Raw genomic sequence first — 57671 nt, forward strand, 5'->3', positions numbered from 1 at the left:
CATTCCCATCCTTGATTGTAAAGTTGGGATTGTCCGATAGCTAATCCCCTGCATTTCACGCTTCAAAACGCTTATAGCAGAACTTGTCGAGCGGCGCCCGATTGTTAAGTAAACCTCGGTCATTTTAGTTCTATCACTATACAACCTTTCAGATGTGATTTTCTACCAAAGCATTACATCAAGTGGCTTAAATTATTCTTCGTTTTTTATTTTTGCTCTAATTGTTAAGTAGATTGTATAAATGAGATAAATTACATAGCCTAATAGGAAGTCCAGTAATACTTCTTTGAAAGTTAAATCCCCTTGTCCTCCGGTAATTAGAGTCCATAGAATAGGTATTAAATCAAATGTTATGACTACTCCCAGTCCTAATAATGATGGACCTAATAAGAAGGTAACAGCAAAAGCTTTTATTTTTTCTTTCATAGCTTGTGCTCCTTAAATAATATCTTTTACACCATATTTAGCAATAACTAAAATGTTTTAGCTTTCTTTTACAATCTGGATAGATAAGTGAATTTTCATTCTTTAACAATTGCCCCCTTTAGCTGAATAAAAAACTTTGAACAGAAACATAAAAAACAAATATGGAAACGATAATACTAAATATACCTATTAGCTTCCCTTCTTCCTTTATTTGGGCTATGCCCATAACCAAGAACGTTATTCCCATAAAAAGCATCATATATGGCATTACTATGTAGTTCCCAGTTATTAAAGCATACCCAGCTAAAACTACGACAATTATGGGTGATATAACCCTCAGTGCTTTTAGCAATTATCTACCCCCCTATTGTTTAAAACCACAATTATTCGGTTATCTGACCCGTTTGCCTAACAATGCTTATTACGCTTATTTTAACATAAACATCTCAGGACCTTCGAAATAAATTCTAATTATTTAAAAATTAATATCCAAGTTTGCGATAAGAAACACAAGTGTTTAACAATAAAAACTAGTATAAGTACCGTCATAATCGCAAAAAAAGAGATGCTAAATCATATGTGATTTGCATCTCTAAATTGTGTTTTTTATAAAATATGCTCAGTCAATCAAATAGGAAACGGTTCCGCCAGCAGGCTGCTGATAGACTTTTTCACCGTTCTCATCGACACGTTCGATATCAGCACCTAAGCCAGCCAGTTTGCCGGTCAAATCGACATAGCCGCGGTCAAGGTGCTTTAATTCGGTTATCCGGGTATGGCCTTCCGCATTTAAACCAGCTAGTATAAGCGCAGCGGCAGCCCGCAAGTCCGTTGCAGCCACTTTGGCACCCTGGAGCTTGGTTGGTCCTTCGATAACCACGCTGCGGCCTTCTATTTTCATTTTAGCGTTCATGCGCCGGAATTCTTCCACATGCATAAACCGGTTTTCAAACACTGTTTCGGTGAAAACGCTTGTTCCATAAGCGTTCAGCATCAAGGCCATCATTTGCGATTGCATATCAGTTGGAAATCCGGGATAAGGAAGTGTCTTAATATCGGTGGACAGCATTTTGTCCGGCCCGATGACCCGAATGCCACCATCCTCGTCAAAAATGGTCACGCCCATTTCTTCCAGTTTGGAAATAACGGAGCGCAAATGATCACTCTCAGCATTTTGGATCAGGATATTGCCGCCGGTAATCGCACTGGCAATCATAAAAGTACCCGACTCGACACGATCCGGGATGATGTTATGCTCAGCACCGTGCAGTTTTTCCACACCCTCAATGCGAATTGTTTCCGTGCCAGCTCCAACGACTTTAGCGCCCATTTTATTGAGGAAATTGGCCAGATCAACTATTTCAGGCTCTTTAGCACTATTTTCTATAACCGTTTTACCCTTTGCGAGTACGGCAGCCATCATAATATTTTCTGTAGCACCAACACTTGGCATATCAAGATAAATTTTAGCTCCCTGGAGACGTCCCTCTGCCTGCAGCTCCACATAGCCATTCCCGACCTCGACATGTGCACCCATGGCTTCAAAACCTTTTAAGTGCAAATCGATCGGCCGCGAACCAATGGCACAGCCGCCGGGCATCGCTACATTGGCATGGCCATAACGTGCCAGTAATGGTCCCAAAACCAATACAGATGCACGCATTTTACGGACATATTCAAAAGGCGCTTCAGTTAACAGTTCCTGGGAAGCATCTACATGAATTGTTTGATCATTGAATTCTACATCGGCGTTCATATAACGCAATACGTCATTGATGGTATACACATCTGCCAGTACGGGAACATCTGTGATGACGCTCTGACCCTCACTTGCCAGCATACTGGCAGTTATAACCGGGAGCACAGCATTTTTCGCTCCCTCAACTCTGACGGAGCCGCGCAATCGGTTCCCGCCCTTAACGATGATTTGTTCCATATACTATTCCCCTTATAAACCAATTTCACTATATTAGTATTCATTAATCAGGATAGGTGTGCCTATCGTCAAACGTTTGCCACCAGATGTGCTTTCATGGATGGCCATTTGAAAATTTGTTGGCTGGTCCATAGTCATGACTTGTTTCCACTGTGGTGTATACCCGTACACAATTGTTTTTAAAGACGCGTTCTCCACATTATCATGCTGAACCTCAACATTTTCCAACTGTAGTGATTTTTTCATGTTTCTAATAATATAAACTTCCTTTATTTTATCATCAATGTCGGCAGTTAAACAAGCAAATGTTGTCGACCTGTCTGTGAAATAAGCTGAACGGACAGAATCCTTACGCTCACGATACGCTTCCATAACCTCTTTGTTCCAGGATTCGCCCTGCAAAATGGCTGAAAAAGCTGCCTGATGACGGGCATTCTTAGGAATGGTTATATGGAAACGTTCCGTGACTTGTTTTTCTTGCCCAGACTCAATATCATAGTTTACCGCTTTTTCCTTCTCAGTACCAGTGACTTTATACCCATGTTTTGCCTGCAAGGTTGTCAGCAAACGACGGGCTTTGTTTCTAGACATATCTTCCTTAATTGTAACCTGCCAGCTGGCCACGGGTAATGACTGCCCCGTCACCGCTGCAGCCAAATCAAGCATTTCATCCTGCTGGGCGGCCGCGGCACCGGAACTCGTGAAAAGAATTAATCCCATAATAAAAATGATAGCTGACTTCCGCATAAAAAAATCCCTCCTGATTACTATATTCATAGTCTAATCAGGAGAGATTGATTTCATACGGTACTGATGCAAAAATATTGGACTTACAGCCTGCTTTAAAAAAGGAACATCAAATCCTGGGACCACTGGATGAAGTCCAGCAGGAATCGGCTGACCCCTGTCCCGATCACAATCGCAATAAAGATAAGCAGGATTTTCGCTTCGGTTTCCCGTCCTTTTCTAATTAATGCGTCAAACTTAACAGCGGTAATAAGCCGCCATGTTATATAGATAAAGATCAAATGCGATATCATACTGACGATAGCTGTTAAACCAATTGATGAAAACATAATTCCACACCTTGTATTTCAATTATCAGGCCAAGCATCGATGCTTGAAACTAATTGGTACTTTGCCATGGTTCTTGTCTGTTGTCAACAAAACGCCACGTTACATGTCGAGCTGTCTATTCGACAATGTTTTGATTGCCCGGGAAATATCGAGCTCATTTAACCTTAGTGTCGAGATACCCCTGTTTTTGCCGACATGCCATTAATACGCAACTACACTCTCTGGCTGAGTTGCTTAATTTAACTGTATTACCTGACAGAAAAATCTCTTATAACAAAAATGTTACAAGAGATTTTAATTCTACTTGGCAATATCCAAACGATTCATGGCCCGTTTGAGTGCTAACTCTGCCCGTTTATGGTCCAGATCGTCCTGTTGAGCCTGGAGGCGGCGCTCAGCACGCTGTTTAGCTTGTTTGGCCCGTTCAACATCAATATCCCCAGGGACTTCCGCTGACTGGGCAAGGATCGTGACGTTATCCGGACGCACCTCCAGAAAACCGCCATTAACAAACAGCATCTGCTCCGCATTAGAATCATTTTTTAAACGGACAGCACCAACCGTTAATGGGGCGACCATCGGTATGTGACCGGGTAAAACACCGATCTCACCGTTCTCTGCTCTACAGCTGACCATTTCAAAACTGTCTTCCAAGACGGGACCATCAGGCGTAACAACACTCACCGTCAGTGTTTTCATGCAAGTCCTCCTCAAGACAGGTGAATGACTGAAGGGAGTATGATATGTTCAAAAACATCATCATTCGATCGCTCCCCAGCATTCCATCTAAAGTTTTATGTCGTCATACCTTTGGCGCCTTCGACAACATCCTCGATGCCGCCAACCAGACGAAAGGCATCTTCTGGCAGATCATCATGTTTACCGTCCAGAATTTCCCTGAAGCCCTTAACTGTTTCACTGATAGGGACATAAGAGCCGGGCTGGCCGGTAAATTGTTCAGCCACGTGGAAGTTTTGCGACAGGAAGAATTGAATGCGGCGCGCACGGGCAACCGTGAGTTTATCCTCGTCGGATAATTCGTCCATACCAAGAATCGCAATAATGTCCTGCAGTTCTTTATACTTCTGCAAGGTCTCCTGAATCTCACGCGCTACGTTATAATGTTCTTCGCCAACAACTTCCGGGTCCAGAGCACGCGATGTTGATGCGAGTGGATCCACAGCTGGATAGATACCCTGTTCGGACAACCCGCGATCAAGATTGGTTGTAGCGTCCAAGTGCGCAAACGTTGTTGCTGGTGCTGGGTCGGTATAGTCGTCAGCTGGAACATAAATCGCCTGAATGGACGTTACTGATCCTTTATTCGTTGTCGTAATACGTTCCTGCAGCTGTCCCATTTCCGTTGCCAGCGTCGGCTGGTAGCCAACAGCAGACGGCAGACGGCCAAGCAGTGCTGAAACTTCCATGCCAGCCTGCGTGAAACGGAAAATGTTATCAATAAACAGCAGAACGTCCTGGCCTTCTTCATCACGGAAATATTCCGCCATCGTGAGGCCTGTCAGAGCAACGCGCATACGAGCTCCTGGCGGCTCGTTCATTTGACCGAACACCATGGCTGTCTTTTTAATAACGCCAGATTCTTTCATTTCGTAGTAAAGGTCATTACCTTCACGAGTCCGTTCACCGACACCGGCAAACACGGAAATACCGCCATGTTCCTGTGCAATGTTGTTGATCAGTTCCTGGATCAGAACCGTTTTGCCAACACCGGCACCGCCAAACAGGCCAATTTTCCCGCCTCGCGTGTAAGGGGCCAGCAGGTCAACAACTTTAATGCCTGTTTCAAGAATTTCTGTGCCTGTCGTCAAGTTTTCAAATTCAGGTGGCTGACGATGTATCGGGTCGTGCCGGGTATCATCCGGTACCGGTTCATCAAGGTCAATGTTATCACCAGTGACGTTGAAGACGCGTCCGAGTGTTACCTGACCAACCGGTACAGAAATCGGTTCGCCTGTATCTTCAACAGGCATATTGCGCTTAAGACCGTCTGTTGAATCCATCGCAACCGTTCGAACTGAATTATCGCCAAGGTGGAGCGCAACTTCAAGTGTTAGGTTGACGTCCATATCCTTATCGTTGCTACGGACAACTAATGCATTATTAATATCAGGGAGTTCGCCTTCGTCAAATTTGACGTCGACAACAGGTCCCATAACTTGTGTAATGTGTCCTTTGCTCATTGATTTCCCTCCTATCCTGCTATCAAACGATCAGAATGCACTATTCCAGTGCCGCAACACCGCCAACAATTTCAGTGATCTCCTGTGTGATCGCCGCCTGGCGGGCACGGTTGTAGGACAATGTCAAATCATCAATCATTTCGTTGGCATTATCAGTCGCATTCCGCATCGCTGTCCTGCGTGCAGCGTGTTCACTTGCTTTTGAATCCAATAACGCGCCGAAAATCAGGCTTTCCACATATTGCGGCAAAAGGACTTCCAGAATTTGACCCTGATCAGGTTCGTATTCATACCGGCTGGTGCTTTGACTTGACGTATCGCTAAGATTCGTCAGCGGCAATAGAGGCTGTGTGGTCACTTTCTGAGAAATCGCATTAATAAAACGATGATAATAAATGGACAATTCATCAATTTCTTCATCAATAAACATCTGTACGGTTTCAGCCGCAAGTTCTTTGATATCGTTAAAAACCGGCTGGTCCGACATGCCGATAATGCTTTTAGCAACCGGCATGCCACGTTTTTGGAAAAAGTCATAGCCAACACGGCCAACCACAATAATAGTGTATTCATCCGTCGATTGGTGCCGATTCTTAATGGTTTCGTAAGTCTTCTTCAAGATATTATTATTATAGGCACCTGCCAAACCGCGATCAGTCGTAATCACAAAGTAGCCGGTGCGTTTTACGTCACGCTTTTCCAGTATCGGGTGCTGCGCATCCGTGTCATTGCCAGCAATACTGGAAACGACTTCTTCCATTTTTTGACTGTAGGGTTTAAATGATTTGGCATTGTCTTCAGCCCTGTTCATTTTTGAAGCTGAAACCATTTCCATGGCTTTTGTAATATGCTTTGTTTTCGACGTTGAGTCGATTCGTTTCTGGATATCCCGCAGTGATGCCAAGCAATTCACCACCCTTCCTGACAGAAGCTGGAGGCGAGAGCCGGTGACTCCAGCTCTTACCTCATTTCATAGACCTGTTTCGTTTGATTTAAAGCGTTTATTTTTCCGTTGGCATAAACGTCTTCTTAAATGTTTCAACCGCCCCGCTCATGTCTTCTTCTTCGGCAAGTTTGCCGGTTTCGCGGATAGTTGATAAAAGTTCTTTCCGGTTCTCATCAAGCCATACGTGGAACTCTGATTCAAAACGGGTAACATCTTTGACCGGCAAATCATCAAGCAAACCTTTTGTCAGGGCATAAATCATCATGACCTGCTTTTCAACGGCTTGCGGCTTATGAAGTCCCTGTTTCAGAATTTCCACGGTCCGTGCACCACGATCAAGTTTGGCTTGTGTTGCCTGATCCAGGTCAGAGCCAAACTGTGCAAAAGATTCCAGTTCACGGAATGATGCAAGGTCAAGCCTTAGGGTCCCGGCGACTTTCTTCATCGCTTTAAGCTGTGCCGAACCGCCAACCCGTGAAACAGATAAACCTGCGTTAATCGCCGGACGATTACCAGCAGCGAACATATCAGACTGCAGGAAGATTTGCCCGTCTGTAATGGAAATAACGTTGGTTGGAATATAGGCACCGATATCACCGGCTTGTGTTTCGATAAACGGCAAAGCTGTCATAGACCCGCCGCCTTTTGAGTCATTCAGTTTAGCTGCCCGTTCCAATAAACGTGAGTGCACGTAGAAAACGTCCCCGGGATAAGCTTCACGGCCTGGTGGACGGCGGAGCAGCAAGGATAGTTCACGATAAGCCTGAGCCTGCTTGGTCAAGTCATCAAATACAACACAAACATGTTTGCCATTGTACATGAATTCTTCGCCCATGGCAGCGCCTGCATACGGAGCCATATATAAGAGAGGTGCAGGTTCCGAAGCTCCCGCTGATATGATAATCGTATTATCCAGTGCGCCATGACGGCGGAATGTATCAACTGTACTTCTCACAGTCGATTCTTTCTGGCCAATGGCGACATAAATGGATATCATATCCTCATCTTTTTGGTTAATGATGGTGTCGACAGCCAGTGTTGTTTTACCTGTCTGGCGGTCACCGATGATTAATTCACGCTGGCCGCGGCCAATCGGTACTAAGGCGTCAATCGCTTTGATACCAGTCTGCAGAGGTTCGGTTACCTCCTGACGATCCATAATTGATGGAGCCGGCTCTTCAATTGGACGACTTTTAGCCGTTTCCACGGGCCCTTTGCCGTCGAGTGGCTGTCCCAATGGATTAACAACGCGTCCGAGCAGCTCCTCTCCGACAGGTACTTGCATAACGCGACCTGTACGGCGAACTTCATCGCCTTCATGAATATCGGAGAATGGCCCTAAAATGACGATACCGACATTTCCTTCTTCAAGGTTCTGCGCCATTCCCATGACACCGTTCGAGAATTCAAGGAGTTCACCGGCCATCGCGTCATCGAGGCCATGCGCACGCGCAATGCCATCGCCGATTTCAATAACAGTGCCGACATCCGATACTTCAATATCCGAGTCAAAATTCTCGATCTGTGTCTTAATCAGCGAACTGATTTCTTCAGCTTTAATGCTCATACCATTTCACCCCTATCTTCGTTAATTTGCCGCCTCAATACGTCGCTCCATCCGTCTTAATTTGCCCTGAACTGTGCCATCATAAACCGTGTTGCCAACCTGTACCTTGATACCGCCAAGGATAGACGGATCAACAACCGTTTTAAGTTTCACGTCCCGTTTATTAAAACGCTCAGCAAACGTATTTTTTATTTTCGCTTGTTCATTTTCCGATAATTCTCTTACTGAATAAACGGTTGCTTCCGAAACAGCTTCTGCATCATTCACCATATGAACCAGGTGGTCCATAACCGCCGGAGCAACATCTGTGCGATGGCGCATAACCAACAATTTGAATGTCTTGACGATGTCTCCGGAAAATTCCTGAAACACCTCGTCGATAAATTGCATTTTCTGTTCATGCGAAACTTTCGGATGTTCTAAAAATGCCGTTAACTGATCGTTTTCAGCAAAAACCGATGTCAGAACTTTCGCTTCCTCGACAAATTGGTCCAAGGATCCTGTATCCTGCCCCAGCTGGAAAAGAGCGTCTGCATAACGTTTGGCAACTACTTGACTCATCGCTCTTCTCCTGCCTCTTTAATGTATTCATTAATCAGTTCTTCCTGATCCTGTTCACTGATTTCTTTCTCAATTACTTTACTGGCAATTTGTACAGACAAGGAACCAACTTGATCCTGGAGTGCCTGAACGGCTTTTTCTTTTTCATGCTCAATTTCTTCCTGAGCTGATTGCTTCATGTTTTGTGCCTCGCGCCGCGCGGCTTCAACAATTTCCTGTTCTTGTTTGGCACCGGTTTTTTTGGCATCTTCAATAATCTGAGTTGCTTCCTTTTTCGTCTGTTTCAGTTGTTCTGACGCTTCAGCCTGTGCTTTCTCAGCTTCGGCGCGGCTTTGTTCTGCTGACTCGATCTCACTTGTGACATATTCCTCACGTTTTTGCATAACATTCATAAGCGGGCCCCAGGCGAACTTTTTCAAAAGGGCCAGCAATATCAGGAAAAAGACTAACTGCGTAAGCATATCCCCAATATGCAAACCGCCTATGCCTGCCGCAATAACCGGAATACCACTTGTTAGATGCACATGCGTCACTCCTTTCGCAAACGATCAGTCAATGAACTTGAACTGATGATGTATGAGGTCATTTTTAATAAAGTTTACTATCATAAAGGAATGGCGATAATCCGGTGTCGCCGAACTTCGCCATAGTGCCATATTTCCAGTCTCTATCACACGACCATAAATGCGATAACAACGCCGATGATCGGAATCGCTTCAACCAGTGCTACCCCGATAAACATTACCGTTTGCAAAGAACCGCGCAGTTCAGGCTGACGTGCAATCCCCTCTACTGTACGACTAACGATCAAACCATTGCCTAAACCTGCACCCAAAGCGGCCAATCCGATTGCTATTGCTGCTGCTATAGCTTCCATTGATATTTCCTCCTTTTTATAAATAAAACAGTTTCATAGTTTTGTGATGGTCTTTTTACTCGGTGCCTACTTTCTGAGACATGTAGACCATCGTTAAAATAGTGAATATAAAGGCCTGTATGGCGCCAATAAATAAACTGAACGCCTGCCATGCCATTAAGGCAACACCAGACCCTAAAAAGGTAAAGATGCCTCCTGCCGTAAATCCTCCTGACAACCCTAATGATACGAGTAATCCGAGTAAAACTTCACCGGCATAGATATTACCAAATAAACGCAAGCCTAATGTAAGTGTATTGGTGAATTCTTCGATGATATTCAAGGGCAGTAAAAATGGAAGCGGGCGGAGATAATCCTTACCGTATTCCTTGCCCCCTTTCATCTTGATGCTGTAAAAGTGCGTTAAAACAACCACCATTACGGCAAGCGTTAAAGTGATTCCGGCATCGGCCGTCGGTGACTTCCACCACAAGTCATCGCCGACTGCCCCAAGTGTAATAACACCAAGGACGTTACTTACAAATATGTAAGCTATCAGTGTCAGCCCCAGAGGCAGAAACACTTTCCCTGTTTTCCAGTCCATCGTGTCATTAATCATGCCCTTGACAAAATCAATTAACCATTCCATGAAATTTTGAATGCCTGTTGGCTTCATCTGTAAATGACGGCTTCCGACAACACCAATAATAAATACAATCAGTGATGCGATAGCTATCATTATCACATTCGACATGTTGAAATCCAGCCCGGGGATTCCAAACGCATCGTGGACGATTGGTGCTTCATGATCCAATGTCTTCACCTCTTTCCAGGCCTAATTTTTTTGAAAAGATCCCTTATTCCGACTGCTTTTTCTGTGTGTTAAGACCTGGCAGCAGAAAACTTATCACAATAACTGCATAGGAAGATCCCAGTCCCGCCACAACAGCAAGAATATGGAAATCAAAACGCATGGCAATCAGGACAGCAAGACCAGCTGCCGCCAATCGCGATAAGGTACCTAACCCAAACACCGATTCTCCTTCAGCAGCATTCTCGACAAACCTTTGAATCTTTCGCTGCAACAACCACAGATTAAAAAAACTTACCAGGCTTCCGAGCAGCAGACCAAGGAAAATTGCTGGAAATGGGGAGAAACCTGAACCGATCACCAGGATTGCGAGAAGGTACAACATCCCTTTGCGCTGACGCATGACCATTTGATTATATTGTGACATGTTTCACACTTCTCCTTAGAGAACGTTCAAAAAGACCGGCAGGCAATAACACATCACTGGCAATCCTTTTCTTAAGCCCAGCCCGAATCTAAACGGGTAACGTGCGAATTGTCACTGCACATGCTGCGTTAAACAAAAAAGTTAGCGCAGGTATTAATTCATTGTACCAGCCATTATACCTCTATGAAAACCCTAACATACCATCAATGAGGTATGTTACATGAGCCATTCATGATTGTCAATTAGGACGAGGTTAAAAGTTGCCTTGAATTATGGCTTAGCAACCTGGCTGTGACTATGCCAATCATAATTAAACATAATCCTATTTTTAATTATAACGGAAAAAAGCCATTTTGTTTAGTGAACATTATGTGACAATTGTAATAATCTGTCACATATAATACGAAAACCGGCTGAACAGTTCTGATAGCCAGTGCGTTCCTATTCTGCTGGATCCCTGATATTGAGTCTGGTCTGATAGCTTTCTCTGTCGCCGTTTTCCAGTCTGATCGTGATCACAGCAACGTATTGCCCGGGTTCTCCGAGTTCCGACTCATCAAGCTGGCCTTTATTCAGACCCGTCTGCACATCGCTTGTATGGAAAAGCGTCCGGTCATAAACAAGCGTTTGCGGATGGTACAGCGCCACGTCAACACTTTCAGCTGGATCGGTCAAATAAAATTGATACGCATAAGTCCCGCGGGTAAATGGTTTGACCGTTAAGTCAAATCCCATCGCCTTAGGATAGTCGGCTGTCTCATTGATAAACAGATAGGGCAGCTGATACGTTTTTTTATCCTGCTCCAACCGCAGCCAGCCCTGATGAATGCCTTTATCCAGCGGGTTTGCGTGCACCGTCAAGCCGATAGGAATCGTTGCCGACTCACCTTCATCCAGTGTAAATGCCAGCGGTAAATCCCAGCGGAGTCCTGCTTGCTGTTTAGGTGTCTCAAATCTATAGGTCTGCTCGTTGCCGGATGTGTTTGTAACGGTCATATCCTGTGTTTTCGTTTCCTTATTATGTGTGATTTGCCCGAATGCCAGCAGTGGCTCGTCCAGAATCGTTGTCGTATTGACCGCTTTTTCGGGCCTGATTTCGCCAGCACCCTGAATGATCGGGTCCAGCAACTCGTCTTTATCACGGCGAATGGGCCGGGCAGTTGTCGCTAACGCCCCTGTCAGCTCCTCTGGCGTCCAATCAGGATGAGCTTCACGCAACAAGGCCATTGCGCCAGTCACATGAGGGGCTGCCATGCTTGTTCCCTGCAGCTCCTGATAACCGCCGGGAACCGTACTCAAAATATTTGTGCCAGGTGCGCTGACATTCGGTTTCAAATCCCAGTTCACCGTAACCGGGCCGCGGGAGCTGAAATCAGCAACCGTAAAGTCTGTCATCGCATACTTGGTGTTTACATAAAATTGACTGCTGCGAATGTGCTCTTTAAGCCACTGGCCGTCCTGCTTTGTCATTGAAGCCACCGGGATCTGCACCGGGTCATCTGTTTCTGGCAGTGTACCTTGGAAGCTGCCGGGTTCCTGATTATAAATAACAGCGGCTACAGCACCAGCTTCTTCAGCTTGCCTGGCCAGTTCAGCAAACGGGGTCTCTCCCCGCTCAATCAGCGCAATTTTTCCCTGAACAGCCTCTTCATCAAGTATGCCTGTATCATACCGCTTGTCTAAACGCCAGGGTTTTGCACCGTCCATTTCCAAAAGCGGCAGGCGCTTGTCTTTCAGAGGGGCCGTTAAATATGGTGTTTTTTGCGGAGGCGCAGATGCCCCTACCGAGAGAGCATTCGCAGCTGTTGCCGGCGAGCCAATGGTCCAGTTGTCCGGGCCCGCGTTCCCATTAGCACTGACAACCGGCACCCCCAGATCGAATGCCCGGTTAACAGCCACACTCGTGGGAAAGTCCGGACCATTGACAGCATTGCCTAAGGACAGGTTAATCACATCCGCGCCGTCCTCAACCGCCTGTTCAAGAGCTGCAATGACGTTAACAGATGTCCCTCTGCCGCCGGGTCCGAGGGCACGATAAGCATGAATGTCAGCATCTGGGGCAACACCCTTCAGATCACCATTTGCTGCGATAATACCGGCTACATGCGTCCCGTGCTTGGTCGGCAAGCCTTCCTCAGGCAGCGTTTCCATCGGGTCCTTATCAAGATCAACGACATCATAACCACCCGCATAATTCGCCTTTAGATCTGGATGATTATAATCAATACCTGTATCAATGACCGCTACCTGGACACCCTTTCCTGTATAGGCTGTCTTGTTTAAAGTTGCGGGGAGAACGCTGTCAGCTGTCGCGCTGTCTGAGACGGTGGTTTGGGTCTCGTACGTCACGACAGGATGAATCGTCTTGACAAATGGGAGTGACCGTAATTGGTCAAGTCGCCAGGGATCACCCTTTAAAGCTAATCCGCTGAACAATGTTTCATATGTATGCACGACGTTAATCGCCGGGTGATGTGCCTCAAGATAATTTTTATGCTCTTCTGGATCGCCGTCCACTTCAATAATCACAGCTTTTTCTTCACGGATGGTGTCCGGGGAGTCGGCTTCTGCGGGCGTACACGTGAAAACCGCGAGCATAAGCAGGGCGGAGAGGATACGGTACATAGCTGGTGCTCCTTTTTATTTAAGCTGCTGGTAGTATTTGAAAAAGAAGACAAAACCATGCATGACGATTTTGATATAACAAAAGACTGGGACAGACTGGATCGTTCATGCGACTAAGCTGCTCCGGAAATAGACATCTTCTCCGCGGGTGAATGGTGAGCCTCTTCTCCCGCTGGCGTCGCCGTCTTTTCCTTTACTCAGTTCCTATTACGCATCTCAGGGAATCGATCAATTCGTCATATCCCAGCCTCTGTGGGGCTATTAATTTAAAAATGTCATGATCGCGTCAGCAATGCGGCTGGATGCCTTTCCGTCACCGTAAGGATTCGGAGCTTGCGCCATTTGGTCGTGAAGGGCATCATTCCGCAATAATTCATCAGCCAAGCTGAAGATAGCCGATTCGTCTGTTCCGGCTAATTTTAAAGTGCCAGCCTGGATTCCTTCCGGTCGTTCCGTCGTCTCCCGCAGAACAAGCACCGGAACCCCCAGTGACGGAGCCTCTTCCTGAACACCGCCTGAATCGGTCATAATCAGATGTGCTCTCGCAGCCAGATTATGAAAATCTTTCACACCGAGCGGTTCAATTAACTGAATCCGGTCATCATGCCCTAAAATTGCTTCAGCCGTCTGCCGGACAGCCGGGTTTAAATGCACCGGATAAATAACCTGAATATCTGGATGAGTATCGACAAGCCGCTTAATGGCGCGAAACATCTGTTCCATATTGCGCCCCAGATTTTCGCGGCGATGGGCTGTGACCAGCACCAGCCGCCGGTCACCCTTATCCGCCAGAACAGCACTTGAATAAGCCGGATCAACCGTTGTCGCTAAGGCATCGATTGCGGTGTTGCCGGTTACGATGATACGTTCAGCCGGTTTGTTTTCCTGTATCAGGTTCTGTCTGGCTTTATCGGTCGGGGCGAAATGCAAATCAGCCATAACACCCGTCAGCTGCCGGTTCATTTCTTCCGGATACGGGGCGTATTTATCGCCTGTACGCAAGCCCGCTTCTACATGGCCGACCGCAATCTGGTTGTAGAAAGCCGCGAGCGATGCCGCAAAAGTGGTTGTCGTATCACCATGAACGAGCACCATATCCGGTGAAGTCTCTTTCATGACCGAATCAAGTCCCTCCAGCGCACGCGTTGTAATCTGTGCAAGGGACTGTTTCTGTTTCATGATATTTAAATCATAGTCAGGTGTAATCTGAAACATATCCAGCACCTGATCAAGCATTTCCCGGTGCTGTGCGGTAACCGTAACCAGCGGGTCAAAATGTTCCGGACGTTCCTTTAATGCGCGAACGAGCGGCGCCATTTTAATCGCTTCCGGCCGTGTTCCGAAGATCGTCATCACGCGCAACTGTTTTGCCATAATCAGCTGCCAGCCTTACTTGGTCCCGTACAAACGGTCACCGGCATCGCCAAGTCCCGGAATGATAAACCCGTCATCATTCAGCTGGTCATCAAGCGCACCAAGGTAGATATCGACATCGGGATGTTCGTTATGAATGACATCAACACCTTCAGGGGCCCCGACAAGGCACATAAGGCGAATCTGCTTGGCGCCGCGTTTTTTCAGCAAATGGATAGCCTCACTCGCTGAGCCGCCGGTTGCAAGCATGGGATCAAGCACAATCAGTTCCCGTTCAGCGATATCGGACGGCAATTTCGTATAATACTCATGCGGCTTTAATGTTTCCGGATCGCGGTAAAGTCCGACATGGCCGACCTTTGCTGCAGGAATCAGTTTCAGCATGCCATCAACCATGCCGAGTCCGGCGCGGATAATTGGAACAAGGCCGATTTTTTTGCCGGCAAGCACTTGGGTATCAGCTTCCATAACTGGCGTTTCAATTGTTTTTTCCTGCAAAGGCAAGTTGCGGGTGATCTCAAACGCCATCAGCATGGCAACTTCATCAACCAGTTCACGGAATTCCTTCGTTCCGGTGTCTTTGTCACGTATGTAAGTTAATTTGTGTTGAATGAGTGGGTGGTCCAGCACATGTACTTGTCCCATTTTAGCAATCACTCCTTATATTTAATGGCATCTTTCAAATTGTACTGAAAAATAGACTGGCATGCAAGTGCCGATCGATCCGTCTTATTAATCTAATGCTTGCTAAGAAGTGTGGCCGTGCCAGAAAAAAGGGGATGGGACAAAACTCTCGGTGAATGAAAATGATAAGCGTAATACGGGGGGGACAAAAGTGCGAACCACTTGCGTGACTGAACCGCTCCGGAAATAGACGTCACTTTCCGCGGGCGGCTGGTGAGCCTCCGAAGCGCTGGCGCGCTCCGGGGTCTCACCTAGCCTTTGCTCCCGCAGGAGTCTCCGTCTTTTCCTCCGCTGAATCTGAGCATTGTTTGACGCTTGAGGTATTCGTTATGTCCCCGCCTCTTATCACTTACGCATATAATGGGTAGTTACTGGTTAAAGCTGTTACACGTTCTTTTGCTTCCTGCAGGACGCTTTTATCCTCATAGTTTTTCAATACAGAGGCGATAATTGAAGCCATTTCCTGCATATCAGCTTCTGTAAAGCCGCGCGTTGTCACAGCTGCTGTGCCCATCCGGACACCGCTTGCAACGGACGGTTTTTCCTTATCAAATGGAATGGTATTTTTATTCGCGGTGATGCCGATATCATCCAGCGCTTTTTCAGCCACATCGCCAGTCAATCCAAGTGGTGTCACATCAACCAGAAGGAGATGATTATCTGAACCGCCGGAAACAATCCGGAGCCCTTCCTTGCTGAGTGCCTCACTCAAGGCTCTGGCGTTTCGGATAATCTGCTCGGCATAAGTCTTAAATCCATCAGACAGCGCTTCTTTGAAAGAAACGGCTTTGGCAGCGATTACATGCATCAGCGGTCCGCCCTGCATGACAGGGAAAACAGCCTTGTCAATTTTCTTCGCGTAGTCCGCTTTGCACAGAATCATACCGCCGCGTGGCCCGCGCAGTGTTTTATGGGTGGTCGTCGTGACAAAATCTGCATACGGCACTGGATTCTGATGCAGACCTGCCGCTACAAGACCGGCGATATGCGCCATATCAACCATTAAGTACGCGCCAACATCATCCGCAATCTCGCGGAATTTGGCAAAATCGATTTCCCGTGCATAAGCACTCGCACCAGCGATGATCAGTTTCGGCTGGACTTCTTTTGCCCGTTCACGAATAACGTCATAGTCAAGCCTCTCGGTTTCCTGATCGACACCGTAGTCAGCCACATTGTACATGCGGCCGCTGAAGTTAACCGGACTGCCGTGGGTCAAATGACCGCCGTGATTTAGATTCATGCCGAGAATCGTATCACCTGGATCCAGGACAGAGAAATAAACAGCCATGTTGGCCTGTGCCCCGGAATGCGGCTGGACGTTGGCATGATCGGCACCGAACAGCTCTTTAGCCCGGTCGCGTGCCAGATTTTCGGCCACATCCACATGTTCACAGCCGCCATAATACCGTTTGCCCGGATAGCCTTCCGCATATTTATTCGTCAGCACTGATCCCATCGCTTCCATAACAGCTTCTGATACAAAGTTTTCCGAAGCAATCAGTTCAATCTTTTCCTGCTGGCGTGTTTTTTCTGCCTGAAGGGCTTCGTACAACGCGTCATCTGTTTGCTTCAAGTGTTCCATGAGTCATTTCCCCCTTGTATTCTAATGGTGTTGCGTGTGACCGCCTTAATGCGTCTTCATACCCGATACACCGCACGCTCGCCTCCGATCAGTTTCGGGCGGGTGCGGGCAGCCGTTACCCGGGCCTCTCCAATCAAGCGCTGGTTAAAGCGAAGCGGCACGGCAACCGGTTTCAAATGCATGCCAATCATCGTGTCCCCGATATCGATGCCGCTGTCAGCCCGGATCGTTTCCACAACAGCCGGTTCATTCATTTGCTTATAGGCATAAGCAGCCATCGAACCGCCTGCATCTGGTACAGGTACAGCAGATACCTCTTCCAGATTCAATCTGTTCCGAGCTGATTTATCCACGACAAGTGCCCGGTTTAAATGTTCACAGCACTGAAAAGCTACCGTGATGCCCGTGTCCGCCTTAAGATTCTCCAGACTGGCAAAAAGCGCCGCAGCGATGTCTTCACTGCCGGATGTGCCAATACGCTCACCAGCCACCTCACTGGTGGAGCAGCCAACAACGAATACATCTCCTGCCTGGAGATAGCCGCTTTCAAGCCATTCCCTAGCCAGCGCGTCCATATCCTGCCTGACTTGCTGTTGTAACGCCATCATCCGAGGCCTCCTCATCCTGGTCATGCTCAATATGAAATTGCTGAACCTGTTCCGTCAGCGCACCTGCCTGTTTTTCCAATTCTGCAGTCATTGTATCCATTTCTGCAAGTGTCCCAGCTTGTTCCTGGATGCTCGCATTTACCTCTTCAGCTCCGGCGGACGTCTCTTCAGCAACCGCAGCAACTTCCTGGGATTGTTCGGATGTTGCCTGGATCGAATTCAGCTGTTTGTCAACATACGCGGAAATATCCTCAATAACGCTAGCCGTATCATGCACCGATTTTGACATGTCGTCAATAGCTGAATCGGTCTTTTTGCCGTTCTCCACTTCTTGTCTGGCATAGGCCACATGCTCATTCATACTGGTTACAACAGACTGGGCATCACCCTGAACAGTTTTAATTAAATCAGAAATATCCTTTACGGCACTCGCACTCTGATCTGCTAATTTACGAATCTCCTCGGCGACAACAGCAAAACCTTTGCCCTGCTCACCGGCCCGAGCGGCTTCAATTGAGGCATTGAGAGCCAGCAAATTCGTTTGTTCGGCAATATCGCCAACCATTGTAATAATGGATTCAATCTGGACGGTATGCTCCTTCAGATGATCAACATCTTCCAAAGACTTTTCCTGTTCGCTTGCCAGCTGACTTATCCCCGTCACCAATTCACTGACAATAGCACGGCTGTCGCTGAGCATTTTCAGCATCTGACTGGATTTTTCCTGCGATTCACTGGCTTTGGTCTGCACGCCCTGGGCAAGCTGTGACGCTTCCTCAACAGCTTCAGCCGTCTGCTGGATGGACTCAGATGAGTTTTCAGCCCCTTTGGAAATCTCATCAATTGAAGCATCAACCTGCTTGCCATGATGGGCGGCCTGCTCGGCTGCTGACTTTATCCGGCTGACAGACTGGTTTGTTGCCGCGGCATGTTCATCGATATTCTGAACCATACCCGTCAGATTATCAAGCATCGTCTTAAAGGCAATGGACAACGACCGAATCTCATCCTCTGACTTGGGTATGTCAATCGTTTGCTGCAAATGACCATCAGCAGCATTTGTTGCGGAATCTTTCAGTTTTTCTAAAGGTTTTGTAATATACCTTGCTGCAAAATAAGCCAGTATCCCTGACCAGATAATGCCCAGAACCAGAGTGATAATTGTAAACCACTGTTCGGAAATAGCCCAAAATGTCTGAACATAATCATAGAAAACATAGATAAATAATGCGCTGACTGAATACGTAATAGTAGCTAATAAGGTTACCAGACCAACGAGTTTCACCCGCAGACTAAAGCGATAATGCTGTTTCATCACACGTTCCTCCAACTCAACTATTTGGTACGCAGCTTTTCCGCCAAAACACTGACAGACGTTTCAAGTTCTGCCAATGTGTTCTGGTAATCTGTCAGGCTGCCGCCAAATGGATCCGGAATATCATAGCTGATCAGGCGTTCTTCCAGTTTCTGAATCCTCTGCCATTCTTCCTGCATATGAGCATTCAATGCCTGTTCAAGTTGAGGATCATCCATTTGGTGCCGATAAGCCTTAAAGAATTGCAAACGTTTCTCCTCATAGGCTGCATACCGTTGTTTTAATTCGTCCCATATCTCTATATCGTCAAGTGCTGCATATTCCTTTAATGTGAAATATTTAGCCTGAGAGTCAGGGTGTTCGAGGATGAGTGACTGCTTGTGCTGTGTCGTCATGGTAAGCACCAGATCCGCCCAGTGCAGCAGCGCTTCACTGACCGGCTTGGACCGGCTATCCAGCGTAATGCCCTCGTGTTTCAATGCCTCAACAGCATTACCGGCTGGACCTTGATTACTGGGGGCAAAAAGACCTGCCGACTGCACCTCGGCATCAGGTACTTTCGATTTCAGCAGCGCTTCAGCCATGGGACTGCGACATGTATTGCCGGTGCATACAAACAGAATTTTCAAACGCATAACCTCCGCTGATTGTCGTGGATGCAGGATGATTCTTACTCAAACTATATCACAGAATCGCGCGGTTGTCAGAAAATAATGGGGGGGGTTTGCATTAAGGGATTCAGTTTAAACATTCGTTTATAATTTGTAATAATAAAGCGGCATGCCTTTTTCACTTTGTGGACCAACGATGACAATATAAGCAGCTTTATCTGTATTATAATCATCGTAATAATAATACAAATCACCCACTACAAAATCAGTAGATACTGTCAAATTAACACTTTCATCTTTTTTCAGTGAACTAAGGGTAGAAAAAACGCCTTGATTATTCAACTTACCATGGTAATCCACAAGTGGCAGGTTTATGTAATCCTTATATTTTTCATAAATGGCAAATTGGTTCTCTGACTTAAGCGGAGCATCACTTTTTTTAGTTATCTTAATAGGCAGCTTATAAACGGCTTTTTTACCATTCGCCTGATTCTCAGATTCCTCCAGTTTCGGGGAAGTTGCTTCACCAAATGACATCTCTAAATCTCCTAAGGTAACGACATCTCCGTTTTGAACATCCACTCTATAGGTCTCATAATGATCCCGGTCATCATTAACAGCTTCAATCCGAACTGAAAAAACAACAAGTAATACGACTGCGAGTATCACATATAAGCTTTTGCTTTTTATTAGTCTTCCCACTTGGTAACAACCCCTTCAGAAATGGAGTAGATATCATCTGAAACCTCTTGTAAGAAATCCCGGTCATGACTTGTTACAACGATTGTCTTTCCCTCTGATTTAAGTCTTTGTATAATTTGCTCCATAAACGAAATACCTTTTTCATCTAAGGCATTTGTTGGCTCGTCCAGCAACAATAAATCAGGGCTTTCCATGATGGCTTGTGCTATACCCAAACGCTGTTTCATACCAAGCGAATATTTTTTAAACTTCCTTTTATCATCTGGATCCAGCCCTATTAAATTCAATGTTTCCCGAATGGTTTCTTCACTTATTTTATTTTTTATCTTTGCTAAAAATAATAAGTTCTGAAATCCCGTATAATCCGGAATAAAACTCGGGTATTCGATTAAAACACCAACATCTTCAGGGAAAAGTATATCTTTTCCAATTGTTTTTCCATCAACTACTACTTTTCCATCAGATAGCTTAATCAGGCCAGCTATTGCACGAAGCAGCATGGTTTTACCCGATCCGTTGTGCCCGCGAATGCCATGTACTTTTCCTTTTTCCAGAGAGAAACTAATATTATCTAAAACGACAAAATCCTTTATTTTTTTGGTTACATTTTCACCCACGACATACATGGTTATTACTCCCCTTTTTCATAGACAAAATCGATTTTCTTTACCAACCACAATGTAAGCAAGACCAATAGAATAATCATACTGCTAACCCAAGTCAGCATTAATAGCGTATTGTCACTGTATAACCCTGTTTCACTCCATCTGCTGAACATAGTATAGTTAGTGACTAAAACTATATTCTGACTGAATATAGATAGGAAATTAACACTAATCAAGATTATGTATGGTATTATGTCACCCATCATCAAACTTGCTAACTCATAAAAAAGTGATTCTAAAAATAAGACAAGAATTAAAAAAATACAAAAGATAATAGACGTTTCCCAATTTGCTTTCCAGGACATACTGCTATCAAACAGAAAGTGTTGAATAGACGAAACAAAGCAAATATAGAAAACAAACAAAGCTATATAAATCGTTGTATACAGTAATAATGATATGACTTTACTCATAACAAATTTTCTAGTTCCGGTACGAATGATTATGAGTCCTCCGCTGCTTGTTAAATCAGCTGTGAAAAATGTTCTGAGTGATAAAAAATACAGCAATTGAAAAATTAGCCAAAAATATGGCGTGGCGAGGGTGCCATCTTGCTTAAACATTTTTAAGTCCAGCTCTGAAAAGCCATCCCAAAATTGCTCAAAAGATAGCCATTCCATTTGCGTATTCAGATCATTCAACGTGAACATAAGGATAAAAGAAACTGTCGTGATTAAAAAGAAGGAAAATTGGGCTATAATGAGATTTTTTCCGTGATGTAAACGCAGCCTCACATCTCTTTTGATTAACGGAAGCATTCATTTATCCTTCTTTCCTTTTAATCTGTACAGACAATATGACTAGTAACCCAAACATCAGAACAGCGTTTTCCGATAGTGCTGTTATAAGTCTGATGAACGAAAAATCGGGTGTATACAGCAAATTGGTCGATTTAAAAATCGCATGACCAAACAAATACTGGTCCATCTGGGATACTACAAAAACAATAAGAAAGCTAATCTGTACCTGAAACTTTTTTGCGAGTACTATCAGTAATAGACCTATATTCGTGAGATTGAGATAACAAAATATAAGTAGCCCAAAAATATGCACAAAATCATGTGACGTGATGGCTTTTGATGAAAGAGGAAAGGACACAAATGTTATAAATCCAATTATAAATGTTCCCCAGATTGCCATCATACTTATTTGAATGACGTAAAAACTTAATAACCGGCGAAGACTATTCATCCTTACTTGAAAGTCTATTGGAATGTTGTGTATTTGACTCCCAAGGACACATAGCAAAATAAATGGGATTAAAAACCAATAAACTAATTGATAATAGTTGAGCACATCATACGTTATGACATGATAGGGCCTGGCTGTATCCGGATCGATTGTCTGATATAGCACCATAAAAAAGCCATATATTAATAACATTATCAGGCCAGTGACTAGATATAAATAAATGTTTTTCCGTTGTGCAAAAAATGATGTGACGCAAAATTTTAAGTAATTTTTATCTAACAAGTCTTCTCACACCTATAATAGCTAGAATAAAAGTTAACATAATCATTAAAATACCAAATAACGCGATACACCATAAATAAACAGGAGCAGTGGCATTCATATCCAAAAAGTCGATAGGAGACAATCCCACTTCGACAAGTTCACTAAGCCCAGAAATTAATATACTGATGATGACCGGAATAACCAAACTAATGAGTGAGAATCGAATATGAAGACACAACGCTGCAGAAAAAACAGCGAATAAGCTGCCAATTATGCCGCTTAAAAAGATATAAAACAACGTGTGAATTAAAGGGAAATTCAGCTGCAGAGAATAAAATAATGTTTTAAACGAAAAAAGACCTTGCGTATAATACACAAAAGGATCCGGATGGATAGCCGGAAAAGTAAGAGAAAACAAAAGAAAATTGATAAGTAATGGTATAGCAATAGCTAGAAATCCTGCGAAAGCACTAACAGCTAACATTGAAAACAGATACTTATATTTCCCGGATCTCATCATCATCAGTTCATAATAATTGGTCTTTCTATCTACAAGAAATTGGGTACTAAACGGCAGAGCAGCTAGAATCGGTACTAACAAGAAGAACAAATTGGTGATTTCAGAGTCACTGGCATTTAACCATAATAGATAAGACGAATCGGGGATAGTTGACGCTTCCCCTTGTAAAATGGTCCTTGTCGTTTGTATGTAATGTGCCGACGTTATCAAAACGCCGAGTAATAGACTGATATAGAATAATTTGCTCTGTCGTAATCGTCTTAATTGAACAGCTATCATCTTTATCTGCGACCTTTCTCATTCTATTCCGTTAAATGGTACCATTGTCTCTATTTTTTGTCATTTATGATCGCATTTTATCACGCCGAAAAAAAAAAGACTTTCCATCTGCTTTGGAAAGTCTTCCTGATTGTCAGCTAAATAATATATGTAAGCCAAAGCCAACAAGAATGCTGCCGCCCAGTATTTCACTATAGGCGCCCAGCAGCCCATAAACCTTTTTTCCCATTAGCATGCCAGCCCAGGTCAGGAATGTACTGGCAGCGGCAAACAAAATTAGAGCAATAACGGTCTTGCCATTGGACAGGCCCAAGCTGAGACCGACTGAGAAACTGTCCAGGCTCACACTAAACGCGAAAAAAATCAGACCCAGACCAACAGGCTGAACCAGTTTCTTTGTTTCATAATTAAATGCGGAAAAAATCATTTGCGCACCGATTGCGACCAGAAGCAGACCACCGCTGAGTTCGGCATAATGTCCAATTTGGGTGGAAATGAAAGATCCCAAAACAATGCCCGTAAATGGCATCACAGTATGAAAAAAACCGACTACAAGACCTGCTATAGCAATCCGTTTTAGTCTGATCTGCTGCATTCCCATGCCCAAACTTATGGAAAAGGCGTCCATCCCTAATGCAAACGCCATAAAAACAAGTGAAACCATTTCCCCTAATTGATAGACCGGCATCTTTACGCCCCCTCAGACATGCTAGTGCATTCTATGCTTGTCCGGTCTGCCATATGCAGACATAGGAGACAGGCTGTTAAAGCCAGCCGGTTTCAGTTGAGGACGTTGTGGCATTTAGACACAGGCATGGCTGAATACTTGCATCAATCAGGCAAGTAACGCGTGGCGGCTTTTTCCAGACGATTCATGATCGCCCGTCCTATGCCTTCCTTTGGAAAAGCTTCACATAATATCACATCGGCATCGCCGTCTTTAAACAGCCGCAGGGCATCATAAATCGCCGCCGCAACAGCATGCAAATCCTCCCCAAGCGGAATAATGCGCGCCGAATGAAGCTGCTCCGCTGTCTGTGTGCTGGCCAGAACACCAACACGTTTCTCGTTTCTGCTCGCGCGGTCAATCGCCGTTTGCAGTTTTGCCGGCGCACCAGCAACAAGATACATGGGGATTTCTGGTGCATAATGTGTATATTTCATACCCGGGGCTTTGGGACTGTCTGCCATACCAGCCAATGCGGGATCGGCCATCACCGTGCCGACGGTTTCCTCGAGCTGTTCTTTGGTAATGCCGCCCGGCCGCAGAATGACCGGTATTTCCTGTGTGCAGTCAACGACGGTTGATTCTACCCCAACTCCGGTGGGACCGGCATCGATGAGCCCGGCAATTTTTCCTTCTAAATCAGCCCAGACATGTTCTCCTGTCGTCGGGCTCGGTTTCCCTGATAAATTGGCACTTGGCGCAGCAATTGGTCGGTCACATGCTCGCAGCAAGCTTTGCGCCACCGGGTGTTCCGGTATGCGGATGCCAATGGAGTCGAGCCCAGCGGTCACATTCGCCGCACAAGCTCCATTGCTTGAAAGCACAAGCGTCAGCGGGCCCGGTGTAAAGGTATCAAGCAGTTTCTCGGCAACAGGCGGGAGCGCTGAAATCAGATTCTGCAGCTGTCCTTTCGACGCAACATGGGCAATTAGCGGGTTATCTTCCGGCCGTCCTTTCGCCTGAAAAATACCAGAAACGGCTGAAGCGTTTGTCGCATCAGCCCCAAGTCCATACACCGTTTCCGTCGGGAAGGATACGGTATAGCCATTCTGCAGCAGAGATGCCGCCTCGGCTATTGCCCGTTCATCCGGCTGTTTTGTTTGGATATTCCATCGTTTTGTCTCTATCATGACTGACCCTCTTTTCTATGGCTTATTCTAGCTGAATAACATTTTGAACACAAAAAGTGAGCCTGTAGATATTTATCCACAGGCTGTCCACATTTAAGTAAATTTTCCGCTGATTGCTTCAACTGTTGGAAATATGGGGAATAGTGGTTTTCCAGCATAAATAGGATTATTCCCATCAGGCGATTATACACAGGTCTGCGCACAACAAGATGTTAATATACACAGCTTTTAAACAGGATGTACACAGTTATGCACATATAATTGTTGATAACTAATCAGGAAACGTGATACATCCACCAATATCCTTCGTTATTCGGAGAACTCTGTACGAATTCATTATCTTTTTGTGGATGAAATTGCAATGATTCCAGTAACACATCTACCATCGGCTGATGACTGTGGACAAAGACTTGCTGGGCCTGCTTTTCTCTAGCAAGTGCCAGAATGGCTTCCAGCAAAACTGGCAACGATGACGCCGCCTGTTTGGTCACAAATAACTGTTTCAGCCAGTAGACACGATCAGCAACATCGTCCATAACAAAGCAGCCTTCAATTTTCCCGGCAAATTCCACGACATAGCCTTTCGCCAGCAGCTGCTCACGTTCCAGATTTTGATTGTGCTGCAAAAAATCGTTTAGTTTCTCCTCTGATGCATGTTCGGCCGTTATTAGTTCCATGATTTTCACCTCTATGTTTTGGCAGATTCTCTAGAATACTATGTGAAAACGAACTAATCTATGAATCAATCAAACCATTCAAAGAGAAAAAATCTAACGTCAGTCTCTTCCTCATCAGACGCCTCTTCTTCGTCGTCTTCCTTATCATCGTCATCGTCACCGGTCTCCGTCTCTTCCGCCTCAGCCACTGTCGAACCGCTGGAAAAGTCCAGAAAACAGAGCGGCGGAAACAGAACACACCACCAATTGGAGCCCTCACCCTCGCCAAGGGTGATCAAAACCGCCTCATATTCACCTGGCGGATAAAGATAAGAACCATACAATTTAGCCGGAAACGTAATATTCTTGCCATATTCAACTTCAGATGACTGCGAACTGCCTTCTTCCTTTAGTGTATCCTCAACAATCGTGCGGATTTCTGGAATATTCGCTGCAATTAGCTCACGCGCTTTATCAATATCGGTGATCATGCCAACCCAGTCTGTGATCGCCGCATTCACGTTATCACGCACTTTGTGTTTTAGCTCCTGATCCGATTCAGCATCACTGTCAGCCAGAATGCGCAGGCGAATGGCCTCATCTGGGATCACTTGTATATCTTGCTGAGCTGCATTTGCTGAACTATTTGCTGCCATATCCCCGCTAGTCCCGGTCACAGGGATTACTAAGATTATCATAACGGCTATAATAGCTGAATACACGACCCTTTGCATCGTAAAAAACCCCTCTCCCAAGCTGTCTTATCAACAGTATGGCCAAGGGGTTTTTTACATATACTAGGAATCTATTAAAGGACCCGCCTTAACCATGCGATCCTTTTGGCTGATATCCTGAACAATCGCCACATGGCTCTCAGGAAAGGCTCCTTGTAATAAACACTGGACCGTCTGCGCCTGCTGGCTGCCCACTTCCAATAAACAATAGCCGTGCGGTTTCACGAGACGCGGCAGCTGATTGACGATTGTCCGGTACCCGGCCAGCCCATCGTCACCGGCAAATAACGCTTCTTCCGGATCAAAATTTTTGACCGTATCGGACAAAGTGGATTTCTCGTCTAATGCGATATAAGGCGGATTGGAAACAAGCATGTCGACCTGAAGACCCTGTTCGAGCAGCGGTTTGCCGTAATCACCCTCAAAAAAGGTAACATCAGCCTCCATCTGCGCCGCATTGTAACGCGCCACCTCCAGAGCTTTCGTGGAAAGGTCTGTCGCATATACGGCGGCCTGTGGCAGTTCCAGAGCCAGTGTCACCGCAATGCTGCCGCTCCCGGTGCCAATATCGGCAATCGTGAATGGCTCCGGTGATGCCGTCTGAACAGCCAGCTGTGTGAGCTCCTCCGTCTCTGGGCGGGGAATCAGCGTGTCGCCGGTGACGCGGAAATCGCGTCCATAAAAAGGGGCATATCCGGTTAAATGCTCCAGCGGCACGCCAGTCTGGGCATGCGCTTCCACCGCAGACCAGAAACGCTGCAGCACATCTTCTGGAACCGGGTCACGCATCATCGCGAAAAACGCTGTCCGGTCCACATCCAGATAGTGCTCTAAAAGAAGTTCCGCCACTTTCGGCTCGCGCCTGTTATCATCTAAAAAAAGAGAAGCCCGGCGCAGGACTTCATGCAGCTTGGATTCTGCCATAACTATTCGCCAATTTCCTCAAGTTTTTGTGTCTGTTCTTCCAGAAGCAGGGCATCAAAAATTTCATCCAGTTTGCCTTCCATCACCTGATCAAGCTTCTGCAGCGTCAGACCGATACGGTGATCTGTCACACGGGTCTGCGGAAAATTGTACGTGCGAATCCGCTCAGAACGGTCACCAGTTCCAACAGCAGACTTGCGGTCTTCCTCAATTTCCTGCTGAGCTTCCTGCTGGTATTTATCATAGAGCCGCGCACGCAGCACACGCATCGCTTTTTCCTTGTTTTTAATTTGTGACTTTCCGTCCTGACAGGATACGACGATTCCTGTTGGTTCGTGTGTCAGACGGACAGCCGACATCGTTGTATTGACACTCTGGCCGCCGGGTCCGCTGGCGGCAAACGCATCGACGCGAATATCTTTGTCATTAAGCTCAACTTCCACTTCTTCTGCTTCCGGCAGCACGGCTACCGTAGCTGTCGACGTATGGATGCGTCCCCCGGATTCGGTCTCTGGGACACGCTGGACACGGTGGGTCCCGTTTTCAAACTTCAGTTTCGAATAAGCACCCGTTCCGTTTACCATAAAAACGATTTCTTTATAGCCGCCAACCGCGGTTGGATGGGCTTCCGCCACATCAGTTTTCCAGCCCTGCATCTCGGCATATTTGGTATACATGCGATACAAGTCACCGGCAAATAAGGCAGCTTCATCACCACCAGCAGCCGCACGGACTTCCATAAAGACGTTTTTATCGTCATTCGGGTCTTTTGGCATAAGCAGAACTTTCAGCCGCTCTTCCAGATCTTTTTCCTTTTCCGTCAGTTCTTCAATTTCCGTTTTGGCCATTTCCTGCATGTCTTCGTCGGATTCGTCTTCCAGCATGTCCTCTGCATCTTTCAATTGACCAAGAACGTCCTGATACTGCCGGTAAGCCTGCACGATTTCCTCCAGATCGGATTGTTCTTTAGAATAATCACGCAGTTTATCAATGTCGTTTATAACATCCGGATCACTAAGCAGCTCATTCAGTTTTTCATAGCGATCTTCCAAACTCTTTAAACGCTCGAGCACAACGGTCACCTCTTCTCAGGTTAAAGTATCATTATAATATACGCCAGCCACAAGGTCAAAATGAAGCCGCGGATTGTGAGCCTTTCAATGACTGACGTGTCGCGCAGCTGTTCCTTCTTTCTGTCAGCCCGCATGAAGGCGTAAAAAAAGAGCGCCGCAGCACTCTTTATGGGATCATTCAGTCCGACACAGCCCGGATATCGTTTGAGCGGTTATCGGGCTTGTCCGGCACTTCATGATGATGGCGGCAGCGCGGTTCATATGCTTCCGATGCACCTACCATAATCACCGGATCATTATAGGCAGCTGGCCTGCCGTCAATCAGACGCTGCGTACGACTGGCAGGTGATCCGCAGACCGGGCAGATGGCAGTCAGCTTAGAGACTGATTCAGCTTGTGCCATTAGCTGCGGCACTGGGCCAAATGGTTCACCGCGAAAATTTGTATCAAGTCCCGCAACAATCACGCGAATACCCCGATCAGCCAGCTCATTGACGGCTGGAACGATTTTTTCATCAAAAAATTGCACTTCGTCTATCCCAACGACATCCACTTGAGTCCCGTCCAAATCATCCAGAATCGCTGCGGCATTTTTGACAGGACGAGCAATTGTGGATGTGCCGTTATGGGACATGACCGTTTGCCCAGCATAACGGTCGTCAATCGCCTGTTTGAAAACCCGTACAGCTAAATGGCCATACATTGCCCGGCGAGCCTGGCGAATCAGTTCTTCTGATTTACCGGAGAACATACTGCCACAAATGACTTCAATCCAGCCGCTTTGGTTTAAAACGTGCATTTATGCCGAACTCCCTTCAAGGTCATTTTTACTTATGCCTGCTAGATTACAATGCGCTTGGCTGCTGCAGAACCCGTTAGTCTGAATTCTTCCCGACTAAACGTGAAAAAAACAGGCAACATATCGACTATTGCCTGTTTGCTGTAACGGGATATAGCTGCCAACCGTTTTTTACTTAAGGTTATATTTCCGTTTGAACCGGTCGACACGTCCACCGGCTTTATCGGCTTTTTGTTTTCCTGTATAGAAGGGATGTGACGCTGAGCTGATTTCAACACGGATCAGCGGATACGTCTCGCCATCTTCCCATTCGATGGTTTCTTCAGAGTCTTGTGTTGAACCTGTCAGGAATTTATAATCTGAACTTGTGTCCAGAAAGACAACCTTTCTGTACTCGGGATGAATATCTTGTCTCATAGCTTCTCGCTCCTTTTGCCCTGAATCCTTTGGAAACAGAGTTAATTGTAATCGTCATATCATCTAACTCACATAAAAAGATTATAACAGCGACACGTCTCGATTGCAATAGTACGGCGCACCTCAAACCAACTCTAAAACGGCGGCACACCCCTTGATGATGCCGGCTGATTCATCCTTGCACTTTCGTCCCTTTTCGCTTCATTTCGTCTTCCATCTGCTGGAAGAATTCCTCATTGTTCTTCGTCGCACGCAGCCGTCTCAGGAAGCGGTCGAGAAAGTTTTGATTATCCTGCATGGTCTTGCGGATAGCCCAGATTTTATCAAGATGGTTTTTATTAACGAGCAATTCCTCTTTGCGCGTGCCTGATTTCAGAATGTCAATGGCTGGGAAGATCCGGCGCTCAGCCAGATTGCGGTCAAGGTGCAGTTCCATATTGCCTGTCCCTTTGAACTCTTCGTAAATCACATCATCCATCCGTGACCCGGTATCAATCAAAGCCGTTGCCAGACATGTGAAACTGCCGCCTTCCTCGATATTACGTGCCGCTCCGAAGAAACGTTTCGGACGGTGGAAAGCCGCGGGATCAATACCGCCGGAAAGCGTCCGGCCGCTCGGCGGGCTGACCAGGTTATAAGCACGTGTCAGTCGCGTAATGCTGTCCATTAAAACAACCACATCGCGCTTATGTTCCACAAGGCGCATGGCCCGCTCCAGAACCAGTTCAGATACTTTAACATGACTTTCCGGAACTTCATCAAAAGTGGAACTGACCACATCGACATCTTCGCCAACCGAACGTTCAATGTCGGTTACTTCTTCCGGCCGCTCGTCCACCAGCAGGATAATCAATTTGGCCTGGGGATGGTTGGTTGTAATGCTGTTGGCAATAGCCTTCAAGAGCACCGTTTTACCCGCTTTGGGCGGCGCCACAATCAGGCCGCGCTGGCCAAAACCGACCGGTGTCATTAAATCAATGATGCGCGTGGACAAGTTTTTCGAATTCCGCTCAAGGTTCATGAGACGCTCCGGATACAAAGGCGTCAGGGCAGGAAAATGCACACGTTCTTTTGATGTGTCCGGATCAGCGCCATTGACCGCATCCACGTGCAATATCCCGTAGTAACGTTCATTTTCTTTCGGCGGGCGCACCTTGCCCGACACTTTATCCCCATTTCGCAGATCAAAGCGGCGGATTTGTGAAGCGGAAATGTAGATATCTTCTGCGCTCTGTGAATAATTGATGGGACGGAGAAATCCAAATCCTTCTGAGGCAATAATTTCCAGAATACCATCCATAAATAAGTAGCCATCTTCTTCAGCCTGTGCTTTTAAGATCGCAAAAATTAATTCTTTTTTGGTTAGTTTCGAATAATAGGAAACCTTGTATTCCCGTGCGAGCTCATAAATCTCTTTCAATGTTGATGACTGCAGTTGGGAAATTGATAATGAAGCCATTTAATCACCACACCTATTTATTTTTAAAGGTTAGTCAAAAGGACCTTCAAGCACAGACAGGCACATACCGCTAAGCTAAGGCCGCAGCACAGTCTGCCAATCCCTTTACAGCCGCTTTTGAAAAATTTAAATGTGTCTCGAAAAGTTGTGAATGTCTCTTTCTATTTGAAAGGTTACGAATCATAGAAGTACTTGCAGGAAGCTAGAATGGAAGTTTTCCCAGTTTATACTATCATTGCCTATAAACTCTCTTTTTAAACATCTCTATCATACGCCTTTAGAAGCCACGATTCAATACGCTGCGCCATATTTTTGCCAGTTTGTCTTGCATATGGATAAATAAATGAAGGAAGCCACGGGGGAAAAAGCAGTGGCTTCCTGTTATTAATTATGACTTCATGACGAGGTTCGGTTTTTTCTCCAGGCTGTGTTCCCCGTCTACAAAACGAACGGTCCCGCTTTTAGCACGCATGACAACGGTTTGCGTCGTCGCTTTTTCGCCTTTAAACTGAACGCCTTTCAGCAATTCACCATCCGTAATGCCTGTCGCAGCAAAGATAGCATCATCACCGCCGCAAAGGTCATCCAACCCGTACACTTTATCCAAGTCGGTAATCCCTAAGCTGTGACACCTTTCAGTTTGCTGGTCATTGGACGGGCAGAGCTTGCTTTGCATGTCACCGCCCAGACATTTCAGCGCGGCTGCACTCAGGACACCCTCAGGCGCGCCGCCGATGCCCATTAATATATCAACCCCCGTGTCATCAAAGGCTGTATTCATGGCAGCTGCCACATCACCGTCCGGAATCAGTCTGATGCGTGCCCCGGCAGCACGGATTTCCTCAATTAATGCCGCATGGCGCGGCCGGTCCAGTACAATCGCCAGCACGTCTTCCACTGCTTTATGTTTCGCCTTGGCAACCGCTTTTAAATTCGCTGTAGCTGACGCATTGATGTCAATCTGACCAACGGCTTCAGGACCAACGGCAATTTTGTTCATATACACATCCGGCGCATTGAGCATATCCGCTCCATCGGCAATCGCAATCACCGCCACAGCATTCCAGGTCCCTTGCGCCACGATATTGGTGCCTTCTACCGGATCGACAGCTATATCTACTTTCTGCCCTGAGCCAGTGCCCAGTTTTTCACCGTTATACAGCATCGGCGCTTCATCTATTTCGCCTTCACCGATGATTACCGTTCCATCCATCGGAATTGTATTAAACACATGGCGCATCGCTGTTGTGGCTGCATCATCTGCCTCATTCTTTTTTCCGAATCCCATCCAGCGTGCTGACGACTGTGCTGCCGCTTCGGTCACGCGGACGAGTTCCATTGATAAACTTCGCTCCATAAAGTCCCTCTCCTTTATTAAATTCATCCTCATCCCAAAAGGATTCATATATGAGAGGTGCTTTGCCCGTCCTCAGGAATCCTGAAACTGAATGACTTCCTGTTCTGTCATGTCTTCCCGCCAGACGCGGGCACCGAGCGCGTTGAGTTTTTCAACGATTTGTTCATAACCGCGGTCAATGTGGTCGACGCCGGTGATCTCTGTTATGCCGTTTGCCATCAGCCCTGCAATAATCAGTGATGCACCAGCACGAAGATCGCTCGCATGAACACGGGCACCTTCCAGTCTGGTGGGGCCAGATACAATCACTGATCCGCCCTCGACCTTGATCGAGGCGTTCATGCGCCGCAATTCATCAATATGCTTCAGGCGGGCAGAATAAATGGTATCCGTCACCACACCCGTGCCATGGGCTCCAGTCAGCAAAGATGTGAATGGCTGCTGCAGATCTGTCGGAAAGCCCGGATAGACTAATGTTTTCAAATCGACATTTTTAAGAGATTCACGCGGGGAAATATGCAGTTGTTCATCATTGTGTTCCACCGTCACACCCATTTCCTCCAGCTTGGCCATGACAGGCTCCACGTGTTCTGAGATCACATTATCAATGGTTACATTCTGACCCTGGGCCGCTGCAGCAATCGCATATGTACCAGCCTCAATACGGTCTGGAATAATGGTATGCTGGCACCCATGCAGAGACTCAGCCCCCTCGATACGGATCACATCCGTGCCAACGCCTTTAATATCCGCTCCCATATTTGTCAAAAGCGTTGCCACATCAATAATTTCCGGCTCTTTAGCAGCATTTTCGATAATCGTTTTCCCTTTGGCTTTTACCGCCGCAAGCATAATATTAATCGTTGCCCCGACACTGACGACATCCAGATAAATCCGGGCTCCCTTCAGTTCATCAGCCTGAAGATAAATCGCGCCCTGTTCATTCGTGACTTTAGCACCCAGCGCTTCAAACCCTTTAATATGCTGATCGATCGGCCTGGGTCCTAAATAACAGCCGCCAGGGAGACCAATAACTGCCTGCTTGAACTTGCCGAGCATCGCCCCCATGAAATAGTACGATGCCCGCAATTTTTGCACTTTTCCATTTGGCAGCGGCATAGCTACCATTTGGTCAGGGTCGATATGGACCGTCTGGCCGTCCCAGCTAACCTCACCGCCAATTTCCTCAAGCAATTCGCCAAGTGTATAAACATCTGATATATCCGGCAATCCCTCTATCGTGACGCGCGAGTCCGCCAGGAGAGCAGCGGGTAAAAGCGCTACGGCACTATTTTTAGCGCCATTAATACGTACGCTGCCATTTAGTGGGCGGCCACCCTCAATTAAGATTTTTTGCATTTGCAGAACCCCGCTTCCAGACAGACGTACACTTCCACCCGAAATCGTTCCTCTCCTATACCAGCAAACACGCTAATGCACCCAAGCGATAAGCCAGTATCGTTTGTCTGTCTAGTGTATGTGTGTTTTTCCATATTTATGCATTATTGCTGTTTATGCCAGTCAGCCAGGAACTTCTCAATACCCTGATCCGTTAACGGATGCTGAACCAGCTGCCCAAGCACTTTATACGGCAGTGTTGCAATATGAGCGCCATTGAGAGCAGCATCAGTCACATGCAGCGGGTGTCTGATGGATGCAGCAATAATTTCCGTACTAATACCGTGCTGATTAAAGATGGTGGCAATCGTGTTAATCAAATCCATGCTGTCATGGCCGATGTCATCCAGCCGGCCGAGAAAAGGCGATACGTAGGAAGCGCCAGCACGAGCCGCCATAAGTGCCTGATTGGCGTTGAAAACCAAGGTGACGTTCGTTTTAATGGTCAGATCGCTGAAGGCTTTAACGGCTTTCAGACCTTCCAGTGTCATCGGCACCTTAACCGTAATATTCGGTGCGATGGACGCCAGTTCCTTTCCTTCCTGAATCATGCCTTCCGCATCTTCGGAAATAACCTCAGCACTGACAGAACCGCTTACCTCGCTGGTGATTTCCTTCAGCCGGTCGTGAAAGGACACACCTTCTTTGGAAACAAGGCTCGGATTTGTTGTGACACCTGCCAAAATGCCAAGTTCATTCGCCGAGCGGATCTCTTCAATGCTTGCCGAGTCGAGGAAAAACTTCATGACAGAACCCCTCTCCTTTATCTGTGATTATCACGCTTTATCTATAGACCGCTGTCAACTAATCTCACTACACTGCTAGAATACCAGCAAGGGCGTCAAGGCGCAAGCAGCAGTATTGGATCTAATAAGAATTTTTAACATATAAATGCGCCATAATTTCAGGCGCTGCTGCACATATTTTCACCCTATAAAACACCTCACTGACGACGGTCTCGTCAAGCCAGAATTGAGCTGACAGAATCGCTGATTTCCTGTATATCAAAAGGCTTGGCGAACACCTCCCGGACAGCAGACAGCTGTTTAATTTCTTCGCTGATATTCTCCGTTAATCCGCTCATAATGATCGTCGGCAGGTCCACTTGATCGGCATCCAATCGTTTTAAGAGATCGGCACCATCGACAACCGGCAATTTATAATCCAGTATCAGCAAATCATAAGAACTGCCATATAGATAATCAAGTGCGTCCTGTCCTGTCTCAGCTGTTGTGACATCGTAGTCCTTCTCGCTGAATACTTCTTTTAACAGCATGCGAATTCCGGGCTGATCATCAGCCACAAGTATCGTTTTGGTCATTAGCGACCCTCCTATGCAGGTATTCAAGAGAACTTGAAAAAACCCTTCTTTTTATCGAACAAAAAATTGAAACGAAAAGGGTAAAATAAGAGAATTCACATGTATTAAGCTAGTTTTAAACAAATTTTGCGAATAGGCGTTCGTTATTTCGCATGCATTCAATCAAAAAAAGCCCCGTTTACTGAAATGATGAACGGGACTTTTGTCGAATTTGACACTAGTCAGGTATTTGCTGCGCTGCTCCGACAAATCCTTGAAGCAAGGCATGTGGACGTGTCGGGCGTGATTTAAATTCCGGATGAAACTGACAGGCGACAAACCATGGATGATCAGCTAATTCGAGCACCTCAACCAGCTCCTCATGACAGCTTGTACCGGCCATCAGCAGGCCATTTGCCTGAAGACGTTCGCGGAAATCATTATTCAATGTGTAGCGGTGACGCTGCCGCTCGTACACAAGATCCTCATCCTCATACGCCTGTTTCACCTTCGTACCGCTGGTCAGCTGGAACGGATAGCTGCCCAACCGCAGCATGCTGTCCAACTCATCGGTGTTTTCCTGCTTTGTTCCCAAATCGACAACTGGATACGGCGTTGCTGGGTCAAATTCAGTCGAATGAGCGTTCTCCAGCCCAAGCACATTCCGGGCATATTCCACAGCTGCCAGCTCCATTCCGAGACATATGCCTAAAAATGGCATACGGTTTTCCCGGGCAAAACGTATGGCTTCAATCTTCCCGTCAATTCCGCGATAGCCGAATCCGCCCGGAACTAAAACGCCATCGACATCCGCCAACTCACGGTCGATTGACGTCTTGTCCTGCTTTTCCGAATCAATCCACTTGATTTGAACAGCCGTATTATGAGCAAATCCGGCATGTTTCAGTGCTTCAACCACCGATAAGTAAGCATCCGGAAGCTCCACATACTTGCCAACGAGCCCGATAACCGTTGTATCCTGCAAATGGCGGACAGTGTCGAGGAGTGTCGCCCATTCACTCATGTCGGCTTCCTGAACGTTAAGTCCCAGATGGTTACATACCAGCTGATCAAGCTGCTGTTCTTTTAACGCCATTGGCACCTGATACAAGGTATCGGCATCAAGCATCTCGATGACTGCTTCTTCAGATGTATCACAGAACAGCGCAATCTTTTCTTTCATATCCTGACTGATCGGCAGTTCAGAGCGCAGGACAATGGCGTCCGGCTGAATGCCCAATGACCGCAATTCCTTCACACTGTGCTGGGTCGGTTTTGTTTTCACTTCACCGGCTGCTTTAATATATGGGACAAGGGTGCAGTGAATATACATAACATGTTCACGCCCGATATCACTCTTAATCTGCCGTATGGCTTCAAGAAATGGCAATGACTCAATATCTCCGACCGTACCGCCGATTTCTGTAATCACCACGTCAGCCTGTGTCTTTTCGCCAGCCCGGAAAACCTGTTTCTTTATCTCGTTGGTAATGTGCGGAATGACCTGCACTGTACCGCCCTGATAATCGCCGCGGCGTTCTTTTTTGATGACACTGGAATAGACTTTACCGGTTGTAATATTACTGTATTTGTTTAAATTAATATCAATAAACCGTTCATAATGTCCCAGATCCAAATCGGTTTCCGCCCCATCCTCGGTCACAAAAACCTCGCCATGCTGGTACGGACTCATCATACCAGGATCAACGTTGATATACGGGTCAAACTTCTGGATCGTCACGTTAAGGCCTCGATTTTTCAAAAGTCTTCCGAGTGACGCAGCGGTAATGCCTTTGCCTAATGATGATACCACACCGCCTGTTACGAAAATATATTTAGTCAATGATTCATCCCTCGTCTTTCCCAAAGAATTGCTGCAGCGGCTTGCAATCGATGCTCATAGACGCAACAATGTCGCTTTCAATGAAACATCCCAAAACGGGTTACTGCAGGTACCTGATCAGTGCCTGGCTCCTGCAGCCTATCCCGCTTCACAAAATAAAAGGCGCTCCCCCCAAGTATTAAGGGGGAGCGCCGGATGCTTACGATTTTAGCGAGCCCAATAAAAATTCTACGCATTCACCATAGAAAAGTCAAGTGCTCATTGTCGATTACAGTCGCATTCACGGCACCCAACAAAACGCCTGATTTTATTTATCTTTGTCCTCACGCTTATCATCATCAGCCTCGTCTGACTCGGTGTCATCAGAGACTTCCGCTTCTGCCAATTCTTCTGGGTCATCAAAGCCATCATCTACATCGCTTTTTTCCCCGAATTCATCCTCTTCCGCAGCAGACTCATCAGCAAACTGACCTGTCAGGACTTCGACGCCATCGCCTGGTGAGTCCGGTTCACGTTCCGGTTCCTGGGATTCCTCGCGAGGGGCTGGTTCCTCCGCTTTTTCCTTTTTCTTCTGCCCTTTTTTCGATTTCTTTTTCTTCGTGGTGGCAGCCGCCACTTCATCCATCTGTTCCACTGGATACCAGCGTTTCAGACCCCATAAACCAGGGGTGGCTGTCAGAAACCGGCCATCAACGGTCAAGTCTGTATAAAACTGAGCCCGATGCTTTTCTTTCCAGTCATCCGTAAAATCTTTAAGATCGGCTACCCTATCATAAAGATCGCTAAAATCCATGGCCTTTTGCTCTTCCATCAGCCGATCATAAGCCACTTCAAGCATTGAGGTGTTATCTAGTTCTTCGCGGCTGGAATTTTGCAAGCTCACGATACCGCACTCCCTTTTTTCATAGTTTTACCGGGGACATAGGCACGTCCCGCTGCCGATCTCACCCGCGAGAATCGGCATTTATCTGTCAGGCTAAGTCTCATCTGCTATGTTTAGGACAGCTCAGCCAATCAGACTGCAGCGCCTGATTCCTTAAGTTCCTTAGCGTTAGACAGTATCTGAATCGTACCCTTCATTATAAACAAAAATGCATGCCTTATGCCAGCGGAAACCATAGAATTGGTATAAAATTATCCCTATCCGGTTATTTATAAACGGCTATCGCGGTGCCAAAACCAGTCGTCTTTAAGATTCATAAACTTTTTCGGTGACCTGTCATTGTCAGCAACGGTTACATATTGCGCCGGTACTGACCGCCTGCTTCATAGAGCGCGTTTGTAATCTGACCGAGACTCGCCACTCTTACCGTATCCATCAGCTCTGCAAAAACATTGCCGCCGGATGCTGCCGTTTCTTTCAAACGTTGCAGCGCTTCATCGGTATAAGCTGCATGAGCCTTTTCGAATTGCTGCAGTTCCTTAATCTGATGATCTTTTTCTTCCTGGGAAGCGCGGGCAAGTTCCATCGAATCGATCTGCTCACTGGATGGCGGATTCGGATTGATGAATGTGTTGACCCCGACAATCGGCAGCTCTCCAGAATGTTTTTGATGCTCATAATACATAGACTCTTCCTGAATCTTACCGCGCTGGTATTGCCGTTCCATAGCTCCGAGCACACCCCCGCGGTCATTCATGTTTTCAAATTCTTTCAGAACCGCTTCTTCCACAAGATCGGTTAGTTCTTCCAGAATAAAGGATCCCTGCAGAGCATTTTCGGTCTTGGTCAGGCCAAATTCTTTATTAATAATCATCTGAATGGCCATCGCCCGGCGGACCGACTCCTCAGTTGGTGTCGTGATCGCCTCATCATACGCATTGGTATGGAGGGAATTCGTATTATCCAATACAGCAAGCAGAGCCTGCAGCGTCGTCCGGATATCGTTAAAATCAATTTCCTGAGCATGCAGAGACCGGCCCGATGTCTGAATATGGTATTTCAGCTTCTGACTCCGTTCATCTGCCCCGTATTTGTCCCGCATCGTGATCGCCCAAATGCGGCGGGCAACGCGGCCAATCACCGTATATTCCGGATCAAGTCCATTCGAAAAGAAGAAGGACAGATTCTGCGCAAATTTATTAACATCCATGCCGCGGCTTAAATAGTACTCCACATAGGTGAAGCCATTTGCCAGTGTGAACGCGAGCTGTGTAATCGGATTGGCACCAGCTTCAGCAATATGGTAGCCAGAGATCGATACCGAATAATAATTGCGCACCTGTTTAGCCATAAAGTATTCCTGAATATCCCCCATCATGCGCAGGGCAAATTCTGTTGAAAAAATGCACGTATTCTGGCCCTGATCCTCTTTTAAAATATCTGCCTGCACCGTTCCGCGGACAACCGAAATCGTCTCATTCTTCAGCTGTTCATACTCAGCCTGGTCCGGCTCCCGGTCATTGTCTTTCTGAAATTTAACAAGCTGCTGATCAATCGCCGTGTTAAAAAACATCGCCAGAATGATTGGAGCTGGCCCGTTAATCGTCATCGAGACAGATGTTTTCGGATCCGTCAGATCGAAGCCATCATACAGCTTCTTCATATCATCAAGCGTGCATATACTGACACCACTTTCCCCGACTTTACCGTATACGTCAGGCCTTGGTGCCGGATTCTCGCCATAAAGCGTTACCGAGTCGAAAGCCGTGGACAGCCGTTTCGCGTCACTGTCCTGCGATAAATAGTGAAAGCGGCGATTGGTCCGCTCCGGTGTGCCTTCACCGGCAAATTGCCTTGTCGGATCCTCACCTTTCCGTTTAAACGGAAAAACACCTGCCGTAAATGGGAAGGAACCAGGCACATTTTCCTTCATCAGCCAGCTTAGACGGTCGCCCCAGTCCTGGTATTTGGGCAGCGCAACTTTCGGCACCTGCAGCCCGGAGATGGATTCCGTCGTTAGATCCATCGTGAATTCCTTGTTGCGAACGGTATAGGTCATCGTTTCCTGCTGGTAATTCTCTTGCAGCATATCCCAATTATCCAGCTGCTTTTTCGCCTCAGGATCCAGCTCAGCTTCATAGGACTCAATCGCCTGATCAATCGTCTCGGCTGCCGTATTGTCATCAAGCACATCCCGGGCCCCTTCAAGCTGATAGAGTTTACGGGCGATAGCACTCTGGCTCCGGGTTTTATCATGATAACCGCGTATATGACGGGCAATTTCCTGCAAATAATGGCGCCGCTCATTCGGGATGATCATATTTTGTTTCTCAGCTATCCGATGCCGTTCAAAATCAACCGCTTCTGACCAGCCATAGCTGTCGTTCAGCGTATCAATGATTGATGCAAATAGAGCATTTGTGCCGGCATCGTTAAACTGACTGGCAATCGTACCAAAGACCGGATAAAGCTTTTTATCTTCGCCGAACAGCATGTGACTGCGTTCATATTGTTTGCGCACCTGACTCAGGGAATCCTCGGACCCTTTTTGTTCATATTTGTTAATCACAATAAAGTCAGCAAAATCGATCATGTCGATTTTCTCCAGCTGTGATGGAGCCCCGAAATCGGACGTCATCACATACATGGACAAATCGGTCACATCGGTAATCGCCGCATCGCCCTGACCGATGCCGCTCGTTTCAATGATAATAAAGTCATAATCGGATGCCCTTAGTACCGCCATAACATCCTCCAGCGAGCGGGACAATTCATCCCGGGAGCTGCGTGTTGCGAGCGAGCGCATGTAGACCCGATCGGAAAAAATGGCGTTCATCCGAATCCGGTCACCCAGCAGGGCACCGCCGGTTTTCTTTTTCGTCGGGTCAATGGAAATAATCGCAATCTTTTTATCTGGCAGTTCATTGAGGAACCGGCGGACTAATTCATCCGTCAGCGAACTCTTGCCGGATCCGCCCGTGCCAGTCATCCCCAGAACGGGTGCTCCATTCGAATTCGCCTGAAGCTGGTTGAGCAGCCCGTTCACTGCAGCATCATCACCGGCATTGTTTTCAATATAAGTAATGAACCGGGAGATCGTCTGCTTATCACCGGATGCCAGTTTGTCCTGGTGCTTCTCCAAGTCAAAAAGCGGCGGCTGAAAATCGCATCCTTCGATCATGTTGTTAATCATGCCCTGCATACCCAGTTCACGGCCATCTTCAGGTGAAAAAAGCCCGGAAACGCCGTAATCCTCGAGCTCTTTAATCTCACTGGGAATGATTGTGCCGCCGCCGCCACCGTAAACCTTGATATGGCTGGCATCCAATTCATTAAGCAAATCGATCATATATTTAAAGTAATCGACATGCCCGCCCTGATACGATGAAATTGCAATTCCCTGAGCGTCTTCCTGAATCGCGGCATACACGACTTCTTGCACTGACCGGTTATGCCCGAGGTGAATTACCTCAGCTCCGCTCGACTGCAGAATCCGGCGCATAATGTTAATCGATGCATCATGTCCGTCATACAAACTCGACGCCGTCACAAACCGGACAGGATTGACCGGTCTATATACCTGATCGCTTGCCACAAGAACCCCTCCTGGTTAAATAGCTTGCTAAGCCTTTTCTTCCGATGCCGCATTAATCGACAGAGCCTGCAGCAGAAAATGCGTCTGCCGGCTGATATACGTCTCAAGCGTAAACTGTTTCTGCAGCATCCACCGTCTAAAAGCCCACATCTGGCCCTGTACAAACATGTTATTGGCTGCCAGCGCCACATCCTGATTGGACATAACCTCTGGCAGGCAGGTCGTGATCACCTTTTCCAGCATAGTGACCATATCCCGTTCTTTCTGCATGACATAGTCCTTGGTTTCCTTTTTCAGCGACTTCACTTCCTGATACATGATCAGCACCTCCTCCTGCATGTCATCCATCAGGCGGAAGTACGAATCAACCACTTGTTCCAGAGTTGCAACAGACGGATTCCACCAGTCAATGACTGATTCCAACCGTGTCTTCACTTGCTCATAGATAGCATCACACACGAGGAACAACACATCTTCCTTCGTGCGAATATATTCATAGAGCGTGCCGATGCTGAATCCCGATGCCCGCGCGATTTCACGTGTTGTTGTCCGGTGAAACCCTTTCTCTTTGAAAAGCGAAACGGCACCTTGAATCATTTGCTGACGCCGTTTTGCCACAAGTTCGGCATCCTTAATCGACGAGATGACCTGATCAGGTGCCATGCAGCTCCCTCCTTTTAAAAATGGCTGGCGTGTGATGCTGAATCTTATTTTGTCAGCATCCGGCCGATAACCAGCCGCTGAATTTCGTTTGTGCCTTCATATATTTGTGTAATTTTGGCATCGCGCATATAACGCTCAACCGGATAATCTTTCGTATAGCCATAGCCGCCGAATACCTGCACCGCTTCCGTCGTGGTACGCATGGCTGCATCACCGGCAAACAGCTTCGACATCGCTGACGCCTTGCCATAAGATTTGCCCTCAGATTCCAGCCAGGCCGCCTGATAGGTTAAGAGACGGGACGCTTCGATATCGGTCGCCATATCGGCCAGCTTGAACGAAATACCCTGATTAGCCGCAATGGGCTTTCCGAACTGTTCGCGTTCTTTAGCATAATCACTGGCTGCATCCAGCGCTCCCTGCGCAATACCGACTGCTTGAGCAGCAATCCCGTTGCGGCCGCCATCCAGCGTCGACATGGCAATTTTAAACCCTTGCCCTTCTTCACCTAACAGATTCTCTTTGGGCACACGGCAATTATCAAAGATAAGCTCCGTTGTCGGAGAAGAGCGTATGCCAAGTTTCTTTTCCTTCTTGCCAGTGGTGAAACCGTCCATCCCTTTTTCCACGATAAAGGCACTAATGCCCTTATTGCCGGCGTCGGGATCTGTCAGTGCGAACACAATATAGATATCAGCCACACCGCCATTGGTGGTCCACACTTTATTACCGTTCAGAATGTAAGCGTCACCATCTTTTTGCGCCACCGTTTTCATGCTGCCTGCGTCACTGCCGGATCCTGGTTCAGACAATGCATACGCCCCGAGTGCCTCACCGGTGGCCAGACGATATAAAAACGTCTTCTTTTGCTCTTCATTGCCGTACTTATAAATCGGCCAGCTTGCCAGTGACAGATGCGCCGACAGCGTCACACCCGTTGACGCGCACACTCTGGACAGTTCCTCAACCGCGATCACGTAACTGACAAAGTCCGCCCCGATACCGCCATATGCTTCAGGCCACGGAATGCCTGTGAGTCCGAGTTCCGCCATCTTGTCAAAAATACCGCGGTCAAACCGCTCCTCCTCATCACGTTCAGCAGCCGTCGGTTCCACATCGTTTAACGCAAAATCACGCACCATTTTCCTCAGCATTTCCTGTTCTTCGTTCAATTGAAAATCCACTATCTGCATCCTCCTTTAGACTGACTGTCATTTATTATTCCATTAAGCTTTTCGCAATAACTTTATGCTGGATTTCACTTGTGCCTTCATAGATCTCTGTCACTTTAGCATCACGGAAAAAGCGCTCGACCGGATAGTCTTCTGTGTAACCATAGCCACCGTAAAGCTGCACAGCTTCGATAGCGGCCTGCGTTGCTGTCCGCGATGCATGCAATTTGGCCATCGATACTTCCTTGTTGCCCGGACTTCCTGATTCAATCAGCGCTGCTGCCTGATAAACAAGCAGACGAGCTGCTTCCACCTCAGTAGCCATATCGGCTAATTTAAACGAGACACCCTGATGAGCAGCAATCGGTTTACCGAATTGTTCCCGTTCCTGCGTGTAGGCTGTCGCATGTTCCAGAGATGCTTCCGCAATCCCTAATGCCTGCGCCGCAATGCCAATGCGGCCCGCGTTCAAATTCGCCATCGCAACTTTAAAGCCATCTCCTTCTGCGCCGAGCATTTGACTTGCCGGCACTCGGCATTGATCGAAGTTCAGCTCAACAGTGCTGGAGCCATGCAGTCCCATCTTACGCTCTGGTTTACCGGCTGTAAGACCCGGTGTATCCTTTTCGACTATAAACGCGCTGACCCCTTTGGCGCCCTGCTCATCGCCGGTTCGGGCAAACGTAATATATGTATCGGCTTCCCCACCATTCGTGATAAACATTTTCGAGCCATTCAAAATATAGTCATCACCATCTTTTTTGGCTTTTGTCCGGAGACTCGCCGCATCAGAACCTGCACCAGGTTCCGTGAGAGCAAACGCCCCGAGAAATTCGCCTGAGGCCAGTCTGGGAAGATAATAGCGTTTTTGCGTGTCATTTCCAAACGTCAAAATCGGATTTGTACCGACTGATGTATGAACGGACAGAATCACACCCAGTGTCGCACTGACCTTCGAGAGCTCATGGATCGCAATAATATATGATGTGTAATCCATCCCGCTGCCGCCATGTTCTTCTGGTATAGGAACGCCCATCAGCCCAAGAACCCCCATTTTACGAATCAGTTCAGCAGGAAAACGGTCTTCAGCCTCCATCTGGGCCACTGCTGGTTTCACTTCCTCTTCTGCAAACTTTTTGACCATGCGGCGCATCATGATCTGTTCATCGGTCAATTGAAGATTCATGTCGTTTTCCTCCTCTGGTGCCATCCCGATTATTAAAAATCTATCAATTATTGATACTGATAAAAGCCTCTTCCAGCCTTTTTGCCGAGCCAGCCAGCATTAACATATTTTCTGAGCAGCGGACACGGCCGGTATTTGCTGTCACCGAAACCATCCTGCAGCACTTCCATGATGAAAAGACACGTATCCAGTCCGATAAAATCGGCCAAGGTTAGCGGCCCCATCGGATGATTCATGCCCAGCTTCATAACCGTATCAATATCCTCCACCGACGCCGTCCCTTCCTGCAAAGTGAAAACAGCTTCGTTGATCATCGGCATCAAAATTCGATTGGCGGCAAAACCCGGAGAATCATTGACCTCCACAGCTGTTTTGGAAAGACTGTACGCCATAGCCGCCACCTGTTTATACGTTTCATCATTTGTTTCGAGCCCGCGTATCACTTCGACAAGCGGCATGACTGGAACCGGATTCATATAATGCATGCCGATTACTTGCCCCGGCCTATTCGTCGCTGCTGCCAGCTCCGTGATAGGAACGGAAGAAGTGTTGGAGGCCAGAATAGCGTGTTCCGGTGCATAAGCATCCAATTTACTGAATATACCCGTTTTGACATCACGGTTTTCCACAATCGCCTCAATCGCTATATCACACTGCCGCGCATTCTCCAGAGCAGCTGCTGGCTGCAGACGGGCCAGGGCATCCTGCTTAGCTTGTTCGCTGATCCGGTCTTTGGAAACGGAACGCTCCAGGCGTTTTTCAATATTCGCGATCCCCTGATTTAACGCCTCTTCTTTGGCGTCATGAAGGAGCACATTGTAGCCGGACTGGGCGCAGACCTGCGCAATACCTGCACCCATCTGGCCTGCTCCAATCACCATCACGTTTTGAATTGTCATGTTAACTGCCTCCCTCTGCTTCATATCTCAAGCTCTACAATGTTTCATTTATCCGGTTTAGACTTCGTTTAGACAAAATCAGGCTGGTTACGATTTTGGTACTTCCACAAGCACGGCATCACCCTGACCACCGCCGCTGCATATGGCTGCGATTCCCATTCCGCCGCCGCGGCGCCTCAGCTCATGGACAAGCGTCAAAAGGATGCGGGCACCACTTGCGCCAATCGGATGACCTAAGGCCACAGCCCCGCCGTTCACATTGATTTTGTCCGGGTCAATCTCAGCAATCTGACTGCTGGCCAGTGACACGGCCGCAAAGGCTTCATTAATCTCAACCAGATCAATATCCTTTTGCTGGTACCCTGTTTTCTCCAGCAGTTTATTAATCACGAGACCCGGTGTTGTCGGAAAGTCTTTCGCTTCCACGGCAACTTCCGCATGACCATGAATGGTGGCGAGCGGGGTCTTGCCCAGCTTTTCCGCTGTCTCGTCAGCCATCACAACAAAAGCACCTGCCCCGTCATTTACCCCGGGAGCGTTGCCGGCTGTAATCGTCCCGTCGCGGTCAAACGCCGGCGGCAGCTTACCCAATGCTTCAGCACTTGTATCCCGGCGCGGCGCTTCATCTGTATCGACCTGGACAGGATCACCTTTCCGCTGCGGCACTTCCACCGGCACAATCTCATCAGTGAATTTGCCTTCATCTATAGCCTTAATTGCACGCTGATGACTCCGGTACGACCAGTCATCCTGCGCCTCTCGTGTCAGACCGTATTCCTGAGCCGTGCTGTTGCCATAGCTACCCATATGGACATCACCAAAGGCACACATCAGCCCGTCATTCATCATCATATCAACGACTTGTTTATCACCCATGCGAAGTCCCCAGCGTGCGCCGGGCAACATATACGGTGCGTTGCTCATGCTTTCCATACCGCCGGCGACCAGAATATTTTCATCACCTGCACGGATCAGCTGATCAGCAAGCGTGACACTGCGAAGGCCGGAAGCACAGACTTTGTTGATCGTCTCCGTCTTCACATCCCAGGGAACATCGCCTGCCCGTGCTGCCTGGCGTGAGGGGAGCTGTCCCTGGCCGCCCTGCAGGACACTTCCCATAATGACTTCATCAATTTTTTCCGCCTCCACGCCTGCACGTTTCAGCGCTTCCCTGATGACAATCCCTCCCAGCTGTGAAGCTTGAAGGGGCTTTAAAGCACCGCCAAATTTGCCAAATGGTGTCCGCGCTCCGGAGACCAGAACTGACTTGCGCATAATTTAATCATCCTTTCTTTTCATAGATTGCTGGTTTAAGTGAATTATCACGATAACCGCGCCGCCGCTTTTTGAAACTGACCTTCTCACCGTCTATTGAACGCTCGCTCAATTCACTGGTAAAAGACAGAGGGGAAGCTTTTCCGCACCCCTCGTCAAATAAACATTTAAATCTTTTCTGTATCTATGCCGGCTGTTCTTGATCCTCTGTCAAAACGGACAAAGCAAGAATTTCCGCCACATCCATCGTGCTGATATCTTCTTCAACTTCTTTGGCTTTTGTGCCATCACTCATCATCGTCAGACAGAACGGACACGCACTGGAAATCATAGTTGATTCTGTCTCCATCGCCTGCTCTGTCCGGGCGACGTTGATCTGATTGCCAGTCGTGTCTTCTGCCCACATCAGACCGCCGCCGGCCCCGCAGCACATGCCGCTTTCACGGTTGCGTTTCATTTCCACCAGATCAATACCCGGTATGGCTTTCAGAATCTCTCTAGGCGGATCATAGACACCATTATAACGGCCCAGATAGCAGGAATCATGATAGGTGAGTCGCTGATTAATCTCCCGCTCTGGCTGCAGTTTGCCGTTCATAAGTAAGTCATACAGAATCTGCGTATGGTGATAGACTTCCGCTTCAAAACCGAAATCCGGATATTCATTCTTGAAAAGATTGTAGGCGTGCGGATCAATCGTTACAATCTTCGTGACACCATTTTTCTCAAATTCTTTAATATTTTTCTCCGCAATCTCCTGGAATAAATATTCATTACCGATCCGGCGGGCGGTATCACCTGAATTTTGCTCCTTATTGCCGAGAATCGCAAAGTTGATGCCTGCGCGATTCATTAATTTAGCAAATGCAAGAGCAATTTTCTGACTGCGGCTGTCAAATGAACCCATTGAACTGACCCAGAACAGATACTCAAAATCTTTCCCTTCTTTGTTCAGTTCTTTAATGGTTGGGACATAAGCATCCTCATCCTGATCACGCCACTTGATGCGGTCTTTTTTCGACAGCCCCCATGGGTTGCCCTGACGCTCAATATTCATAACAGCACGCTGAGCGCCCTGATTCATTTTGCCTTCAGTCATCACCAAATAGCGGCGCATATCTATAATTGTTGAGACATGCTCATTCATGACCGGGCAGGCATCCTCACAGGCACGGCACGTTGTACATCCTGACAGCTCTTCCTCGGTTATGACATCACCAATCAGACTGATATCAGCCATACCTGGCGTTGTCTCATTCGCCTCCGCAGCGCCACCGGAAAACGCATAACCCGGGACCCATGGTGACGTCCCTGTAACAGCAGCGCCTTTTGCCGTTAAATGATCGCGCGCCTTGACCATTATATCCATCGGTGACAGCATTTTGCCGGTCCCGGATGCTGGACAGACGTCCGTGCAGCGTCCGCATTCGGTACAGGCATAAAAGTCAATCAGCTGATGCTGATCAAAATCCTCGACCTTGCCGGCACCAAAGGAGATTTCTTCTTCATTGGCTTCCTCATCAATATCAAAGTTAATCGGTTTAAGCTTGCCCGGCACGCGCTTGCTCAAAAATACATTAATCGGAGCAGCAATTAAATGCGCATGCTTGGACTGCGGTACATAAACTAAAAAGGCTAATATCGTAACGGTATGGATCCACCAGAAAACATAAAACAAAGCAGTTGCGGCAGTCGGTGCCAGCCAGCTAAACAGAAAGGCTATACCGCTTGCGACGGGTTCTGACCATGTGAGCGCCTCACCGGACCAGAGCATCATCATCCCGTTGCCAAACAGCATTGAGATCATCAGTGTGCCAATAAACACCAGAACCAGTCCTGCTTTAAAACTGCGCTTCAGACGGACCAGTTTTTCCATATAGCGCCGGTAAAACGCCCAGCCAACTGCAACCAGAATCATTAATGTTACAAGTTCCTGAAAGAATGTAAAAGCAGGGTAAACAGGCCCGAACGGCAAGTGATTCCCCGGCGCCAATCCTCTGATAAACATATCGATCGCACCAAATTGCACCAGAATAAAGCCATAGAACATCATAACGTGGATTGAACCGGACTTCTTGTCCTTTAGCAATTTGGACTGTCCAAAGACTATCTTCCCAACACGCCGGAACCGTTCTTTAAAGGCCCGGTCAAACTCAGACTTTTGACCAAGCTTTATGTAGGAAACCCTTGTTGCGACTGCCTTGGCGAACAGATACACCCCATATACGACAATAGCAACGAAAGCCACCCAATTAATCAACAGCAATGTGTTCATCTCTCGCTCCCCCTTTTGTCAAGTATAACGTAAAATGTTAGCGATTGCATTATTTTGAAAATAAAAAATGGCTGTCGCATCATTCTCAAGTTATACCTCTCACTATAGACGATGAATGATCATTCAGTCAACAGATTAACAGAAAATTAACGCATATAATCCTTTAATGACCGGTACCGTCGCGTCTTTTTTCATAAAAAAGTCTTCTCTTCGCAGACAATAAAATATTTAAAAGACGAAACGGTTGTAAAAAGTGTTTGACAGTCCTTTCGTCTTATTTTATATTGTTTATGTAAAATAAGTTTTACATCACTTTAAATTTGAAGGTGTTGTGTATATGCGAAATAGAGTAAAAGAATATCGAGAAAAGGAAGGTATTTCTCAGGGGGAGTTAGCTGATTTATGTAATGTAAGCAGGCAAACTATTAATGCGATTGAAAATAATAAATATGACCCAAGTTTACAGTTAGCATTTAATCTTGCGAAGAATTTAGGTGTTAAAGTTGATAATTTATTTTTGAACGGAGAGGAGATTTAAAATGAGGACCCGAAAAATAGGTGCAATTATAACTGGAGTTGCTACTCTAATCGTGATAGGCTATTCAATTTTTAAAATTATTACTGGGAAAGAAGTTGGATTCAATGAAGTTATAGTAATTGGGACGTTATTAATGATGTTTTTCTCTGCAATTACATGGGGAAATAAGGAAGAAAAAGACGGAATTTTACAGGAAGAAGAGCTTGGACAAAGAATTATGGAAAAAAGCTCGAAAATCAGTTATTTTATTCTATTATTCTTTATTTTAGTAGGAGTGGCTGCTGACAAATTAATAAACGGTACAATTAATGTCTTCTTATTAGGGATATTAGGTTTAGCGATGGTAATATTACCTTTTGTTGAATTTTTGGTCGCTAAAAAGTATCAGTAAATAAATATGAAACAATGACCAGGGCTATGGAAGAGGATACTTTTTAACCCTCGTTCCATACTATTTTCCGATTATCCAAAAAACTTACAGAAGCATCACACTCCTGTAAGTTCCAGTCCTACATTTTGTCCGGCGCGCTGATCCCGATCAGACTCAATCCATTGCTGATGGTCACACGAACAGCCTTCATCAGAGCAATTCGCGCTTTCGTCAATTCCGGATTGGCTGAATCGAGAACCTTTTCCGCATTGTAAAAACTGTGCAGCAAGGATGCCAGGTCAAACACATATTGGGTGACTTTATGCGGCACCTGTTTTTCCGCAGCATCAGCGATTGTCTTTGGAAATTCACCCAGTTTTTTCAGCAGATCGGTCTCTTTTTCCGATGTCAGCAGCTCCGCATCAAAATCACCGTCTCCCAGCAATGATTTTGACTCAGCCTGTTCCAGCATCGTACAGATCCGGGCATGGGCGTACTGAACATAAAAAATTGGGTTGTCATTCGACTGTGAACGGGCGAGATCCAGATCAAAGTCAAACTGTGTATCGTTTGAACGCATGACAAAGAAATAGCGCGTTGCATCGACACCAACCTCGTCCATTAAATCTCTTAAGGCGACAGCATTGCCGGTCCGCTTGCTCATACGGACTTTTTCGCCGTTCTCATACAGATTCACGGTCTGAATGATTTTAACAGCCAGTTTGTCTCCGGGATAGCCCAGCGCCTGAATGGCTGCGCGCATCCGGGCTATATAACCATGATGGTCAGATCCCCACACATTAATGAGCTGATTGTAGCCGCGTTCTAATTTATCCTTATGATAGGCGATATCCGGTGCCAGGTACGTATAGTTGCCATCCTGTTTAATCAGCACACGGTCCTTGTCATCCTCGAAGTCTGTTGAACGGAACCATGTTGCGCCGTCCTGCTCATAAACATAACCGCCATCCCGCAACGTCTGGATAGCCTCTTCCACCCGGTTATGATCATAGAGCGACTGCTCGGAAAACCAGTTATCAAAATGGACGTGAAAATCAGCGAGATCCTGCTTCAGATTGCCGAGTTCATGCTCAAGACCGTAATCTCTGAAAAAAGCCAGACGTTCATCTCTGTCAGCATTCACCCATTGGTCTCCCTGATCTTCAGCGAGGCGCTTGCCGATCCGGATAATATCTGCACCGCGGTAGCCATCTTCAGGCATTTCGGCTTCAAACCCGAGCGCCTCAAGGTAGCGCGTCTCCACTGACTGGGCGAGCTTGTCAATCTGCCGGCCGGCATCATTTATGTAATACTCCCGGTCCACATCATAGCCGGCAGCCGCCAGGACATTGCAGAAAACATCGCCATAGGCGGCTCCGCGCGCATGGCCAAGATGCAGATCACCCGTCGGATTAACGGACACAAATTCCACTTGGACACGTTCCCCCTGACCGGTAGTGGTCTGACCGTATGTCTCGCCTGCTTCCAGGATGGCCGGAATTAAATTGCCTAAAAAATCCTGTTTCATAAAAAAGTTAATAAATCCCGGCCCGGCAATTTCCACTTTATCCACACGCGCTGCTGTCTCATCCAATTCCTGGACAATATCCTCTGCAATCTGACGCGGCGGCTTTTTCGCAATCCGGGCGAGCTTCATAGCCATATTTGCAGCAAAGTCACCGTGCGCCTTATCTTTAGGTCTTTCGAGTTCCACATCCGGCAGTTCATTTTCACCAGCCAGATCCGCATTCAAAACGGCGGCTCTGATCTGCTGTTTTAATAGCTCTTCTGTCTGTGATAACGTATTGTTCATGAAACATCCTCCTCAGGCTGAATCGTCAGGATCAGCTGATGGTGGCGTTCATCCGCTCCATTCAGCTTTAATTTGTAAGACATGACCAGCTTGCCATTCTCGTCATCCGTCAGGCGCTGATAGCTGATCGACCGGGTAAAGGTCTCCATATGAATATGACCGTACGGATGCTGGTACACATTTTCCGTTAAGGCCTGCTTACGGAACTGCTGATACATCGATACCGGTCCTGTTCGTTTCACGCTCACTTTATCATAGCTGAGTGTCAGCATATTTTTCACCGTCAGGCCATCCTCGGTCGTTTCCTCGTAAGTCAGCACATCCATCGTCTGATTCGGGTAAAAGTAGCCTGTTGCCTTCACGGTATTTTCGTCGCGGTCACTGTTATCCGTTATGACTGTCGAGAGCTCAACAGCCACTTGTTGTTTCATTGCCATTTAATCGCTCCTGCATGGTATGATTCCCTATTATAGCGATAAACCCGCCTGCATTGCAATGAAGGAATATGCGAGCTCTCATCCCGCTAAACGTTCAGATACTGTCCGGTAATCCTATGACAGGTTTAATTTCCTGTATTTTTCCCCATAATGCCACTAGATACGCGTTTACCAAACAAACGTGACCAACTGTCATAAGACTTACACGAACGGGGCTGCCACTTATGAAAACGCTTTTTCATAAACTTAAGAAAAAACACCGGCTGTTCTACTTGCTTCCAATTGGTTTTTTGGCGCTGGGGGTGATGTTTCTTGCGAGCGTCTATGCTGTCAGTTTTCTCATGGGAGCGCCGAAACTCGCCAATGAACAAAATACGGTCTATTACAGTCTTGACGATACCGTTATTGGCGAAGAAACTGGTTCGGAAAACCGGCACTGGGTGGCACTTGATCAGATGTCCCCCCATCTGATTGAAGCCACACTCGCTGTTGAAGATCAGCATTTTTACGATCATCATGGTTTTGATTTTAAACGCATTGCCAGTGCTATCATGACTGATCTGAAAAATTTATCGCTTGAGGAAGGTGCCAGTACACTGACCCAGCAATATGCCCGAAATTTATTTCTATCGCACCAAAAAACGTGGTGGCGAAAAGTAAAAGAGGCGTTTTATACGATCCGGCTGGAAATGTTTTATACGAAGGATGAACTGCTGGAAGGGTATTTAAACACCATTTACTACGGGCACGGTGCTTACGGGGCCGAGGCAGCCAGTCAGCACATTTTTAACAAATCGGCGAGTGATTTGACCGTGGCAGAATCAGCCATGATGGCCGGGATTCCTAAAGGACCTGCCTACTACTCACCCTTTAACAACCGGCAAAATGCCAAAGACCGTCAGGAGCACATCCTGGATTCAATGCTTGCGCAGGGAAACATTACAGAACAAGAACAGTCTCAGGCTGCACGCGAAAATCTTGCCTTTACCGAACCCGGCGAACGCGAAACCGTATCAGCTGCGCCTTATTTTCAGGATACCGCTCTGAATGAAGCTGCTGAAATTCTCGATATGGATCCTGAAGACGTACGCTCCAGCGGCCTGGCAATCCATACAACCCTTGACACCCGGCTCCAGTCACAGCTGAAACAAAGCAGTCAGCAGGAGATCCAGCCAGGAAGTGATATCGAAATCGGCGCCATGACCATCAATCCCGATACAGGCGGGATTCGCGCTTTAATCGGCGGCCGGAATTATACGAAGAGCCCCTTCAACCGGGCCACCCATGCTAAGCGAATGGCCGGATCTGCTTTTAAACCGTTTCTCTATTACGCTGCACTCAATCACGGCTATACCCCGTCAACCACGCTGATGAGCAAACCAACGTCCTTCAAGCTGGAAAATGGCGAGGTTTATCAGCCCAGTAATTATAACGGCTATTACGCCGATGAACCCATCCCGCTTGCCCAGGCGCTGGCGCTGTCGGATAATGTTTATGCTGTTAAGACTAACTTGTATCTGGGTACAGACCAGCTTGTGAAAACAGCCCGCCAGTTCGGCATCAGCGGCAAATTGCGTGAGGTGCCTTCCCTCGCCCTTGGCACAGCAGCCGTCACTGTGGACGACATGGTGACGGGTTATGGCATGCTCGCAAACGGCGGACATGAGCTTGAAAGTCATGCTATCCGAAAAATTGTCGATCGGGACGGCCGCACCATCTACAAACGCGAAGACGGCAAACAGGATCCTGTGCTCGATCCGCAGACGACCTTTGTGCTGACACAGCTGATGACCGGCATGTTCGACCGCTCACTTGACGGGTATATGTCTGTCACCGGATCTTCCATTGCCGATCGTCTCAGCCGGACTTATGCCGGCAAATCCGGCACAACCGAATCAGACAGCTGGATGCTTGGCTACAGTCCATCTCTCGTCACGGGCATCTGGATAGGGTACGATGATAACCGGGCCATCACCCGAACAGCTGAAAATGCGTATGCCAAAGAGATTTGGGCATCGTTTATGGAAGAAGCGCACACAGGAGACACTGCAGAAGCATTTGCTAAGCCGGAGGACGTTGTCGGGATCGCGATTGACCCGGAAACCGGCAAGCGCACAACGCCTTATTGTGACACAAGCCGCACCATGTATTTTAAAGCAGGAAACGCGCCGGAAGAATACTGCCAAATCCACATGCCTGATGATCAGAAACAGCATAACGGAGATGCTGCAGAAGATACGGATGAACCAGGGTTATGGAAACGCCTATGGGACCGGCTGTTTTAAGCGCTCTAAAAAGGGCTGATCCATCTTATCGGGATCAGCCCTTTTTAAGTCCTAGTAATACATGTATCGTCCATGTATCCATATTTTACAAATACGCCGCATGGAGCACAAGGCATTCCATTATTGTTCAAAAATAAGTCATAAAATGTTCACAAAATAACACCGTAAAAAAAAGCTCGCCGGATTATTCCGACAGAGCATTTTTTAATTCATCAGAGGAATTTTTCCACATGTCGCCGCCTTCAAAATCAGCCAAAAAATCCTTCAGCAGCTTTTTGGAATGCTCATCCATATTGTCAATGGAAATTTTTCCTTTCAATGAATCCTCCATATGTTTAACATGTTCTGGCATCGACTTGTACGCACGCTTAATCGAGCGATCCACAATTAAATGACTGGAACCGACACCAGCAAAATAGGCCCCGTTTTCACCATTATCAGTGGTAACCCAGACAATCCAGTATAACTTGCCATTCTCAACAGCCTCAGGGTCACTCTGGAATTTAACACGGCGCTCCACGGCACTGCGCGCATGCATAGCCTCCATATCGACATAGGCTTTATCCTCATTCGGGTCTACAATCACTGAGGACATATTCTCCAGACTGATGGAACCGATGCCGTAACCTTCGTGTCCATCATTCGGATCGTCTTTTATAATCGTAAACTGATTGTTCTTATTCTGGTCGGACGATTGATCTGACATGGCAAGAACCCTCCTGTTAAATGTTGGTTCACATGTCAGCATATCATGTGAACACCTTTCGGCCAAAGCTTATTGCAGCGGCCTGATCTCACGGATAAAGCGGAATGCTTCATTAATTTCGTCATTCGTGTAGTTTTGTTTGGGTTTAACAGCATGCACTTTGCCCGCGACCTCATCCGCCGGCAGCCCTTCAAAATAAAGGATTGTGGAGACAAGCTCCAAAAACCGCGAACTTTGCTGTTTCAACTGAGCAATAGGCTCAGCCATATCCGGCATCGACGCCGGAAACTGCTGCAAAAAGGCTTCACCGTCTTCGGTCATTTCATAATGATATTGAACATAGCTGCTTTTCGTCTGCTTTTCCTCCGTAATAAATCCAAGATTGCATAATTCCTCAACTCTGAGGGAAAGCTCCTCCGAATAAGGGCCATAAAAGTGAAATTGATATTTTTCCTGAAACGGCACATCACATTTTTGCAGGATATAGATCATTTTCTGCAGTTTCTTTCGGCCGGTGACCGCACTGGCCGCCGCAAAAAATTGCATCAATCTGGCATGATCAGTCAGCATGGTTCCTCGCTCCTTTCCATGGCTCATCAAGGTGTAAAAGTTCCATAATTCGCTGTTTGACCGGACCATCGTCAAGGGAGCGCAAATCATCTTCCGGAAAATACAGCTTATGATCGGTCCGTTTTTTCCCGGAAATCGCATCAACAATATCCGACTGCCGCGACAGTTCTCTCAAACTGCCATCCGACATCAGCAGATTAATCGGCAGACGCTCTTCCTCTTCACCCGGACGGTAAAAGTCATACGGCAGGTCCGAAGAGGAATCAACCACAAGGTAATAATCAGGATCAATACCCGTCTCCTGAAACAGTCTGTACAATTCCTGATAATCCTTCATTTGCTGGTTCGGATTAAATTCAATGTATTTAAACAGCCGCCGGTTCATAAACCGTTCGCACAGATCGCGCAGTACCGCATCGTCTTCTTCCTGCCACAAATGAAAGTAATAAAACACAACGGCTTCATCAAGCTTTAAATAATCGTCCAACGTCGGACGTTCATTAAAAAACGCGACAAAATGAAATGGCTCGAGTTTAAATGTATACTGGTTCTCATACAAATACTTGGCGCGGTGAAGAATCTTGGACAAAATGACTTCCGCACTTCTCGTGACCGGGTGAAAATAAACTTGCCAGTACATCTGATAGCGGCTCATGATGTAGTCCTCCACCGCATGCATGCCCGTGTATTTGATCACTGCCTGATCCTCTCTCGGGCGCATCACGCGCAGAATCCGCTCCATATCGAAGTGACCATAGCTTACGCCCGTAAAATAAGCATCACGCTGCAAATAATCCATCCGGTCAGCATCGATCTGACTGGAAATCAGGCTGACAACCAGCTGATCTTCATACGTCTTGTCAATCACATCCGCAACCTTCTGCGCAAAACCTGGCTCAGCCTGTTCAAGAATGGTGTGCACCTGTGTATCACCGCGAATAATTTGCTGGGTAAAATATTCGTGATCCAGTTTAAAAACTTTCTCAAACGAGTGCGAAAACGGCCCGTGCCCCAAATCATGCAGAAGAGCTGCACAGAGACAGAGCAGACGCTCCCCATTATCCCAGTGCTCGCGGTCTGTGAAATTGCCGATAATACGCCGGACAATCTCATAAACGCCAAGTGAATGGCTGAACCGGCTGTGCTCAGCACCATGGAACGTTAAGTAAGACGTTCCCAGCTGCTTAATGCGCCGCAGCCGCTGAAATTCCGGTGTGGCAATCAGATCCCAGATCACGCGGTCCTGGACATGCACATACCGGTGCACCGGATCTTTAAATACTTTTTCTTCATGTAATTGCTCGTCTTTATACGGCATTCATTCCACCCGTTCCTGCTCGACAATGTTATAATCTATTATATATGAGTTATGCTAGAGATAAAAGACTTAAGTAAAGGTGACATTTATGAAAAATTGGCGGGATGTGGTCACACACAGTCAGTTTCGCCTCTTCGACCACACAGAAAAAAATTATTTCCATGATATAGCGTATACCGCACTGACCTCATTTGCTGTCGATGATGCCCTGGCATTGTTTCCCGGAAGCAAAGAAAAGGTGCCGGCCCTCCGGCTTTGGGTGCATCCGGATACAATCGTTCTCGGCATTACCGATACAAAACTGCCTTATCTGGAAAAAGGCATTCATCTGCTGCATAAGCGCGGGTATCCGGCTGTCGTTCGTAATTCCGGCGGCCTGGCTGTGGCACTGGACGCCGGTGTTCTGAACATATCACTCGTCCTACCGGATGTCCGGCACATCTCCATCTATGACTGCTATGAAGCCATGGTAAGCTTCATCCGTTATGTACTGGCTGATTTAACGGACGAGATCGAAGCTTATGAAATTGCCCGTTCCTATTGCCCCGGCGATTATGATCTGAGTATTAACGGACGGAAATTCGCCGGTATTTCCCAGCGCCGAGTCAAAAATGGCGCGTCGGTCCAGATTTATCTGG

The 57671-nt window shown here is 46.9% G+C and carries 56 protein-coding genes (1 of these 56 running past the window's edge); 4 read left to right on the top strand and 52 right to left on the bottom strand.

Annotated features, from left to right (window positions below; all coding sequences use genetic code 11):
• Positions 1–192: 192 nt before the first annotated feature.
• The 47 genes from ACFQU8_RS11600 to ACFQU8_RS11830 all read right to left on the bottom strand — a co-directional run bounded on the left by ACFQU8_RS11600 (position 193) and on the right by ACFQU8_RS11830 (position 48996).
• Positions 193–426 carry a hypothetical protein gene (locus ACFQU8_RS11600; protein ID WP_382360208.1) on the bottom strand — a complete coding sequence of 78 codons (234 nt, stop codon included), beginning with the start codon at positions 424–426 and terminating at the stop codon, positions 193–195.
• 118 nt (positions 427–544) lie between these two features.
• The gene (locus ACFQU8_RS11605) at positions 545–778 is read right to left on the bottom strand and encodes a DUF3953 domain-containing protein (protein WP_382360211.1); all 234 of its coding nucleotides are present in this window, start codon (positions 776–778) and stop codon (positions 545–547) included.
• 267 nt (positions 779–1045) lie between these two features.
• The gene (murA, locus tag ACFQU8_RS11610) at positions 1046–2362 is read right to left on the bottom strand and encodes a UDP-N-acetylglucosamine 1-carboxyvinyltransferase (protein WP_382360213.1); all 1317 of its coding nucleotides are present in this window, start codon (positions 2360–2362) and stop codon (positions 1046–1048) included.
• A 33-nt stretch (positions 2363–2395) separates the two neighbouring features.
• On the bottom strand, positions 2396–3109 hold the full coding sequence (locus tag ACFQU8_RS11615; RefSeq protein WP_382360216.1) for a YwmB family TATA-box binding protein: 714 nt from the start codon (positions 3107–3109) through the stop codon (positions 2396–2398).
• Positions 3110–3204: 95 nt separating this feature from the next.
• Positions 3205–3438, bottom strand: a complete 234-nt coding sequence (locus tag ACFQU8_RS11620) for a DUF1146 family protein (RefSeq protein ID WP_382360219.1) — start codon at positions 3436–3438, stop codon at positions 3205–3207.
• A 301-nt stretch (positions 3439–3739) separates the two neighbouring features.
• On the bottom strand, positions 3740–4138 hold the full coding sequence (locus ACFQU8_RS11625; protein WP_382360222.1) for a F0F1 ATP synthase subunit epsilon: 399 nt from the start codon (positions 4136–4138) through the stop codon (positions 3740–3742).
• 95 nt (positions 4139–4233) lie between these two features.
• Complete coding sequence (gene atpD / locus ACFQU8_RS11630; RefSeq protein ID WP_382360225.1) at positions 4234–5640, bottom strand: F0F1 ATP synthase subunit beta; 1407 nt, start codon at positions 5638–5640, stop codon at positions 4234–4236.
• Positions 5641–5680: 40 nt separating this feature from the next.
• Entirely contained in the window at positions 5681–6544 is an 864-nt protein-coding gene (gene atpG, locus ACFQU8_RS11635; protein ID WP_382360228.1) for an ATP synthase F1 subunit gamma, read from the bottom strand.
• Positions 6545–6641: 97 nt separating this feature from the next.
• Positions 6642–8153, bottom strand: coding sequence for a F0F1 ATP synthase subunit alpha (atpA, locus tag ACFQU8_RS11640; RefSeq protein ID WP_382360231.1), 1512 nt, complete (start codon positions 8151–8153; stop codon positions 6642–6644).
• A 21-nt stretch (positions 8154–8174) separates the two neighbouring features.
• Positions 8175–8714, bottom strand: coding sequence for a F0F1 ATP synthase subunit delta (locus ACFQU8_RS11645; protein ID WP_382360234.1), 540 nt, complete (start codon positions 8712–8714; stop codon positions 8175–8177).
• A complete protein-coding gene (atpF, locus tag ACFQU8_RS11650) occupies positions 8711–9175 on the bottom strand; it encodes a F0F1 ATP synthase subunit B (RefSeq protein ID WP_382360568.1) in 465 nt (154 codons plus the stop codon). The genes ACFQU8_RS11645 and atpF overlap by 4 nt, the downstream gene beginning before the upstream one ends.
• A gap of 209 nt (positions 9176–9384) precedes the next feature.
• A complete protein-coding gene (gene atpE, locus ACFQU8_RS11655) occupies positions 9385–9591 on the bottom strand; it encodes a F0F1 ATP synthase subunit C (RefSeq protein WP_382360237.1) in 207 nt (68 codons plus the stop codon).
• Between the two features lie 55 nt (positions 9592–9646).
• Positions 9647–10384: a F0F1 ATP synthase subunit A gene (gene atpB, locus ACFQU8_RS11660; RefSeq protein ID WP_382360571.1), complete on the bottom strand. Its 738-nt coding sequence runs from the start codon at positions 10382–10384 to the stop codon at positions 9647–9649.
• Between the two features lie 43 nt (positions 10385–10427).
• Positions 10428–10808, bottom strand: coding sequence for an ATP synthase subunit I (locus ACFQU8_RS11665; protein ID WP_382360240.1), 381 nt, complete (start codon positions 10806–10808; stop codon positions 10428–10430).
• Between the two features lie 441 nt (positions 10809–11249).
• Positions 11250–13433 carry a S8 family serine peptidase gene (locus tag ACFQU8_RS11670; protein ID WP_382360243.1) on the bottom strand — a complete coding sequence of 728 codons (2184 nt, stop codon included), beginning with the start codon at positions 13431–13433 and terminating at the stop codon, positions 11250–11252.
• A gap of 261 nt (positions 13434–13694) precedes the next feature.
• On the bottom strand, positions 13695–14807 hold the full coding sequence (gene wecB / locus ACFQU8_RS11675; protein WP_382360246.1) for a non-hydrolyzing UDP-N-acetylglucosamine 2-epimerase: 1113 nt from the start codon (positions 14805–14807) through the stop codon (positions 13695–13697).
• Between the two features lie 15 nt (positions 14808–14822).
• Positions 14823–15452, bottom strand: coding sequence for a uracil phosphoribosyltransferase (upp, locus tag ACFQU8_RS11680; protein ID WP_382360249.1), 630 nt, complete (start codon positions 15450–15452; stop codon positions 14823–14825).
• Positions 15453–15840: 388 nt separating this feature from the next.
• Positions 15841–17076: a serine hydroxymethyltransferase gene (locus tag ACFQU8_RS11685; RefSeq protein ID WP_382360252.1), complete on the bottom strand. Its 1236-nt coding sequence runs from the start codon at positions 17074–17076 to the stop codon at positions 15841–15843.
• A gap of 56 nt (positions 17077–17132) precedes the next feature.
• The gene (locus ACFQU8_RS11690) at positions 17133–17681 is read right to left on the bottom strand and encodes a TIGR01440 family protein (RefSeq protein WP_382360255.1); all 549 of its coding nucleotides are present in this window, start codon (positions 17679–17681) and stop codon (positions 17133–17135) included.
• Complete coding sequence (locus ACFQU8_RS11695; protein ID WP_382360258.1) at positions 17635–18999, bottom strand: methyl-accepting chemotaxis protein; 1365 nt, start codon at positions 18997–18999, stop codon at positions 17635–17637. The genes ACFQU8_RS11690 and ACFQU8_RS11695 overlap by 47 nt, the downstream gene beginning before the upstream one ends.
• Positions 19000–19019: 20 nt before the next feature.
• Complete coding sequence (locus ACFQU8_RS11700) at positions 19020–19628, bottom strand: low molecular weight protein arginine phosphatase (RefSeq protein WP_382360261.1); 609 nt, start codon at positions 19626–19628, stop codon at positions 19020–19022.
• A gap of 126 nt (positions 19629–19754) precedes the next feature.
• A complete protein-coding gene (locus tag ACFQU8_RS11705; RefSeq protein WP_382360264.1) occupies positions 19755–20312 on the bottom strand; it encodes a hypothetical protein in 558 nt (185 codons plus the stop codon).
• Positions 20300–20938, bottom strand: coding sequence for an ATP-binding cassette domain-containing protein (locus tag ACFQU8_RS11710; protein WP_382360267.1), 639 nt, complete (start codon positions 20936–20938; stop codon positions 20300–20302). The genes ACFQU8_RS11705 and ACFQU8_RS11710 overlap by 13 nt, the downstream gene beginning before the upstream one ends.
• Positions 20939–20943: 5 nt before the next feature.
• A complete protein-coding gene (locus ACFQU8_RS11715) occupies positions 20944–21735 on the bottom strand; it encodes a hypothetical protein (protein ID WP_382360270.1) in 792 nt (263 codons plus the stop codon).
• A 704-nt stretch (positions 21736–22439) separates the two neighbouring features.
• Positions 22440–23033, bottom strand: a complete 594-nt coding sequence (locus tag ACFQU8_RS11720; protein ID WP_382360273.1) for a hypothetical protein — start codon at positions 23031–23033, stop codon at positions 22440–22442.
• A 331-nt stretch (positions 23034–23364) separates the two neighbouring features.
• Positions 23365–23919 carry a manganese efflux pump MntP gene (locus tag ACFQU8_RS11725; protein WP_382360275.1) on the bottom strand — a complete coding sequence of 185 codons (555 nt, stop codon included), beginning with the start codon at positions 23917–23919 and terminating at the stop codon, positions 23365–23367.
• Between the two features lie 143 nt (positions 23920–24062).
• A complete protein-coding gene (locus ACFQU8_RS11730; RefSeq protein ID WP_382360278.1) occupies positions 24063–25088 on the bottom strand; it encodes an L-threonylcarbamoyladenylate synthase in 1026 nt (341 codons plus the stop codon).
• Positions 25089–25363: 275 nt separating this feature from the next.
• Entirely contained in the window at positions 25364–25765 is a 402-nt protein-coding gene (locus ACFQU8_RS11735) for a hypothetical protein (RefSeq protein ID WP_382360281.1), read from the bottom strand.
• 65 nt (positions 25766–25830) lie between these two features.
• On the bottom strand, positions 25831–26478 hold the full coding sequence (gene spoIIR, locus ACFQU8_RS11740; protein ID WP_382360284.1) for a stage II sporulation protein R: 648 nt from the start codon (positions 26476–26478) through the stop codon (positions 25831–25833).
• Between the two features lie 63 nt (positions 26479–26541).
• Positions 26542–27402, bottom strand: coding sequence for a peptide chain release factor N(5)-glutamine methyltransferase (gene prmC / locus ACFQU8_RS11745; protein WP_382360287.1), 861 nt, complete (start codon positions 27400–27402; stop codon positions 26542–26544).
• A gap of 2 nt (positions 27403–27404) precedes the next feature.
• Positions 27405–28475 (bottom strand): peptide chain release factor 1, encoded by a 1071-nt coding sequence (gene prfA / locus ACFQU8_RS11750; protein ID WP_382360290.1) that lies wholly within the window; start codon positions 28473–28475, stop codon positions 27405–27407.
• Positions 28476–28653: 178 nt separating this feature from the next.
• Complete coding sequence (locus ACFQU8_RS11755) at positions 28654–29274, bottom strand: thymidine kinase (RefSeq protein ID WP_382360293.1); 621 nt, start codon at positions 29272–29274, stop codon at positions 28654–28656.
• A gap of 171 nt (positions 29275–29445) precedes the next feature.
• The gene (locus tag ACFQU8_RS11760; protein WP_382360296.1) at positions 29446–29691 is read right to left on the bottom strand and encodes a type B 50S ribosomal protein L31; all 246 of its coding nucleotides are present in this window, start codon (positions 29689–29691) and stop codon (positions 29446–29448) included.
• A 172-nt stretch (positions 29692–29863) separates the two neighbouring features.
• Positions 29864–31150, bottom strand: coding sequence for a transcription termination factor Rho (gene rho / locus ACFQU8_RS11765; RefSeq protein WP_382360299.1), 1287 nt, complete (start codon positions 31148–31150; stop codon positions 29864–29866).
• A 388-nt stretch (positions 31151–31538) separates the two neighbouring features.
• Positions 31539–32507, bottom strand: a complete 969-nt coding sequence (gene glpX, locus ACFQU8_RS11770; protein ID WP_382360302.1) for a class II fructose-bisphosphatase — start codon at positions 32505–32507, stop codon at positions 31539–31541.
• 72 nt (positions 32508–32579) lie between these two features.
• The gene (locus tag ACFQU8_RS11775) at positions 32580–33866 is read right to left on the bottom strand and encodes a UDP-N-acetylglucosamine 1-carboxyvinyltransferase (protein WP_382360305.1); all 1287 of its coding nucleotides are present in this window, start codon (positions 33864–33866) and stop codon (positions 32580–32582) included.
• 143 nt (positions 33867–34009) lie between these two features.
• On the bottom strand, positions 34010–34651 hold the full coding sequence (gene fsa, locus ACFQU8_RS11780) for a fructose-6-phosphate aldolase (RefSeq protein WP_382360308.1): 642 nt from the start codon (positions 34649–34651) through the stop codon (positions 34010–34012).
• A 215-nt stretch (positions 34652–34866) separates the two neighbouring features.
• Positions 34867–35226, bottom strand: coding sequence for a response regulator (locus ACFQU8_RS11785; RefSeq protein ID WP_382360311.1), 360 nt, complete (start codon positions 35224–35226; stop codon positions 34867–34869).
• Positions 35227–35443: 217 nt separating this feature from the next.
• Positions 35444–37048 (bottom strand): CTP synthase, encoded by a 1605-nt coding sequence (locus ACFQU8_RS11790; RefSeq protein ID WP_382360314.1) that lies wholly within the window; start codon positions 37046–37048, stop codon positions 35444–35446.
• Between the two features lie 307 nt (positions 37049–37355).
• Positions 37356–37931 (bottom strand): DNA-directed RNA polymerase subunit delta, encoded by a 576-nt coding sequence (gene rpoE, locus ACFQU8_RS11795; RefSeq protein WP_382360317.1) that lies wholly within the window; start codon positions 37929–37931, stop codon positions 37356–37358.
• Positions 37932–38283: 352 nt separating this feature from the next.
• Positions 38284–41526, bottom strand: a complete 3243-nt coding sequence (icmF, locus tag ACFQU8_RS11800; RefSeq protein WP_382360320.1) for a fused isobutyryl-CoA mutase/GTPase IcmF — start codon at positions 41524–41526, stop codon at positions 38284–38286.
• Positions 41527–41553: 27 nt separating this feature from the next.
• Positions 41554–42189, bottom strand: coding sequence for a TetR/AcrR family transcriptional regulator (locus ACFQU8_RS11805; protein WP_382360323.1), 636 nt, complete (start codon positions 42187–42189; stop codon positions 41554–41556).
• Positions 42190–42233: 44 nt separating this feature from the next.
• Positions 42234–43373, bottom strand: a complete 1140-nt coding sequence (locus ACFQU8_RS11810; protein WP_382360326.1) for an acyl-CoA dehydrogenase — start codon at positions 43371–43373, stop codon at positions 42234–42236.
• A 34-nt stretch (positions 43374–43407) separates the two neighbouring features.
• A complete protein-coding gene (locus ACFQU8_RS11815) occupies positions 43408–44547 on the bottom strand; it encodes an acyl-CoA dehydrogenase (RefSeq protein ID WP_382360329.1) in 1140 nt (379 codons plus the stop codon).
• Positions 44548–44594: 47 nt separating this feature from the next.
• Positions 44595–45446 (bottom strand): 3-hydroxybutyryl-CoA dehydrogenase, encoded by an 852-nt coding sequence (locus ACFQU8_RS11820; protein WP_382360332.1) that lies wholly within the window; start codon positions 45444–45446, stop codon positions 44595–44597.
• A gap of 87 nt (positions 45447–45533) precedes the next feature.
• Entirely contained in the window at positions 45534–46721 is a 1188-nt protein-coding gene (locus tag ACFQU8_RS11825) for an acetyl-CoA C-acetyltransferase (protein WP_382360335.1), read from the bottom strand.
• A 184-nt stretch (positions 46722–46905) separates the two neighbouring features.
• Positions 46906–48996, bottom strand: a complete 2091-nt coding sequence (locus ACFQU8_RS11830) for a (Fe-S)-binding protein (RefSeq protein WP_382360338.1) — start codon at positions 48994–48996, stop codon at positions 46906–46908.
• A 337-nt stretch (positions 48997–49333) separates the two neighbouring features.
• On the opposite strand from ACFQU8_RS11830, the gene ACFQU8_RS11835 reads away from it, so the two are divergent.
• Together ACFQU8_RS11835 and ACFQU8_RS11840 are read left to right on the top strand one after the other, a co-directional pair.
• On the top strand, positions 49334–49534 hold the full coding sequence (locus ACFQU8_RS11835; RefSeq protein ID WP_382360341.1) for a helix-turn-helix transcriptional regulator: 201 nt from the start codon (positions 49334–49336) through the stop codon (positions 49532–49534).
• A 1-nt stretch (position 49535) separates the two neighbouring features.
• On the top strand, positions 49536–49925 hold the full coding sequence (locus tag ACFQU8_RS11840; protein WP_382360343.1) for a hypothetical protein: 390 nt from the start codon (positions 49536–49538) through the stop codon (positions 49923–49925).
• 118 nt (positions 49926–50043) lie between these two features.
• Here the strand turns inward: ACFQU8_RS11840 and argS are convergent, their stop codons facing one another.
• A complete protein-coding gene (gene argS / locus ACFQU8_RS11845; RefSeq protein WP_382360346.1) occupies positions 50044–51717 on the bottom strand; it encodes an arginine--tRNA ligase in 1674 nt (557 codons plus the stop codon).
• Positions 51714–52154: a DUF1934 domain-containing protein gene (locus tag ACFQU8_RS11850; protein WP_382360349.1), complete on the bottom strand. Its 441-nt coding sequence runs from the start codon at positions 52152–52154 to the stop codon at positions 51714–51716. The genes argS and ACFQU8_RS11850 overlap by 4 nt, the downstream gene beginning before the upstream one ends.
• 224 nt (positions 52155–52378) lie before the next feature.
• Between ACFQU8_RS11850 and ACFQU8_RS11855 the strand changes: the two genes are divergently transcribed.
• Complete coding sequence (locus tag ACFQU8_RS11855) at positions 52379–54439, top strand: transglycosylase domain-containing protein (RefSeq protein WP_382360351.1); 2061 nt, start codon at positions 52379–52381, stop codon at positions 54437–54439.
• 184 nt (positions 54440–54623) lie between these two features.
• Here the strand turns inward: ACFQU8_RS11855 and ACFQU8_RS11860 are convergent, their stop codons facing one another.
• From ACFQU8_RS11860 to ACFQU8_RS11870, 3 genes are all read right to left on the bottom strand, one after another.
• Positions 54624–55145: a YwhD family protein gene (locus ACFQU8_RS11860; RefSeq protein WP_382360354.1), complete on the bottom strand. Its 522-nt coding sequence runs from the start codon at positions 55143–55145 to the stop codon at positions 54624–54626.
• A gap of 69 nt (positions 55146–55214) precedes the next feature.
• Positions 55215–55715 (bottom strand): YwgA family protein, encoded by a 501-nt coding sequence (locus ACFQU8_RS11865; protein ID WP_382360357.1) that lies wholly within the window; start codon positions 55713–55715, stop codon positions 55215–55217.
• Positions 55705–57033, bottom strand: coding sequence for an HD domain-containing protein (locus ACFQU8_RS11870; RefSeq protein WP_382360360.1), 1329 nt, complete (start codon positions 57031–57033; stop codon positions 55705–55707). Before ACFQU8_RS11870 ends, ACFQU8_RS11865 begins: the two co-directional genes overlap by 11 nt.
• 88 nt (positions 57034–57121) lie before the next feature.
• Here ACFQU8_RS11870 and ACFQU8_RS11875 point away from each other — a divergent pair, with 88 nt between their 5' ends.
• Positions 57122–57671 carry the 5' portion of a lipoate--protein ligase family protein gene (locus ACFQU8_RS11875; protein WP_382360363.1) on the top strand. The gene runs 302 nt beyond the window's last position, so 550 of the gene's 852 nt are visible here — the first part of the coding sequence; its start codon is at positions 57122–57124; its stop codon lies beyond the right edge, outside the window.

Source organism: Lentibacillus kimchii (assembly GCF_042666895.1).
GTDB lineage: Bacteria > Bacillota > Bacilli > Bacillales > Amphibacillaceae > Lentibacillus > Lentibacillus kimchii.

What these genes read in the sequence shown, in the direction of transcription:
- ACFQU8_RS11600 (WP_382360208.1), bottom strand. Translation starts at nt 426, where the DNA reads ATGAAAGAAAAAATAAAAGCTTTTGCTGTTACCTTCTTATTAGGTCCA.
- murA (WP_382360213.1), bottom strand. Translation starts at nt 2,362, where the DNA reads ATGGAACAAATCATCGTTAAGGGCGGGAACCGATTGCGCGGCTCCGTC.
- ACFQU8_RS11615 (WP_382360216.1), bottom strand. Translation starts at nt 3,109, where the DNA reads ATGCGGAAGTCAGCTATCATTTTTATTATGGGATTAATTCTTTTCACG.
- ACFQU8_RS11620 (WP_382360219.1), bottom strand. Translation starts at nt 3,438, where the DNA reads ATGTTTTCATCAATTGGTTTAACAGCTATCGTCAGTATGATATCGCAT.
- ACFQU8_RS11625 (WP_382360222.1), bottom strand. Translation starts at nt 4,138, where the DNA reads ATGAAAACACTGACGGTGAGTGTTGTTACGCCTGATGGTCCCGTCTTG.
- atpD (WP_382360225.1), bottom strand. Translation starts at nt 5,640, where the DNA reads ATGAGCAAAGGACACATTACACAAGTTATGGGACCTGTTGTCGACGTC.
- atpA (WP_382360231.1), bottom strand. Translation starts at nt 8,153, where the DNA reads ATGAGCATTAAAGCTGAAGAAATCAGTTCGCTGATTAAGACACAGATC.
- ACFQU8_RS11645 (WP_382360234.1), bottom strand. Translation starts at nt 8,714, where the DNA reads ATGAGTCAAGTAGTTGCCAAACGTTATGCAGACGCTCTTTTCCAGCTG.
- atpF (WP_382360568.1), bottom strand. Translation starts at nt 9,175, where the DNA reads ATGCTTACGCAGTTAGTCTTTTTCCTGATATTGCTGGCCCTTTTGAAA.
- atpE (WP_382360237.1), bottom strand. Translation starts at nt 9,591, where the DNA reads ATGGAAGCTATAGCAGCAGCAATAGCAATCGGATTGGCCGCTTTGGGT.
- ACFQU8_RS11665 (WP_382360240.1), bottom strand. Translation starts at nt 10,808, where the DNA reads ATGTCACAATATAATCAAATGGTCATGCGTCAGCGCAAAGGGATGTTG.
- ACFQU8_RS11670 (WP_382360243.1), bottom strand. Translation starts at nt 13,433, where the DNA reads ATGTACCGTATCCTCTCCGCCCTGCTTATGCTCGCGGTTTTCACGTGT.
- wecB (WP_382360246.1), bottom strand. Translation starts at nt 14,807, where the DNA reads ATGGCAAAACAGTTGCGCGTGATGACGATCTTCGGAACACGGCCGGAA.
- upp (WP_382360249.1), bottom strand. Translation starts at nt 15,452, where the DNA reads ATGGGACAAGTACATGTGCTGGACCACCCACTCATTCAACACAAATTA.
- ACFQU8_RS11685 (WP_382360252.1), bottom strand. Translation starts at nt 17,076, where the DNA reads ATGGAACACTTGAAGCAAACAGATGACGCGTTGTACGAAGCCCTTCAG.
- ACFQU8_RS11690 (WP_382360255.1), bottom strand. Translation starts at nt 17,681, where the DNA reads ATGGCGTTACAACAGCAAGTCAGGCAGGATATGGACGCGCTGGCTAGG.
- ACFQU8_RS11695 (WP_382360258.1), bottom strand. Translation starts at nt 18,999, where the DNA reads ATGAAACAGCATTATCGCTTTAGTCTGCGGGTGAAACTCGTTGGTCTG.
- ACFQU8_RS11710 (WP_382360267.1), bottom strand. Translation starts at nt 20,938, where the DNA reads ATGTATGTCGTGGGTGAAAATGTAACCAAAAAAATAAAGGATTTTGTC.
- ACFQU8_RS11715 (WP_382360270.1), bottom strand. Translation starts at nt 21,735, where the DNA reads ATGCTTCCGTTAATCAAAAGAGATGTGAGGCTGCGTTTACATCACGGA.
- ACFQU8_RS11725 (WP_382360275.1), bottom strand. Translation starts at nt 23,919, where the DNA reads ATGCCGGTCTATCAATTAGGGGAAATGGTTTCACTTGTTTTTATGGCG.
- ACFQU8_RS11730 (WP_382360278.1), bottom strand. Translation starts at nt 25,088, where the DNA reads ATGATAGAGACAAAACGATGGAATATCCAAACAAAACAGCCGGATGAA.
- ACFQU8_RS11735 (WP_382360281.1), bottom strand. Translation starts at nt 25,765, where the DNA reads ATGGAACTAATAACGGCCGAACATGCATCAGAGGAGAAACTAAACGAT.
- spoIIR (WP_382360284.1), bottom strand. Translation starts at nt 26,478, where the DNA reads ATGCAAAGGGTCGTGTATTCAGCTATTATAGCCGTTATGATAATCTTA.
- prmC (WP_382360287.1), bottom strand. Translation starts at nt 27,402, where the DNA reads ATGGCAGAATCCAAGCTGCATGAAGTCCTGCGCCGGGCTTCTCTTTTT.
- ACFQU8_RS11755 (WP_382360293.1), bottom strand. Translation starts at nt 29,274, where the DNA reads ATGCACGTTTTAAACCAAAGCGGCTGGATTGAAGTCATTTGTGGCAGT.
- ACFQU8_RS11760 (WP_382360296.1), bottom strand. Translation starts at nt 29,691, where the DNA reads ATGAGACAAGATATTCATCCCGAGTACAGAAAGGTTGTCTTTCTGGAC.
- rho (WP_382360299.1), bottom strand. Translation starts at nt 31,150, where the DNA reads ATGGCTTCATTATCAATTTCCCAACTGCAGTCATCAACATTGAAAGAG.
- glpX (WP_382360302.1), bottom strand. Translation starts at nt 32,507, where the DNA reads ATGGAGCGAAGTTTATCAATGGAACTCGTCCGCGTGACCGAAGCGGCA.
- ACFQU8_RS11775 (WP_382360305.1), bottom strand. Translation starts at nt 33,866, where the DNA reads ATGCAAAAAATCTTAATTGAGGGTGGCCGCCCACTAAATGGCAGCGTA.
- fsa (WP_382360308.1), bottom strand. Translation starts at nt 34,651, where the DNA reads ATGAAGTTTTTCCTCGACTCGGCAAGCATTGAAGAGATCCGCTCGGCG.
- ACFQU8_RS11785 (WP_382360311.1), bottom strand. Translation starts at nt 35,226, where the DNA reads ATGACCAAAACGATACTTGTGGCTGATGATCAGCCCGGAATTCGCATG.
- ACFQU8_RS11805 (WP_382360323.1), bottom strand. Translation starts at nt 42,189, where the DNA reads ATGGCACCTGATCAGGTCATCTCGTCGATTAAGGATGCCGAACTTGTG.
- ACFQU8_RS11815 (WP_382360329.1), bottom strand. Translation starts at nt 44,547, where the DNA reads ATGAATCTTCAATTGACCGATGAACAGATCATGATGCGCCGCATGGTC.
- ACFQU8_RS11820 (WP_382360332.1), bottom strand. Translation starts at nt 45,446, where the DNA reads ATGACAATTCAAAACGTGATGGTGATTGGAGCAGGCCAGATGGGTGCA.
- ACFQU8_RS11825 (WP_382360335.1), bottom strand. Translation starts at nt 46,721, where the DNA reads ATGCGCAAGTCAGTTCTGGTCTCCGGAGCGCGGACACCATTTGGCAAA.
- ACFQU8_RS11830 (WP_382360338.1), bottom strand. Translation starts at nt 48,996, where the DNA reads ATGAACACATTGCTGTTGATTAATTGGGTGGCTTTCGTTGCTATTGTC.
- ACFQU8_RS11835 (WP_382360341.1), top strand. Translation starts at nt 49,334, where the DNA reads ATGCGAAATAGAGTAAAAGAATATCGAGAAAAGGAAGGTATTTCTCAG.
- ACFQU8_RS11840 (WP_382360343.1), top strand. Translation starts at nt 49,536, where the DNA reads ATGAGGACCCGAAAAATAGGTGCAATTATAACTGGAGTTGCTACTCTA.
- argS (WP_382360346.1), bottom strand. Translation starts at nt 51,717, where the DNA reads ATGAACAATACGTTATCACAGACAGAAGAGCTATTAAAACAGCAGATC.
- ACFQU8_RS11850 (WP_382360349.1), bottom strand. Translation starts at nt 52,154, where the DNA reads ATGGCAATGAAACAACAAGTGGCTGTTGAGCTCTCGACAGTCATAACG.
- ACFQU8_RS11855 (WP_382360351.1), top strand. Translation starts at nt 52,379, where the DNA reads ATGAAAACGCTTTTTCATAAACTTAAGAAAAAACACCGGCTGTTCTAC.
- ACFQU8_RS11860 (WP_382360354.1), bottom strand. Translation starts at nt 55,145, where the DNA reads ATGTCAGATCAATCGTCCGACCAGAATAAGAACAATCAGTTTACGATT.
- ACFQU8_RS11865 (WP_382360357.1), bottom strand. Translation starts at nt 55,715, where the DNA reads ATGCTGACTGATCATGCCAGATTGATGCAATTTTTTGCGGCGGCCAGT.
- ACFQU8_RS11870 (WP_382360360.1), bottom strand. Translation starts at nt 57,033, where the DNA reads ATGCCGTATAAAGACGAGCAATTACATGAAGAAAAAGTATTTAAAGAT.